This is a genomic window from Stenotrophomonas sp. 8(2023), assembly GCF_030345295.1.
GTDB lineage: Bacteria > Pseudomonadota > Gammaproteobacteria > Xanthomonadales > Xanthomonadaceae > Stenotrophomonas > Stenotrophomonas muris.
The window spans coordinates 3,947,965-4,004,558 of sequence record NZ_CP128404.1 but is presented as its reverse complement, the minus strand read 5'-3'; the positions used below and the strand labels follow the sequence as shown (position 1 = coordinate 4,004,558).

Sequence of the window (56,594 nt, the reverse complement as noted above, 5' to 3'; positions counted from 1 at the left end):
ACGTGCAGCGGATGGAGCTGGGCGACAGTGATTCTTCCGCCGGTGCCCGCGTCGAGCGCCTGCAGGTAGCCTGGCAGACCTTCCTCGATCATCCGCTGGTGGGTGTTGGCATCGGTCATTTCGACAGCGCGATGCAGCGCGTGCCGGTCTGCCGGGAGAACCCGGAAGAGTTGCGCTGCCACCTGGGGCATGCCCACAACGACGTGGCCGAATGGGCGGCGACCCAGGGTGTACCGGGCCTGCTGCTGTTGCTGGCGGTGTATGGCATCCCGCTGTGGTTGTTCGTGCGCCTGCACCGCCGCAGCGGACGGGCGACCTTCCGCGGGCCGGCCGCTGCCGGCGTCATGCTGGTGATCACCTACGCGTTGTGCGGGCTGACCCAGTCGATGTTCGCGCACCAGATGACGGCCAGTTTCTACGTGACCCTGGTCGGGCTGCTGACCGGCCTGTCGATCGTCGAAGGCGCGCGCCACCGGGCGATCACCGGCGGCTCGTGATGCGTCGGCGCGCCGGGCGGGCCCCGGCGATCAGGGGTTCGGCGGGTCGGCCACGGGCTGGCCGTTGCCCAGCATCCACAGCATGATGGTCTTCTGCCGCACGTAGTTGGCGCGCACGTAGGCGTAGACCAGGCCGTGCCAGCCGTCGCGGAAGCCGCCACGGAACACGAAGCCGCGCCAGAACCGCCAGGCCGGCGCCAGTACCAGCTTGCCCAGCGTGGCCCGCTTGCCGCGTGCGAACTCGTGCTCGGCCATCATCCGCGCGTACTTCTCGGTCTTGGCCAGCTGCTGCTGCAGGGAGCGGTACGGGTAATGGACCAGGTCGCCGCGCAAGGTGCCGACGCTGCCGTCGACGCTGGCCGCCTCGTGGATCTCGCGCTTGCCGCGCCAGCCGCCGCGGCGGCGGTCGAACAGGCGCATCACCCGGTCCGGGTAGGCGTTGCCATGGCGCAGGAACCTGCCGAAGTACTCCGACAGGCGCGCGAAGCGATAGCCGGCATGGCCGGCGAAGCCACCGTCGCGGGCCCGTTCGATGGCTGCGCGCAGTTCCGGGCTGATCCGCTCATCGGCGTCCAGGCACAGCACCCAGTCGTGGCTTGCCTGCTCGACGCAGTAGGCCTTCTGGCTACGGAAGCCATCGAACGCGCGCTGCAGCACGCGGGCGCCTGCGGCCTCGGCGATGGCCAGGGTGGCATCGGTGGAGTACGAGTCCACGACGATGATTTCGTCGCAGAAGGCCAGCGAGGCCAGGCAGTCGCCGATGCGGCCGGCCTCGTTGAACGCGATAATGCAGGCCGAGATGCGAGGCCGTTCGATGGGAGCGGTCGTGGAGGACATGATGGCCGGGTACCTGTTGTTTGCGACGGAGCGCTATGCGCTGCCTATTCTCGCCCCGTTGGCGCAGGCCTTGCACGCCTCCGGGCAGGAGGTGGCGGCCTGGTTCGAGGACGGCGCGGCCGCCAGCAGCCTGCCGGGCGTGCCCAACATCGGACTGAAACAGGCCCTGGCGATGCGGCCGCGTGCCGTGTTCAGCGCCGCCAACTGGGTGCCGACCTTCCTGTCCGGCGCCAAGGTACAGCTGTTCCATGGCTTCAACGTGGAGAAGCGCGACAGTGCGCGCGGCCACTTCCGGGTGCGCGGCATGTTCGACCTGTACTGCACGCAGGGGCCGGCCACCACCGCGCCGTTCCGTGAGATCGCCGCCCTGCAGGGCCACTTCGCCGTAGCCGAGACCGGCTGGCCGAAGCTCGACCCGCTGTTCCGCGACGACGGTGGCGAGAGCGCCGCGCTGCGCGCAGCGGCGGGCGGGCGCCCGGTGATCCTGTTCGGTTCGACCTTCACCGAGCGCCTGAGCGCAGCGCCCCACCTGCATGCGCAGATCGCCGCCGATATCGCTGGCGGTGAGCGCTACTGGCTGCTGACCCTGCACCCGAAGTGCCCACCGGAACTGTTCGAGCGCTACCGCGCGCTGGCCGGTGCCCATGCCCGCTTCATCGAGCCGGAGCAGGTGATGGCTGCGCAGCGCGCCGCCGATGTGCTGGTGTCGGACACCTCGTCGATCGTTTCGGAGTTCATCGTCCAGCACAAGCCGGTGGTGACCTTCCGCAACCGCGTGCCCAAGCCGCACATGATCGACTTCGACGACCCGGCGCAGCTGCCGGCGATGCTGCAGCGCGCGCTGCATCCCGACGCCGCGCTGCAGGCGGAGATCGTGCGCTACGCCGACGCCATCCATCCGTACCGCGATGGCCTGTCCAGCGAGCGGGTGATCGCCGCCACCGAGGATTTCCTGTCCGGTGAAATGGGCGTGCTGCGGCGCAAGCCCTTCGGCAGCTGGGTGCGCGACCTGCAGATCCGCAAGGACCTGGGATATTGGGGGCCGTCGCAGCGCTGATGCCTCGCCGACCCCGCTCGCGGTAGTGCCGGCCGCTGGCCGGCAACCTCGGGAATGTCTGCGGTTGCCGGCCAGCGGCCGGCACTACCGGTGTTGCTTACCAGCGCAACTTGCGCCGCGCCAGCGCCGCGGCCAGCTGCTCCATCACGTGTTGCGCCTGTGCCTGCGGCAGGTAGCGCAGGGTCAACGCCACATCACCGTGCGCACCGGCCGTATCCAGCTGCAGGCTGCTGGTGCCGAGCAGCTTGTCCAGCGGTGAACGCTGCAGGCGCAGGCCCTGCACCTTGTCCAGCTCGGCCCAGCGCCACCAGCGTTTCCACCAGCCGCCGCGCACGGCCACGTAATGGGCATCCAGATACCAGCCCATGCGCGCCATCTGCCGATGTGCCACCAGCAGCGCCACCGGCAGCCAGGCCAGCACGATCAGGCCCCATGATCCCCAGCGCCAGTACGCGGCCGCTGCCAGCGCCGGCACCAGCAGCAGCGCGCCCAGGCACAGCCGCCACCAGCCACGCTGCGGAATGGACTGCCATTGCGCTGGCGGCCACCGCAGTTGAGGCAACAGGTGCTGCACCAGCTGCTCGCAGCGCATTGCCGGTGCCAGCGGTGCCAGCTCGCGCAGGGCGCGGTCCTCGTCGCGCGAGGGCCCGCCGGCAGCGCTGTCGATGCGCAGCTGGCGCAGGCCGAACCAGCGATGCAGGGTGGTTTCGCGCAGCGTCCAGGCCTGGATGCGGCGACGCGCGACACTGCTGCGGGTGCGGCTGAGCAGGCCGGCCGAGACGGTCAGGCGGCGGTCCTGCTCGCTGAGGGTGAAGCCGTGATAGCGCAGCAGGGTCAGCACCACCGACAGCGCACGCAGCGCCAGCCAGCCCAGCAGCAAGGCTGCGGCCAGCAGCAGGAAGGCGCCGGCCACGCCGGGATGCAGGTGGCTTGCGTAGCCGAAGGCTTCCCGGCCGCCACGCTGGATGGCCGCGTCCATCACCGGCCGCGGCACGGTCTGGAACAGCACGCCGAAGGCGGCGATCGCCAATGCCCAGCCGCGGTTGGACAGCAGGCCCATGCGCACCACGTCCCAGCTCGACAGGCGCAGCAGCACCTGTTCGGTGTCGGCGTCGGTGATCGAGGGGGCGGCCACGACGTCGGCGGCCTGCGGTGCCTGCCCACGCTGGCGCACCAGTCGTTCCAGCGCCAGCGCCTGGTCCAGCTTCAGCACGCGCATTTCGGCTTCCGGACGCACGCCGCCGGCCGATTCAAGGCGCAGCTCGGCCACGCCGAACAGGCGGTGCAGCGGGTTCTGCCGCACTTCCACGTTGTGGATGCGGGCGAACGGGATCTCGCGGCGGTTGCGCGCCAGCAGTCCGCTGCGCACGGTGATCGCGTCGCTGCCGATGCGGTAGCGGTAGCTGAGGTACTGCAGCACCGAGACCAGCACCAGCGCGGCAATCGCCGACAGCGGAATCAGCTGCGCCCACATCGGGTCGCGGTCACCGCGCTGGCCGAACACCAGCAGCGCCACCAGCGGCAGGAAGTAGTGGCGCAGCTGCATCAGCAGCACGAACAGCCACGACCACGGGTGCAGGCGATGGTCCTCGCCACCGGCAGGCAGCGATGCGGGCAGGGGCGGCGGCAGGCTCACAGGGCGTCGGCGTCCTGGTCGAGCTGATGGGACAGGGTGTCACGCAGGCGCTCGGCGTCGGCCTCGTCCAGGCCGCTCACGGTCACTGCGCTCATGCGGGTCCCGGCGGTGTGCACGATCAGCGTGGCCAGGCCGGCACGGCGTTCCAGCGGGCCGCGGCGCAGGTCCAGGTGCTGCACGCGCGAAATGGGGATGCGCGTTTCCAGCTGCCACATCAGGTCGCGGCGCAGGCCCAGCCCTTGGGTATCCAGCCGCCAGCGGGTGCGGGTCAAGCGCCGGTGGCCAAGCCACGCGCCGAAGACGATGCCGATCAGCAGCCCAAGGGCGGCCGTCCACAGGCCGCCGGGCAGCTCGAAGAACCACGCGGCCGCGGCCAGCGGCAGGCCCGGCACGAACAGTCCGCCGAAGGCGCCTTCCAGTGCGGCCAGGCGGGCGGCGCGCTGCGGCAGCGACTGCCAGGCATCGGCAGGCGGGGAGGTCAGGGGAACGTCGATCACGCAGGCTCCGTCAGGTGGCAGGGCGGGCGGTGGCGGCAGGGCCGCACCGCGCAGACGGTAGCAGGTCGACCGCGCTACTGGGCAGCCTGGATCAGCGCGTCCACATCCAGCATGTGGCCGGCACGATCGGCCTTGGTGCGCAGGTAGTGTTCGTTCTCGGCAGTGATCTCGCCGGTGACCGGAATGCAGTCCAGCACCTCGATGCCGGCGTTGCGCAGACGCTGTGCCTTGGTCGGGTTGTTGCTGAGCAGGGCCACGCGCGAAATGCCCAGGCCATGCAGCATCGCCACCGCACTGCCGTAGCGGCGCTCGTCGGCACCGAAGCCCAGCTGTGCATCGGCATCGATGGTGTCCAGGCCGTCGTGCTGGTAGCCGTAGGCGCGCATCTTGGCGGCGATGCCGGTGCCGCGGCCTTCCTGGTCCAGGTAAAGCAGCACGCCGCCGCCCAGTTCCTTCAGCTTGCGCAGGCCGCGCCGCAGCTGGTCGCCGCAGTCGCACTTGAGTGAGCCGAACAGGTCACCGGTCAGGCACGAGGAGTGCACGCGTACCGGCACCACCGCCGACAGGTCCGGTTCGCCGACGATGATCGCGACCTGGTCGCGCTGGGCCACGCCGCCGCGGAACACCGCGAAGGTGGTCATGCCGACGTCGCGCAGCGGTACCGGCGAACGGGCGACCAGTTCGTAATCGTGGGCGGCGTGGGCCGCGCCTTCGGCCAGATCGCAAAGCGCCACTTCAGCAGCACCCTCGAAGGTGCGGTCAGCTGCGTCCAGGCGCACGGCCACCATGGCCGGCAGCAGCAGGCCCAGGCGGGCCAGCTCCACCGCGCCGGCATCGAAGGCGTCGCCGGCCGTCCAGTCGTCCGGCATCGGGCCGGGCTCGCGCAGGTAGCCCAGCGAGGGCAGGGCATCGAAGGCAACCCCTGCCAGCGGCAGGCGCGCGCCTGCCGGTGCCTCCACGCCGAGCACGCGGGCGCGGGTGGCGGTCAGGAACAGGTAATGGCGCTCGCGTGCGGCAGCGGCGAAGGCAGCGAAGCTGCTGGCAGTGGCGCTGTCCAGTGCAATCACCGCCAGGCGCTGGCCCTGCCCATCGTGGAGCAGTACCGGGCGACCGGCACGCAGTTCGGCCACCGCGCGTTCGCAGCGGATCGCGGCGGGGTCGCCGAACAGGGAAGAGGCAGCAGGCATGGCGGGACCGGGGGAGGCGGACATCGCAGTCTCTATGGGGGCGCCGGCGTCGTATTCAACGTGGTGCGGCCGCCGGTCGCAGGGGCCGGATGGGCCTGGGCGTGGGGGCCGTCAGTGCGGATGCTCTTCGGTCGCATACGGATCTTCCTCGCCGCTGCCCGGTGGCCGCAGCGTATAGCGCTTGTAGGTCCACTGGTACTGCGACGGGTCGCGGCGGGCGATGCGCTCGATGCCGGCATTGAGCGCGGTGGCGGCCACCTGCGGGTCCGGATCGGCCACGGCCGGGTCGGTCGGCTCGATGTGCAGGGCGAATTCCATGTCCGGCCCGATGCGCTCGCACCAGCCATACAGCACGGTGGCGCCGGTGCGCTCGGCCAGCCGGTTGACCAGGGTCATGGTCAGCGCCTGCACGCCGAAGAACGGCACGAACACGCCATCGCCGGCCTTGGGCTGCTGGTCGGGCAGGATGCCGGTGGCGCCGCCGTCCTTGAGCACCTTGAACAGCTGGCGCACGGCCGGGCCCTCGGCGCGTACCTGCTGCACGTTCTGGCCGCCGCGCACCAGCTGCAGGAAGGCGTCGCTGGCCTCGTCTTCCGGCGGCTTGTAGACGATGGCGATCTGCCCGCGCGAGGCCAGCCACTGGTTCAGCAGCTCCCAGTTGCCGAAGTGCGGTGCGGCCACGATCACGCCCTTGCCGCTGGCCAGGGCCGCGTCGTACAGGGCTTCGCCGTGGCGCTGCTTCAGGTGCAGCCGCAGGTTGTCGGCCGGCTGCCGGCTCCACAAACGCAGGGTCTCGATGGCCTGCAGCGCAGTGGAGCGCAGCAGTTCGCGGTGCAGGCGGTCGCGTGCAGGACCGTCCAGCTCCGGGTAGGCCAGTTCGAGGTTGCGCCGGGTAACGCGGCTCTCACGGGCATTGACACGAACCCACGTCCACGCCAGGGCGTGTGCGAACCCCCGCAGCAGCGGCCAGGGCAGGCGGGCGAACAGGGTGGTGGCGCGGTAGACCAGCCGGGCTTTGCGTTGCGGATTCATCGGCGCCAGTTTAGCCAAGGGCGCTGCTATCGTGGCCGGCCCCGTTCATTGGAAGCCCACGATGCTCGTCCTGATCCAGCGTGTCAGCCAGGCCGCCGTCCATGTCGACGAGGAGGTGGTGGGGCAGATCGGCCCCGGCTTGCTGGCCCTGGTCGGCATGGAACCGGGGGATAGCGAGGCCCAGCTGCGGCGGATGGCCGAACGCCTGCTGGGTTACCGGGTGTTCGCCGACGAGGCCGGGAAGATGAACCGGTCGCTGCGCGACACCGGTGGCGACCTGCTGCTGGTCAGCCAGTTCACCCTGGCGGCCGATACCCGTTCGGGCATGCGGCCGAGTTTCACCAGCGCCGCACCGCCGGACGAGGCTGAACGCGGGTTCAATCGATTTGTCGACATCTGCCGTGAAAATCATGCGCCAGGGGTGGAAACGGGCCGGTTTGGTGCCCATATGGTCGTCAGCCTGGTCAACGACGGTCCCGTGACCTTCCTTCTCAGGCCCTAGGCCGCCGGGACCACCGCCCGGCAGGCAGGGCCCCGGGCTGGTATAATGCTACGTTCCCTATTTCTCCCTAGCCGGTGGCGCGAGCACTACATGGCCAACGAACGTCCTGCCCAATCCGAAATCAAGCAACTGATCAGCAAGGGCCTGGAACAGGGCTACCTGACCTACGCCGAAGTCAATGACCATCTGCCGGACGACATGGTCGACCCGGAACAGATCGAAGACATCATCGGCATGATCAACGGCATGGGCATCGATGTCCATGAAGTTGCGCCGGATGTGGAAACCCTGCTTCTCAACGACGGCAACACCGGTAACCGCGAAGTCGATGACACCGCGGCCGAAGAAGCTGCCGCCGCGCTGAGCGCGCTCGACACCGAAGGTGGCCGTACCACCGACCCGGTGCGCATGTACATGCGCGAAATGGGCACGGTCGAGCTGCTGACCCGCGAAGGCGAAATCGCCATCGCCAAGCGCATCGAGGAAGGCCTTTCGCAGGTCCAGGCCGCCCTGGGCCAGTTCCCGGTTTCGGTCGAATCGCTGCTGACCGACTACGAGGCCCACAAGGAAGGCAAGAAGCGCCTGGCCGAAGTGATCGTCGGCTTCAACGACCTGGCCGACGAAGAGCCGGCGCCGCCGGCGGTCGCTGCCGATGACAGCAGCGATGCCGACGCAGAAGGCGACGAGGACGAGGACGATGACGTCGAGGGTGGCGAGGAAGAAGCCGCACCGACCGGTCCGGATCCGGAGGAAGTCGCTGCGCGCATGCAGGCGCTGAGCGATGCTTTCAATGCCTTCAAGAAGGCGGCGACCAAGGGCGACAAGAAGAACCTGCCGCGCCTGCGCGAAGAGATGTCGGCGGTGTTCGTCACCCTGAAGCTGCCGCTGCCGCTGACCGACGTGCTGACCAAGCAGCTGCGCGACACCATGGCGTCGATCAAGGCCCATGAGCGACGCGTGCTGAACCTGGCCACCGTCACCGCGCGCATGCCGCGCAAGGACTTCATCCGCTCCTGGGAAGGCAACCAGACCAACCTGGAGTGGGTGGAAGACGCACTGAAGCGCAAGCAGAAGTGGTCGTCGGCCCTGCGCGAAGTGAAGGACCAGATCATCGCCGAACAGCAGGCGACGATCGACATCGAGAAGCTGACCCAGCTGGACCTGGAAGAGCTGAAGGAAATCAGCCGTGCCATGGCCTACGGTGAAGCCAAGGCGCGCAAGGCCAAGAAGGAAATGGTCGAGGCCAACCTGCGCCTGGTGATCTCGATCGCCAAGAAGTACACCAACCGTGGCCTGCAGTTCCTCGACCTGATCCAGGAAGGCAACATCGGCCTGATGAAGGCCGTGGACAAGTTCGAGTACCGCCGCGGTTACAAGTTCTCGACCTACGCCACCTGGTGGATCCGCCAGGCGATCACCCGCTCGATTGCCGACCAGGCGCGCACCATCCGTATTCCGGTGCACATGATCGAGACGATCAACAAGTTGAACCGCATTTCCCGCCAGATGCTCCAGCAGTACGGCCGCGAGGCTACGCCGGAGGAGCTGGCCAAGGAAATGGACATGCCGGAAGACAAGATCCGCAAGGTGATGAAGATCGCCAAGGAGCCGATCTCGATGGAAACCCCGATCGGCGACGACGAGGATTCCCATCTGGGCGACTTCATCGAGGACACCAACGTGGAGTCCCCGATCGAGAACACCACCAACATCAACCTGTCTGAAACCGTGCGCGACGTGCTGGCCGGCCTCACCCCGAGGGAAGCCAAGGTGCTGCGCATGCGCTTCGGCATCGACATGAACACCGACCACACGCTGGAAGAAGTCGGCAAGCAGTTCGACGTGACCCGCGAGCGCATCCGCCAGATCGAAGCGAAGGCGCTGCGCAAGCTGCGTCACCCGAGCCGCTCGGAGCAGCTGCGCAGCTTCCTGGATATCGATTGATTTCCAGCGGCTGGTGAAGCGTTGAGAGAAACCCCGCCTGGTGCGGGGTTTTTCTTTTTGGGGCGTGCTTTCTGTAGAGCCGAGCCATGCTCGGCTGCTGTTCGCGATGACGTATTCGACGGGTCTTCTCAACGGGTGTCGGTTGCTTGCCGCACCTTGTGACGTAACTGGCCTGAGGATTCTTGAGGACTTCGCTGCGATTCGCTGCCGGGGGAAGTGGTCATTCAGCCGAAACCCCAAGTGCCTCAATGAAATGAGTAGCCGCATGTGAGTGATAAGCGCACGCAATGTCGCATTCACCAATTGAAGCCTCTAGCCTTCCTTCCACACAGTCCTCCTCAGGTGCTCAACACACCGTCGTAGGCGGACTGTCTGCCGCAACAGCAGGCAATCCAAGGTCAAACCGCAACTCTCGCCATTCCGGTGAGCCCAAGGGTTTCTGGCCGGGTGGCGCGCAGCCATACAAGACCCTGCAAGGGGAAAGCTGCGGGCGGCCCTACGACCGTGTTGAAGCACCCGGTCGCCTCTCTCAACAGGAGGCGGAAGAGGTTCGACGAATCGTAGGAGAGTGAGTATGGGGCTGACGGAGATTGACGGTGGGTGTGGCTGGGGTGGCTCGGGTACGCGTGGTTGCGACTTCCCCCCGTTGTTGGACTGGGACGATGTGCTGCGTGATGAACGCGAGGATCCACTGGGGTTCGCCCGACGAGCGACATTGGCATTGCTGACACAGTCGGGTGCCGGACTGCTTGCTGGCTTCGGCGGCGGCAACCAGATTGGGCTGGAAGAGGCCAGGAGGACGGTGGCGCTGTTCCACGCCCACTTGCGGCGACTGGAGTGGTTCGCGGAAGTGGCGGAGAAGCGATTGGGGCGCGTTGCTGAGACTCTTGATGCTACCGGGTAGCCGATCGAGCGCGGCCTCCACTACACTGTGAGGCTGCGCAGGGCCTATAGCTCAACGGTTAGAGCAGGGGACTCATAATCCCTTGGTTCCAGGTTCGAATCCTGGTGGGCCCACCATCGAATCAGGCACTTAGAATCATCCGCAGCGCCTTCTTCGTCAAGCCGGCGCGACCCGGTGACCGCTCGGTGACCGTTTACGCTCCGCTGCTGTCACAGTTGGCCGCGGGTTGCCCTGCATCTTCGGGCGTCCACTGCAGAGCGCTCCTGCGTGCGCGAATCCAACGCTGGATGTCGCTCTGGTATCAACGGCGGACGGATCTCTCCCGACCCCTCGGCTGGCGCATGAGATCAGCACTGACCCAGCGAGTGCAACTCCAGCCACAACTCTGGAGTGATGGAGCTCGCGACGTCTACTGATTTCAGACATTCGGCTAGTTGCGTGCCCTCCGAACAACCGAGCAGGACACTACTGACGAGCCTGTTTTGCAAGCACCACGCAATGGAAACTGGGCGCGAGATACTCCCAGAGCCTTGGAAATTCTCTCGATGCCTTTTGCAGCTTCGACCCATCGCAGGAATTGTGCCTCACCCGCATGATCCCTCAACGTCGTGAAGTCCCGGAAGGACAGTCTCGAGCCAGGCGGGATGCCCTGGTCGTAGCGACCAGCGAGTATGCCCTGCTTCAATGGCGACCAAGTGAGCAACCCCATGCCATATCGATCAATCAGGTCTGGTAGATCTTCCTCCACAGCTCTGGTAGCGACCAGGTTGTACTCAGGCTGCTCGACGGACGGGCCAATCAGATGATTGGAAAGAGCGAAATCATGCGCCTCCGCCACCAGTCCAGCAGGCCACTTCGACGTCCCCCAATGCAGCACCTTGCCCTGCACAATCAACGAGTGCATCGTCCATACGATCTCTCCAACACTCACATTTGCATCTTGTGAATGGCAAAGATAGATATCCAGGTACTCCAAGCCCAGCCGTGTCAGCGCAGCATCACACTCCTCCACCAGGTGCTTGCGGCCCAAACCGCGTTGAGTCGGCTTGAGCTGGTCGTCCGGCTTTGCCCCGTAGAATGCTTTGCTACAGATGGAGTAGGTGTCGCGCTGCCAGCCGGCATCTCTTATCGCACGCCCCAGCTCCGTCTGCGCCCCACCCCAGCCATAATTCTGGGCGGTATCAAACAGATTGATTCCTCTATGGTAAGCCTGCGATAGCAACCTGGCGCCATCCGAATTACTCAGCCGCTGACCAACACTAAGCCAGGTGCCAAGGCTGAGTACAGACACGCTCAAGCCCGTCCTTCCAAGATATCGATATTGCATGAAAGTACCGGTAAAGACGGGGTGGCCATAGGACACCCCGTCACGCAGCAAGATTAGAAGTTGAATATCTCAGGAAAAGCTAGGCGTCTCGCACTTCTGGTCATATCCGCCGCTTTTCTGGTCGAATTTGCAATACCCACCTGTATTCTGCGCATAGGTTTCGAACCCGCCACCAGCGACGGCATCGGTCTCCTGCGGCGTCAGCAGCCGCGCGACCAATTCTTCACCCTGTGACTTCTTGTCGCTTGCATTCATCGCGAACTCCCTTCTGATTGTAGATCAACAATTGACCGCACTTCCCTTGATTTCTGTCGACCGCGGTCGGGATCGACGGGTACAACAGGCATGAGCCTCGGTGAAGCGAGAGAGCAGGATTGCCAAGCAATCACCGCTCAGGTCCAGCACACTGCTTAGATGGCGAAGGTGGGCTGCATGACCTCGTCAGCCTTCAGGCGCTCCTGAATCGCTGCCTCCGGATATCCGTTCTCGATCAGAAAATCAACTACATGTGAGTAGTACTTCTTCAGTCCAGCACAATAGACGCTTGGATTATCGAACTGTCGAGTGCGGCTAAAGCGATTCTCTAGTGCGCCCCCTCCGCATATTCTCACCCACCTGCAGTTGAAACAGTCATCGGGGAGGTTTGCTCGCGCCCGATCAAGTACCACAAGGCCTGGGTCATTGACGAAGCTATAGAGCGACGAACCGAAGATTGAGTACGAACGCTGCGAGGATCGCCACTCCAATGCGGGAATCAACGAGTCATCGCAACTCACTTCGCCCGTGCTCTGGATCACCACCACATGGGTTCGTTTGTCGAATACGTCCGTGGCCGCGGCGCGTGCAGGCGCATACTCTTGAAAGTAGCGAATTACCTTCGTTACTTCCCTCACAGAGATGTCCTGGTGGCTCAGCCACTTATTGAAGAGGCCTATCAGTAGATCTCCGTACTCGTCTGGGGTCTCTCCATCGACGAATGGTTCATCATGACTCCTGTCCGGCAACAGGAACCCCATATGACGGAACTTGAGCTCCTCAACGAAGTGATCAAATGTTTCTTCAATCGGGATGTCGCGTCCAAGCACACTTAGTACGCCGATTGCACTGATCTTTCGCTCGGCCTCCAACTCGTGAAGTCGCCCAACCGTGCGCGCGATCTTCTCATGCGATCCCTTCCCCTTATGGGTTACCCGGAATCTATCGTTGTACTCAGCCGGACCATCAAGACTGATGCCAACGGAAATACTGAACTCTGAAATCAGATCTTCCCACTCGGCCGTAAGGTGATATCCATTTGTCTGTATGCCAAGACTCAACCCGCATATGGGGGTCAACGTCTCACGCAGAGCAGAAACCAGTCCCCTGAAATCGCGAGCCCTCATGAGGGTGGGCTCCCCGCCGTGGAAGACGATGTTTACATTCCTGATGCCTAGATCCTCGACGCCACGCTTGATGTAATCAGCGACGGCTGAGAATTTGTCAGGCTTCATGATCGGATCACGGCCCTTGTAGGAATCATCGCCCATGAAGAAGTAGTAACAGTAGCTGCAAGCGAGGTTGCAGCGCTCGGCGATCTTGATGATGACCTGCAGCTCATGTAGCTTCTGAATCGGGGAAGATGTGTCGCTGTTGAGTACGTCGATCATGGTCGCCCCCTTGGCGTGATTCGGGAAAGATGAAACGGCGTGTACAGGGATCTTGGGGGGGATTGGCACGACACGATCGACCGTTTCGCAGAGCTGTCGGAGTAGTCGATGCGCACTGCTCCTCCATTCCGGCAAGCAGAAATCCATGCAGATCGAGCGTCCAACACATGCTCTCTAAAATCAAACCCATCTATTGCCGCGGGTTTTCCCCCAGGCCTCAGAGAGCTGCAGGTCTTCACTTCGGGATCAAGCACAATCACCCCGCCACCGGTAAACAGGCCGTAGTTCCCTTGGCAGTCGTTGCGTGAAACCTCTCGCATCAGTTCGGCGGCAATGCGGAACTGCTGGTCCTTGCTCAAGCCGCTGATCGCTTCGCGAAGCGCGTAGCCATTCTGGGCTAGAAGTTCGATCATGGCGTTCTGCACCGACGATCGCGCACCGAATGCCTCATTGAAGTCGGTGCGTTCATTGAAACGAGACGAGGAGTTATCCTGCAGGGTACTTTTCCAGAACGTGCCCAGAGCAGCTGCTGGATCAGAATCTGTCCGGACGAGGTTGAGGAACGTGTAGACCATCCCGCAGGAGTAGGCGAGTTGATACTTGCCCTCACTGATCAGGTCGTTCAATGGTCGCTTCCTGTACTCTGCCTGGTCGATACATGACTCTGCAGCTGCGCCCACGTCGCGCGTGATCCCTTGCTCCTTGCTCCCAGTCTCCTCCGAAAGAAACAGGCTTGCTGCCATTTCTGCCCCGCCCTCGAGCAGCATCATTCTGCTTTGCTGTGGGAGTGACTCCATCATTTGCACATCTTGATTCCATTGATGAAATGCTTCATGGGCAATGAAGTGAGATAAGTCTTTTGGAAAGCCCTTTGAGGTGTCCAGGCAACCCGCACGAAGGCCAATCAGCAGCAGTCCGGGCAATGAGCTTCCGCTGAAGTGGCAGCCCTGCTGGGTATTGGCGCCCTGCTCAAGCAAGAAGATTACAGAGCTCACGCTGTGCTGCTCAGGTCCGAGGGCACGCCCATAGAACTTCTGGGCCTTGTCCAGCCAATTCTTATACTGGCTCCTGAACACCTGTGGCACGCCTTGATCGGCCAGCATCGTTGGAACGGGTACTGGCCGCCCATCGCTGAAGAATGCGTAGCCTTCGAACACCGTCACTGGAGAGCTTGCTGGGTGCTGTGAGGCTCCTGGATCGATATCGCCACATAGGCGTTCAAACTGCGGATCGTCAGGATTGATCAGAGGCTGTAGGTTGATCATGACAGTGGAGGGCGCCAACCTGATGATCAGCGGATACTTTCTTCCCTCCGGAAGCCGGCTCCTGCTGATATCCAAGGTATAGACGTGTTCGTCCGGGCGGGCGCTCTTCGACGCTTGCCACTCCTGCAGGTTGAGTTTGGGCGTACCCAGCGAGGTCACTCGCAAGGTCGCCTTTGACATGGCTGTGTCAACCTCAAGGCCGGACGCGAGGCAATCACGCTTCCCTGCCCATGCGTTTGCCGTGGGCAGAGCCAACATGAGCAAGGTTGCCAACAGCGCCCATGGCTTTGGAGCTATGGGCACCAGTCGAATGAAAGCTTTGCCGACAGTTACGCGCATATCACCCCGTCCACAGCCACTTCCTTGAATCCTCAGACTCAGCATTGCTCAGCACTCCCGGTGCTTTATCTCGAACCGTTCGTCTGCACTTTGTATTGTCTCCAGCCGATGGGCGATCACCACCCGGGTCATGCTCGACATCTTCACGGCCGCATTGACGCGCCGCTCACACTCGAGGTCCAGATGGCTGGTTGCCTCATCCAGGACCAGCAGACGGGGGCGGCGATATAGCGCTCGAGCGAGGATCACTCGCTGCTTCTGCCCTCCAGACAGGCTGGAACCCATGTCGCCTACCAGAGTTCTGTAGCCCATTGGCATCGCCTCGATATCGTCGCTCACTGCAGCGAGCGTCGCCGCCTCCCTGATGCGCTCATCGGTTGAGTCCTGATCACCAAAACTGATGTTGTCCCCGATCGTTCCGGCGAACAGCTGATCTTTCTGCATGACTGCACCGACCAGGCCTCTGAATCGTCCGTGACCCATATCATCAATTTTCTGTCCTCCAAAGATCACCTCTCCTTCGCTAGGCTTCAGTAGGCCGAGCATGATCTTGGCGAGTGTCGTCTTGCCGCTCCCTGACACTCCAGTGATGGCGATTGAACGACCCGATTCCACTTTAAAACTACAGTTTCTCAACACCCAGGGCTCTCCGTCGGAGTAGCGGAAACTGACATTCTTGAATTCGACACTCGAATCGTCCGGCACGTGGCACGAGTCGACTCCGTCGGCGCTCTCCTGTTCGCTGAGGGCGATATCGGACAACCGTTCCGCGTGCAATCTAAGCATCCTGAAATCCACCCACTTATCCGCCAAAGAAGTAGATCTATGAATAAACATGTCTGCGAAGGCGACAAATGCAACCATCATGCCAACAGAGAACTTCTCATCCATGACCAGAGAAGCAGCTATCCAGATCAGTGCGACTCTGCCCAGGCCAAAGATAAGGCCGTTGATAATTCCGAAAGAAATATTCAGTTGCTGAATTCGGATTCCGCGGTTTATTACCTGAACCGAAGCATTGGCATAGCGTGCGCGTCGCACATTCTGCTGATTGGCCAGCTTGATCGGAAGAATTCCTCGGATGCTTTCTAGGATTTCGCCCTGCTGGCGTGCCGCATGAACAATCTGATCTTCGTTTGCCCTCCACAACGGAGCAAAGAACACCCATCGAAGCATCGTGTAAAGTAGAAATAGGCCCGCTACCAGCGCCGCCAATCCAGGGCTGTAGAAGGTCATTATCAAAAGAACGACAAGTGACATCAGCCCGTCCAACAGTGAGCCGATGAACTGGACTGTCAGCGTACTTTGGATGATCTGGACTGAGCCAAGTCGCGAGACGATGTCACCCACCTGCCGCTTCTCAAACCAAGCCAAGGGCAGCCGGAGGAGATGCCCAACCATGTTGCTCATCCATTGCGCAGATGTTGTTGCACTGATCCAGCTGAGTAGCCAGGCGCGTAGTGCCGTGATGACAACCTGGAAGACCGCAACAATTGAGAAACCAATCGCCAGCAGCGAAAGAAGATCTCTATCAGCGGATACGATGACCTGATCCATCGTCCACTGGAGATAGAATGGTCCAATGAGAATGAATGCCTCTAGCGCCAGTGCAAGCCCCAGAACTTGGAGGCAAGCCGGCACGAGTCCCTGGATGGTACCTGCCAGTCGCCGAAGTGAAATAGATGGGGATCTGTGCGCTGGACGGAAGTCGGCGCCTGGTATGAGCTCCAAAGCGACACCGGTGAACTGGCTTGACACCTCCAGAAGATCGAGCTTTCGGACACCTCGTGCCGGATCGTGAATTACAGCCGATCGAGGGCCAATCTTGCACAGCACGACGAAATGATTCATGCCCCAATGCAGGATACAGGGCAGCTTCAATCTTGATAGGTTGCCAAGATCGAGCTTCAGCGGGCGCCTCTCCATGCCGAGTGCCGTCGCCAAATGCATCATCTGCCTCAGCGTGACGCCCTTCTGGGACGATCCGAATTTCGCCCGCATTCCCAGCATATCCACATGATGACCGTGATGCCCCGCGACCATGGCTAGACAGGCCAGTCCACATTCAGCGGTCTCTGCCTGCAGAATCAATGGCGTATCGCGACGCCACCCAAAACGGAGTTCGGCCCGGACGTCCGCTCGCGAATGTCGATCGGGGCGCCTCCGCTCTGCCGATGCGGAGCCATCAGCCATTGGAGTTTTCCTCGAACACACGTCTCTGGATGCCAAAAAGCGGCTCAAACAACCATTCGATAAGGCGTCTCCGCTCTATAAGCACATCTGCTTGTAGCGCCATCCCAGGCCGGATCGACTCCTTGATCCCATATGCGGAAACGTACTGCCGGTCCAGCTCTACATCTACTCGATAGAGTGGTCCTTGATCCGCTGGCGGTAGTCGGCCAGTCAAAGCGGAATGTTCCGCTGGCGTCAGTGCGCTTCGGGAGACGATGGATACCCTTCCGTACTGCTGACCAAATTTCTGGTACGGAAATGCCTCATAGCGGAGGATGACGCGATTGCCTGGAGCGATGAATCCAATTGCACGACTAGGAATAAGGAGCTGCGCCTGCAGCTTCGCGTCGCCAGGCAGTATCGTTATCATGGGCTGACCGGCACTCACCATTTGACCGGTCTTAACAAGTAGAGCTGCGACGACACCTCCTTGTCTCGCTCTAAACAGTGTGCCGCGTTGTAGATCGTTTTGGGCCTGCGATTGAGCTACGTCGGCAAGCTCTCGCACGATTTCGTTTCGGCGAGTTGCGTCCTCTAGCGGAAGTTTCGCCAAGGACTCCTGGGCGGCAGCAAGCTGTTGCTGGAGTTCGAGCCCCTGCCGCTGCAGTTCTGCCTTCCGGGAGCGTGCGGCACGTACCACCGCTTGCTGCCGCTGAATCTCAAATGCCGAAATGTATCCACCCTTTCTCAAAGGCTCGATCCGCTCCAAGAGCGCCTGCGAGCCTTCAACTTCCTCAGCCTGCAATGCAACCTGTTCGCCGACTTGGTCCAGCTGTCGTCGTATGAGCGATTCGCGAGCAACCAGCGCCTCTCGCTGATGCCGGGCGACAGAATCCTGGGAAACGAGATCGGCCCTGTAGCGCCCCTCCTTTTCCGCAAGCTGCTCATCAATTGATGCTCGGGTTGCACCAAGTCGAACCGTGTCCTGATCGCTTGAGATCTCCATCAGGACTTCGTCTGCCTGTATGGATTGGCCATCTTCAACATGTAGTCGCGCGACTGTTCCCGGGCTAAGAGCGGTGATATTGATCAGTCCGCTAGCGGGCACCAGTTGACCCGTCACCGTTTCTCGGCGGGTGTATTGGCCTAGGACCAGGAACAGGCCCATAGCAGTCGTTAGCAGAAGGATCAGGCAAAGCCATAGCCAGCGAGAAGGTGGTCCGGCAAGCAGGGTCTCGCCGAGGCCACTATGCTGATCTTCAGGTGAAGCCTCTCTGCGAAAGAGGTTATCTGCCACGGCATACCTCGCGCCATTGATGCACAGTCGCGATGTCGCTCAGCCTCGAAATGAGGCGATGTCCGCAATCGGTTCCGGTGGCTATGCCCCCCCAGCCGGGCATCTGTCGCCATTGGCGTCGGGCCTAGACCAGCCCCGCTGGTCCTTGATCGCAGCGCACGCGAAAACAGGAAATGCCCCCATCGAATTTCTCCGCCACCATCCTTGTATGCAATTTCTTTATGGAAGTATTTGCATGGCGTCAACCCCTTCGGCGTGGAGCGTGGAGCGGGGTGCATCGAAGATGGTGGCAATGCTTTGATCTCACATAGTCACCCTCGGCGTTGCGGTGTACGCAGGTCAGCGCCAAGCAGGCGAAAGGCGACACAATGGTGGGGGTGCGCTTGGATCCCCTGCATCACCAGTTGACTTGGCCGCCTGAATCCAGCCGCTACGAAAACCGAAGTGAGGTTCGGGGGAGTGATGTAGGTGGGGGGATGTATCGGCCCGTCCTGACCAGTGCTGCAATCGGCATGACATGTCAGGGGCTCCCTTCCTTACTGCCATGTGGATTGCGACACGATCAATCGTGGAGACATTGCTCTCTTTCATCGCAATCAGCATCAAATTGTCGGCCTGTTTTCGGGGGCATAACTGAGACCAGTGCAGGCAATCGTGAATGATGGCGGCCCGGCCCTACCAGCGTGTCTTGGGAGTGGCGACATGTAGGATTCTCGGGATGGACGCTCCGTCATGCACGAATCCCGCGAAATGTGGGTAGTGTGAGTGCTGGTGGGCCCACCGCAGGAATGGCACTTGGGTTCCGCCCAGGTGCTCATTTTTGTGCCGCGGGCAGAATTCACGTGGGGCAGGAGCGCGGGGTTGCCAGCGGTCCAAGTGAGCCTGATCGTCAGTGTCACGGATGTCCATGGTCATACCCCTCACCTCTGCTATCACCTCCGAAACAGCGATTGGTCTCTGATGGCCGGTCTGTCTCTGAATGCAATGAAGGATGGCTCAACCACGATGGCAACGATTCACCTGGTCGAAGGGCCCGTCGGTGCGGGCAAATCCACGTTTGTTGCCGAGCTGCGAAGTCTGCACACGGCTGCAGGATTCATTCTGGACGCGTGGTTCGTACGGCTGTACAGCCCGGACCGTCCCGCCGCCAACCTGATGGAATGGTATGCCGCAAGGAAGGCGCGTTGCATGGCGCAGATATGGATCACAGCCTGCGAAGTGCTCGATACGGGTCGCGACGTTGTACTCGAGCTGGGTCTGGTGGAGAGAGCCAGCCGCGAGAGCTTCTACGCGCAGGTCAGGGAGGCGGGCTACGATCTGGCCGTGTATCTCCTGGATGCCCCACGTGACGTTCGTCGTGATCGCGTCCGCCAGCGCAATCGCGAGAAAGGCCCAACGTTTTCCATGGATGTGCCGGATGCCTTCTTTGAGTTGGCGAGCGACCATTGGGAGCCCATGGACCAAACCGAGTGCGAGATCTACGACGTCCAGGTAATCACCTGGAATCCAGGGTCTGCTTCTGGTGGATGAGGGATATCAAGGCTGCCGGGTGCTTCAGGAGCGATGCGATGGCGTGTCATCTGCCCTGCAGCCGCGATTCTGGTTCAAGGAAGGCGACAGCGGCAGCCGCAATGCGGCTGCCGCGCATGTGCTCGTACTGCTGCTTGCAACTACTTCGGCATCAACACCGTGTCGATCACGTGGATCACGCCATTGGACTGGCCGACGTCGGCAATGCTGATCCCCGCCTTGCCGCCCTTGGCATCGATGACCCACAGCTTGCCGTCATGCAGTGCGACGGTGAGGGATTCACCTTCAACGGTCTTCAGCGTGGCCTTGCCGCCGTGCTTCCTGGCATCGGCCATCAGCTGCGCTGAACTGTAATTGCCTGGCACCACGTGGTAGGTCAGGATCTTGGTCAGTTGTGCCTTGTTTTCAGGTTTCACCAGCGTATCGACCGTACCTGCGGGCAGCTTGCTGAAGGCTGCATTGGTGGGCGCGAAGACGGTGAAGGGGCCGGCGCCATTGAGGGTATCGACCAGGCCCGCTGCCTTGACCGCAGCGACCAGGGTCGTGTGGTCCTTGGAGTTGATGGCGTTCTGGACGATGGTCCTGGTGGGATACATCTCCGCTCCGCCGACCATCACGGTACTGGCGGCGAAGCTCATTGAAGTGGCTGAGACGAGTACGGCGAAGCTGACTGTGGCGGCTATCCGCTGAAGGGCTTTCACGGCGCGTTCCTCTATAGGATGCCCGCAAGGCGCGGGCATCCTACATACGCGCTGGCGCGGCCCTTGGATGCAGGCAGATGCATCAGTGCGCGTTGTCGCTTGAAACGTCGCAGCGTTGTAAAAGCCGAGTGAACGACTGCCCCTGCCGGCGGCTACGCAGTACGAACTGCGCGCCGCTCAGCGGCGCGGATGGCGGATGTCGGAAGCGCAGCCAGAAAGGCGCGCGTTGCTGATGGCCTGGCGGACACCACAGCCACGGCATGACAGCACGGTTCCACCGGCAACGTGTTCCATCTCATGCTCGTCCCACACGCTCGTCGATCCGCAGGCGGTGCAGGTGGCGACGATCTGCAGTGCGCGGGCCAGGTCGCCCTGCTCCCCAGCCTTGTAGGTGAGATCGGTGATCTGAAAAATGCCGGTATGACTCATGGGAATGCCGGGGGGTGCTTGTTGACGAACGATAGGGCCCACCGGGTATCGGTCGTGTCGGTGCTGTGTTGATGGATGGTTGAAGTGCAGGCTATTCGTCGCTGCGTCGATTGAGCTCTTCAAGCCGTGCGCGGCTGACTGACTGGTGATTGCCGCAGGTTGGGCAACTGAGGGCAGCCGCACCGTCGAGATCGACAAGGCCATGGTTGGGAATGGCCCTGAACTGCCAGGAACACTTGATGCAGGAGCAATCGATTCGGGTGACCTGCAGCAGGGTGCCGTCTGCCCGCGTCACTCCCTCGACGCTGATTACGTAGAACTGTCCGATGTCACGCATGAAGATGAACGAAATCCCTGAATCCGTAGGGCGCCATCATGCTGTTTTGTGGGCCATCTGGGACAAAGGTGGCTTGGTCGAATTCTGAAGAGTTAAGAATTCGAGTGACGGTGCGGACTCGCAGCGGGACAGGTAATCCAACGCCGCGCGAGTGAGAGTTGGATACGACGACGTGAGCGCCTTCCGCAAGGTGTTCCAGAGCATTGTCGGCATGTCCCCGTCCGCATGCCGGGATCATTTCCGTATCCGGCGGCGTGCACAGGGGGAAGGCCGACGTCGGGGGGCCGTGGTTGACGGGATGGTGTCGATCCATCGCCAGCATGCCGGTGTCACCGCGCGGGGTCGTCGACCACAGGCATGCTGGGCGTGCGGATGTTGATTCCGATCCCGACAGGAGATCGCATGATGCGCAGTGCTTGTGCGTTCTTCGTTCTGGCTGCATCGCAATGCGTTCGGGCATTCGCGTCCGACGCTGGCGAATCACCCAGGTCAAGACGCTGGCGCCGATCATCGATGGCCTGCAGTACACGCGCGCCTTCAACCTGGCCGGGCCCTCACGGCCGAGGGTTACGGTGCCATCGAGTACCTGCATGCACAGGGCAAGGTGATCCACACGCTGGCGCCAGAGGCCGAACTTCGCCGCTAGCGGGTGCACACTCCGAATCGAGGCTTACCCGCGCCGACCGCGCCCGTCGATGCTGTAGCGCCCGGCCCCGGTGCAGGCCAGCAGCAGGAACCCACCGGCCAGCCCCAGGTTCTTCAGGAACATGATCTGCTGGGTCTGGTCGGCGAAGCTGTGGTGGAAGATGAAAGCGGTGACCAGGCTGAAGCCCACCAGCACGATCGACACCAGCCGGGTCTGGAAGCCAAGCAGGATGCACAGGCCACTGCCGATCTCGAAGGCGACCGTTGGCCACAGCAGGATGCCGGGCACGCCCATGGCTTCCATATAGGCCTGGGTGCCGCTGAGATCGCCGAGCTTGCCCAGCCCGGAGACCAGGAACAGCGCCATCAGCAGGATGCGCGCAAGCAGGTAGGCAAGCGAATGCGATGAGGTGCTCACAGGGATGTCCTCGGGGATGGCCGACGAAGGCGATCGGAGCCCACCCGCAGTGAAGCCCGTGTCTACGCGGGGGCAAGCCGCCTTGACAGGCGCCGCGCGGCAGTAGACCTTTCCAGCATGATGATCGATATTGAATCGCTCAGCCTGCGGGAGCTGGGCGCCTTGGTGGTTGCCGCTGAACAGCGGAAGCAGCTGATTTCCAACCGCCGTCCTGCCAGCGCGGTGCGGCGTATGCTGAAAGCCGCCGCGGCGGAAGCGGGATATACCCTCGAAGAACTCTTTGGCGATGAAGCCATCGAAGCGGGCGCACCCAGCCGGAAACCGGCACGGCGCAGAACCGGCAAAGTGGCCGCCAAATACCGAGACCCGGAATACAAGCGGCTGACCTGGTCCGGCCGCGGGCGCATGCCGCGTTGGCTCGCTTCCAGGATCCAGAAGGGCCACAAGGTCACCGACTTCCTGATTCCCGGGTTGGCGCGACCGACGGCGCGCAAGGGCAGCCCGATCGGCAAGCGCACGGTCTTCAAGAAGGATTGAACCTGCCACGCTGCTACCCTGCCGGGGTCTTTGAACGAAGGAGCACGGGATGGCACACGATGCAGGCAGGACGATCACGCCCACGATGCTGTATACCGCCGCGGCCGCGGCCGTGCTGGTCAGCCTGCTGGCCTGGGCGGTGGAATGGAGCGGGATGGCCTATGTCTGCCCATATTGCCGCGTGCAGCGCACGGTCATCGGCGTGCTGGGCCTGCTGACGCTGTTCGCGCGCCCGGGCGGCATCGTGGTGCCCTGGCTGTCGTACAGCGCGGGCGCCTTCGCGTTCGTGGTGGCGGCGATGCAGCACTTCAACGGTTGGAAGCGCATTTCCGCCGGCGACTTCAGTTTCAACGAACAGTGGTACATCGATCCGTGGCTGCTGTCGGGCTGCGCGATGCTGGTCCTGGTGGCGCAGCTGATGCTGGTGCAGGCCGCCTGCCGGCGCAGGTTGCACTGACAGTGTCGTCGCTGCGGGAGAAGTGCCGGGTATGGCAAGCGCTCTCAATCCTTCAAAGCGGTAGTGACATCGCGGTGTGGCGCGCGATGCTCATGAAGTATGCCGTCGCACAGGATCCTCTACATACTGAATCCATCGGGCAACATGGCACGAAAGTTCAGCGTCATGCGTGATCGTGAAGGCGGCATCCGTTGCGACAAAATGGAACCCGGCGCGATGGATTGCGAACCCTTCGTCATCATCGACGAGCTCCCGGTCGAGCAACCGGCGATCAACTATCTTCAGTTCAAGCGCATAGTCGCTCAATCGGTGATCAGCCTGTCTGAGCCCGGCTACCCGACCAATGTGTACGATGACATCCAGAATCCGCAGAGAAGGGATGCGGTCAGCCAGCATCTGGGGCAGCGTTTCGAGACTTACATCTACCTGGCTTCCGGCGCGTACTCGCTTGGCATCGATGTCTGGGCGCCGCAGAAGATCCGCTATGCTGACGGGTCTACCGCTTCCTACAACTACAGCATGATCAACCGTCGCTGGGAGCCCAACGCCCTCCTTTACAAGGACAGGTTCGGTAACTCCATTCCGCTTAGCGTTACACAGTTGAGCGAGGGGCGAGGCGGCGTTACGCATCGCTTCGAATTCCCGAATGGGAATGCCACCGATATGGGAAGCTTCGTCAATGCGCTCAACAACATCGGTGTCCCGGTGACGGGGGCGGGCAATCAGTCTGTCACCTGCACCAGCACGATCAGGCTGACCGAGGTCAAGGTGACCTGCAACCGGAACTGATGAGGAATAGATCGATGCGAGTTTCACCAGGCCTGGGTTCCACGGTCATATTCGGTACTTCCTTTGTGGGAGCACTGCTATGCGGGTTCGTGTTTCCATCCATGTCGGCAGGTTCCCCGGAGCTGACCCCTTGGATGTTCAACGGCCTGCTGGCGTGCGGTGCGGTTGCGCTTTTTAGTGCTCCCTTTGGCTGGCGGGGTTACCTGAACTGGAGATCGCGTCGATTGAAGTAACGCATGGGGCCTGCGTGACTGCTGGCCCCTTGTTACCTGGGAGGAGGCGCAGCGCTAGGCGTCCTGGAAAACCGCCAGCTGCGCAGCAAACGCACGCTGGTAGGCGGGCCGCTGCGTGGCCCGGGCCACATAGGTGGCGACCTGTGGGTACTCGTCGAGCAGGCCGCTGCTCTTCAGGCGCAGCAGCACCGAGACCATCATCAGGTCGCCCACGCTGAATTCGCCGTCCACCCACGTTGTCCTGGCCAACCACGTCGATAGTTGGGCCAGCCGCGTCCGGACCCGCTCATCGAGCATTGGCAGCCGTTGCGCGTACCAGGGTTGCTCGCGCTCAAGCACCCAGGCCATGGAGCGCTCGACGATGGGGGGCTCCACCGTGTTCAGCGCAGCGAACACCCACATGATCGCGTGCATGCGGGCGTCCGGATCGCGCGGCAGCAGGCCGGGGTGCTGTTCGGCCAGGTGCAGGGCGATGGCGCCGGATTCGAACAGGGTCCGGTCGCCCTCCTGCCACGTGGGAATCTGCCCGAACGGATTCCGTGCCAGGTGCGCGGGCTGCTTCAGCTCGGCGAAACTGAGCAGTTGTACGTCATAGGCCACGGCCAGTTCCTCCAGCGCCCAGCGCACGCGCATGTCACGGGCCAGGCCCTGGCCGCGGTCGGGGGAGGTGGCGAAGGCGGTGAGGATCGGTGGCATTGGAGCGCTCCTGCAGGCCGATGGGCCTGCCTTTCCTGTTCCGACGAGCGACGGGGCGGGAAATCGACAGCCCTCGATGCGGGCCTTCACCCGGCCTGATGCTGCTCCCGATACTGATCGGGCGTGCACTGCGCGTGCCGCTTGAACATTTCGGCAAACGCGCTGACGCCTGAATAGCCCAGCTCCCCGGCGATGCGGCTGATCGGCTTGCGTGTGCACAGCGCCTCGGTGGCGCGCACGAACTTCACACGCCCACGCCGGCCGCCGAGTGACATGCCCAGTTCACTGCGCGCCATGCGCTCCAGCGTGCGCACGCTCATGTGAGGCCGCTGCGCGATCTCGGCCACGGATTCGGCCGTGCATTTGCCGCCTGCATCGTGCTGATGCAGCGCCGGAAGATTCCGCTGACGGTGCTGGAGTCACTGTTCCTGCAGGACACGGCGGCGTCGCTGATCCTGCTGCCGGTGCAGCTGCCGGAGTGAACAACCTGACCGCGGTGGGCTGTTTCGGTTTCGCTGCGGTGTGTGCATCGATCCTTGCGCCCCTCAGCTGGATGACCGGTCTTTCGCGCTTGGGCGCGGCGCGCGTTTCGGGATTCTTCAACCTGGTGCCGATCGTGACCGCCGCACTGGCGGTGATGCTGCTGGGTGAGTCACTCAGCGGATGGGGTGCTGGGTGGCAGCCTGCTGGCGGTGTCGGGTGTGGTACTTGCTGAATATGCCGCCAAGCACGGGTGCGGAAGGCCGATGCGGCCCGATATTCCAGCAAGGTCTGCACGAAACGTGCACCTCACGTCGACGTTGTGCGATGCCGTTGCGCTTCAGTCTGGCAACCCCATTCCCCGCCTGCGCAGGAGCCCATCGATGAATACGCCTGGAAAGCCGAGACCCACCTGGAAGCAATGGCACGTGCTGCTGGTGATCCTGGCAATCGCGCTGCTGGTCACTCTGATCATCGTCACCGCACCGTGGTAACGCGTGCAACGCGCTCAGATTCCGTGAAAGCCGACGATGCTTGAAATGACGAAGTCAGCAGGTGTTTCGCATGGTGATGCGTGCATCAATTCGTGCTCACCTGGTTGGCACACGCGATTGCACACAGTGGGGTCGAAGGCAATGCAGATGCACTGCCATTCTCCACTGACTTTCGAGCACACAGGAGCGACGCCATGAGCACCCAGTCCACCATCGAACATCGCCTCAACGACCTGATCGAAATCGCCCGCGATGGCAAGTCGTTCTATGAAGAAGCGGCCACCAAGGTCAAGGATGCCGAGCTGTCGGCACTGTTCACCCGCATCGCTGGCGTCAAGGGCCGCATCGTGGCGGCGTTGAGCGGCTCAGTGGCCGCCAGCGGTGGCAAGCCGGCCGAACATGGCACCGTGGTCGGTTCGATGCAGCAGTTCTACGGCAAGGTTCGAGCCGCTTTCGGTGACACCAACTATGGCTACGTGGCTGAACTTGAAGAATCCGAGGACCGCCTGCTGGGCGCGTTCAAGGATGTGCTGCAGGACAACGAGCTGCCGCCGGCCGTGCGCCAGGAAGTGACCCAGCTGCTTCCGGAAGTGCAGGAGTGCCACAACGTCATGCGTGCGCGAAAGCACGCAATGAAGGCCGCCTGACCGCAGCGGTCGGCCCAATCAGCGGGACTGGCAGCCGGGGCGGTTTACCGCCCCGGCTGTTGCATTTGCGGCCCGCGCCGATGGCCTTTGATCAGGCCGCGTCGTCGTTCAGCATGTAGCCCAGCCCACGCTTGGACTCGATGCTGACACTGGCCGAGCGCAGGGCACGGCGCAGGCGTGATACGTGCGGATCCAACACGGTGGTACCGCCGTCGGCGCCGGCCAGGTGCACGGCAGCACTCAGCACTTCATGGCGGACGATCCGGCCCTGGCGGGCGCAAAGCGCTTCCAGCAGCAGCAGCTGGCTGCGCGGCAGGCTCAGGGGCGCACCGCCTACCAATGCCATGCGGTTGGAAAAATCGAACGTGAAATTGCCGATTCTCAGAATGTGGCCGACATCAGCGTCGAGGCGCCGGGTAATCGCGCGCAGCCGCGCGGCCAGTTCGTCGAACTCGAACGGCGTGGGCAGGTAGTCATCGGCACCGGCATCCAGGCAAGCGATGCAGTCGGCAGCGTGGTTGTGGCGCCCCAACAGCAGAATGGGCAGCCAGGTACGCAAGCCGCGCACGATCTGCACCAGCTTCAGTGAATCGCCTTCGGGCAGCCAGCGGTCGAGAATGAGGGCGCGGTACTCCACGGCCTGTACCGCGGCCTTGGCCAGTGACCAGGTTGCCACGAGGTCCACCAGCATGTTGCGGCTCTGCAATACGTTGCGAAGCGCCTGTGCAAGTTCGGCGTCGTCCATGGCCACGAGGATGCGCATGCTGCGTCTTTTCCTGATTGCTGGATCCGGCGGGCGTGCAGGCGCACTGCGTAGCGTCCGTCATGGTGGTGAGGTCGCAGCGGGGCCGAGCAATGGTCACGGCTGCAGCACGTGCTGCAGCTGGCTGATCATCCCCCCCCCGGGATGCCTGTCCTGGCATTGGCAGATGCAGGACGCGCAGCGCGGGCAGCGGACGGCTGCCTGCCAAGCGATCTCTACGTCGTATGGAGACCTGCCACGTGGCGGTGCATCACGCTGTGGCAGATGTCGAGGTGGTGGGCGCGCACCACCACCTCAGGCAAGCCGGAGAGGCTTAGCCGTTGCAGCAGTTGCTGTCGGAGCTGCTGCAGCTGTTGCCCAGGTTTTCCTGCTGGTTTTCGATCATCAGGCGCTGCAGATTCAGGACGCGATTCATATCAACTCTCCTTAGTCGTACATGGGATCGGGAGGCATGCGTGCCTCCCACGCGTTACGCAATGAAATGATTCACTGCGCGATTGCACCACGCAATCTCAAAGCCCTGTTGCAGTTGCTGAAGAACCCCGGTCTATACGTGGCGGATGGAAAATGGCATTGCCGATTGGAATGAGTCAAGTCAATTGTGGAATGAGAATCGCCTGCGCAATGTAGCGGCAAGGTACGGTGGCAATCATCGATCTGCAGGGACATTCCGGGCGGCTGCATTGCAGCGATAGCCGGCGGATTTCACGCCGTGCTTACGAATGAAGCAGGCAGGGAATCCGCATTCCGCATTTTGCGATGCCTGCAGGCTGGAGCGCCCGCAATGCATCCATCGCGCATGTGCGAGGCGTTCGCGGATGTGTGCACCGGGCAAACGAGCCGTGGAACCGACCAGGGAGAGACGATGTCAGCGCGTCAACGATCACTGCGTGAAGCACGCCACATGGACAAGGCCGCCTATGTGGGGGGCGACGAGCGGTTCTACGAATTGAGCTACAACCAGTACCGGCCCAGCGAAGATTTCCGCAGTATCGTTGAAGCGGAGATCGAGGCGGCCGGCATGGCGTGGACGATCCATCGCATCGGAGTCTGGTCGCACCTGGCGACGCATGGCGACCCGGTCGCCGGCAACCTGCCGCCGCAAGGCTGGAAGATCCACGTTTCAGCCACGCAGGAGAACTGCCAGCGGTTGCTGCGCACCGTCACCCGGATGGCCCTGGCCGAGCGCGTGAAGTTCAAGTTCGCCAATGACATGAACACGATGCGCATGATGAGCTCCAAGCGTTGGCCACGCGGTGGCTCGGGCAAGTTCATCACGCTCTATCCGCTGGACCTTGCGGTCTTCACGCGCTTCATCGAGCAGCTGCATGGGGCGCTGAAGGACGAAGATGGCTCGTACATCCTGTCCGATCGACGCTACAAGGACTGCCGCTGCCTGTATTACCGCTATGGCGGCATGCGCCAGGTGTACCGGCTTGATTTCATCGGCCAGAAGGTGCCGATGCTGGTCGCGCCCGACGGCAGCCATGTTCCCGACCTGCGCAATCCCTATTTCGAGGTGCCTGCCTGGGAAACCGACCCGTTCCCCAGCGAGGATGATCCCGGCGAGATGACGTTGAAGGAGGGCCGCTATCAGGTGCAGGCCGCGCTTGGGTTCTCCAACACGGGCGGGGTCTACCTGGCATTGGATCAGGTTACCGGGGAGGAAGTGGTCATCAAGGAGGCGCGGCCCCATGTGGAAATGCACGGGGAAGGGCTCGACGCCACCAGCCGGCTGGCACGCGAACGACGCAATCTGGAACTGCTGGGCCCGGTGGGCGCCTCGCCGCGCTGCCTGGATGCATTCACCGATTGGGAGAACAGCTATCTGGTGGAAGAGCGCCTGGATGCATTCGATCTTCGCGAGCTGATGCTCAAGCACTCGCCGCTGATGAAGGCCCGTCCCAGTGCACGCGATGGTAGTGACTACTACGGGATGTGCGTGACCATCTTCACCGGTCTGCTTCGCGCGGTCGACCGCGCACACAAGGTGGGAGTGGTGATCGGTGACATTTCGCCGTCCAACATCATGGTCGACCGCAGCAACATGCGTGTGCGCCTGATCGATCTGGAGGCCGCGTTCCTGGACGGCAGCGATGAGTGGGATGACATCCACACGCCCGGATTCCGCCGGATCATGAAGGGTCGCAAGCGCGCCAGCTGTTTCAGGGATGACCGTTACGCGACCGCAGTGGTGATGTTCTACTGCCTGTTCCCGCTGATGGCCATGGCCTACATCCGTACCGACCTGTTCCAGAAGGTGCTGCCGGTGATGATGGAGGATATCGGCTGGCAGCACACGCCAGTGGCCGAGGTCATCCAGGCGCTGGTGGACGACCGTATCGGCCTGGAAGAGGCCGCACAGCTGCTGCAGCAGCCGGCGACCCTGCAGGCGCCGTTCTCGTCGCCGCAGCGCCCGTTGCCGGCGCCGCGCCAGTGTATCCGGCGGCTGCTCGCGTTCATGGATGCACACAGCCGGCTGCAGCCGGAGCGGACGCTGTTCCCACTTGACCCGTTCTCGCACTCCACCAACACGATGAGCCTTGGTCTGGGGGCGACCGGTGTGATCCACGCCTTCCATGGGGTGGGTCATCAGCCGTCGCCGGCGGTGATGGAGCGCTATGCGCAGGAGCTGCAGGCCCTGGATCGCACATCGCTACCGCCGGGGTTCCTCACCGGCCTTGCCGGCATCGCCTGGTCGGCGCTGCTGCGTGGCGAGGTGGAACTGGCCCGCAGCCTGCTCGACAGCGCTGACAGCAGTGACCTGTTGCATGCGCATCACTCGCTCTATCACGGCATGGCGGGTATCGGAATGGCGCACCTGGCCATGCATCACGCGACCGGCCTGCCCGGGCATCTCGACAGGGCGCTGTCGCTGGCGCGGCGGCTTGCAGACACCGTCCACCACGGAGAGCGGGGTGCCTACTGGCAGGACGAAGGTGGCGTCCGCATCGGCATGGGTTACGGCCAGGCCGGGGTGGCGCTGTTCCTGCTGAGGCTGTCGCAGCTCAGTGGTGATCCGGCATGGCGCGTGCTTGGCGAGCAGGCACTGCGACACGATCTCTCCTACGGCTTCGAGCTGGAGACCGGAGTGACCACCTTCCCCAGCTCACCGGAAGAGGTCAACACCTATGAACCCTATCTGGAGCAGGGGACTGCGGGCATCGCCAAGGTCGCGATCCGTTACGGCCTGTGGCAGGACGTGAATCGGCTGGTGGATGACTTCCATCGCAAGTATTCCGGCTTCTGCGGCCTGTTGTATGGCCTGTCGGGCATGCTGGATGTGTTTGTCGACGCCCATCTCTACTCCGGTGACCCTAGGTACCTGCAGATGGCGGAGCGACCGTACCAGGGCATCGTCGATCTGTATCTGTTCGAGGAGGAGGAGGGAATGGCGGCGGTGCCGGGCGAGAATCTGTTCCGCATTTCCTTCGACCACGGTACCGGCATCGCCGGAGTGATCCGCGCCCTGCATCGGTACGACACGCTGGCGCCGGATGAGTTCTTCCTGGATGCACTCGATGTGCATGGCGCGGTGGTACGGGAAGTGGACGGAGCCGGGGTGGGGCAGGCGGCGGTTGCATGAATGCGCGCCCGCACCCGGCCGGACAGCCACTTCAGCGCGAGCAGACCGCGCAGCGGCACAGTGTGCGCGCCATCCTCGCCAGCTTCGCGATCCTGCTCGGCCCCCTCCGCGGGCGCTACCTTGCGGTGGCCGCCACCACCGCGATGTTCGGCGGACTGGGCGGGCTGCTGCATCCGCTGCTGATCCGCGCGATCTTCGACGAGGCCGCCAGCCGGCAGGATTTCAATCGCTTCCTGCTGCTTACCGGTGCATATCTGCTGCTGTGCCTGGTGACCAACCTGGGCAACTACAGCTGCGCGCTGTGGCAGCAGCGCGTGGATAACCGCATCGTGGAGCGGATCGGGACCTCGTTGCTGACCGCCTACTATGGCCGCAGTTATGACGAGGTGGTGCAGAAGGGGGCTGGCTACTATGTGGCGCGGATCCGCTCGGACGTGAAGGATGGCGTGGTGCCGATGCTGTCGGTCGCACGCACCACCCTGACCCAGGCGGTGACATTCGTCGCCTTGATCGCAGCCCTGCTGATCATCTCCTGGCGTGCGTTCCTGGTGCTGATGGCCATCATTCCCATCGCCACCACGGTCAGCGTGCTGGTCGGCCGACGCATCCGCGAGCTGACCGTGGTGGAGCGTGACCGCGAGGCCGAACTGGTTTCTTTGCTGACCCGGGCCGTGTCTGCCTTCAAGATGGTCTGTACGTTCGGCCTGGGCCCCAGGACGGTGCAGGCCCATGACCGCAGCCTGCGCGAGGTGCTGGATTCGACCTACCAGCGCTTCAGGGTGGTGAGGACCCTGCAGGGTGCGAGCGACCTGACGATGGTGATCTCGGATGTCTGCTCGATCTTCGTCGGCGCACTGTTCGTGTTCCGCCAACAGATGACACTGGGTTCGTTCATCGCCTTCATGAACGCCTTCTGGCGCTCAGCCACGACGCTCATCGGCATCTTCAAGAACATTGCCGAGATGCACAGCCACGGTGTGGTGGTGGTGCGGGTGGCGGAGTTCATGACCGCGCCGGCAGCCGCGGCGTCGGCCACGCACATCGAGGGTGGTCTGCTGGCGACGTCGATCGGCTACGGGTACGGCGCCACTCCCGTGTTTTCGGATTTCACCCTGGCCCTTTCACCCGGTGAACGTGCACTGGTGATTGGCGACAATGGCAGCGGCAAGACGACCCTGGCCAACGTCCTGGCCGGGTACTTCCAGCCCGTCGCCGGCCAGCTGCTGCGACCGGCGCGTATCCGCGCCATCACGCTTCCTCTGCAGTTCCCTCCGCTGAAGGTGCGCGACCTCGGCGCCGATCCGGTGCTGCTGGCGCGACTGGGGATGGACGGCGACGGGATCGCCGACAGCCTGCCGGAAACCCTGTCGGCAGGGCAGCAGCAGAAGATCGCCCTGGCGATGGTGCTGGGCGAGGATGCCGACCTCTACATTCTTGATGAGCCGGTCGCCAACCTCGATACGGCCAGCCGCGAGATTGCGATGGACGCGATCTTCGCACGCAGCCATGGCCGCATGCTGGTGATGATCATGCACGGCGCCGAGGCCTACCGCGCCCGATTCGATCACGTACACGAACTTGGCAGGTCCATGTGGCAACCGGCACGGGTCACGCCCGTGCACGTCCGGGGAGAGGCATGACATGAAGTCGATACAGGGTGCAGAAAAGGGTGCGGGCATGCGCAGACTGGTCTACTGCGCGCAGGTGGCGCTGCACAATACACTGCGGAGCAAGGCCATCACCGCCCTGATGGTGCTGGCCATCGCGGTGGGCATTGGGGCCAGCATGACCACCTTGACCGTGGTCTACCTGCTGTCCGGCGATCCCTTGCCCGGGCGCAGCGGTGACCTCTACTACCCCCAGCTGGATGCCAATCCGAACTCGAAGGGCCGCGAGCCGTACGACGTGCTGGACTATCGCTCGGCCTTCGACCTGTGGTCGTCCGGGCGCGCGGACCAGCAGACACTGGTGGTTGCCAATCCGGTCAAGCTGCGGCCCGATCAGGGCAGCGCGCCACCGGTCATCCGCTCATCGATCTCCACCACCACCGACTTCGCGACGATGTTCGCGGTGCCGCTGGCGCATGGACGCTGGTGGTCGCGCGAGGAGGATGACGCGCGCGCACGTGTGGTGGTGATCTCGTCGGAGCTCAACGAGCAGATGTTCGGTGGGGGCGACAGTGTGGGGCAGACACTGCGGGTCAAGGACACCGCGATGCGCATCGTGGGCGTGCTCGCGCCCTGGCGACCCTCGCCGCTGTTCTACAAGGTGCGGGGCGGCCGCTTCAGCGGCGGCAACACGTCGGGCTTCTTCGCCTCGGCCGATGATCTGTTCATGCCGCTGACCTCCAGCCTGGAGATCAATGACGGCGACTTCGTGCCGTTCACCTGCTGGTCCACGCCGGAGGAGCGCGGCCGGCTGCAGACCGCGCCGTGTGTCTGGGTACACCTGTGGGTCAAGCTGGACAGCGCCGCCAAGGTGGCCGCCTATCAGCGGTTCCTGCAGAACTATGCCGCTGAGCAGAAGGCCCTGGGCCGGATCAGCCACGCCGACAACACGCGGCTGCGCTCATTGATGCAGTGGCTCGACTTCAACCAGGTGGTACCCAGCGACGTGAAGCTGCAGGCCATCCTGGCCTTCGCCTTCCTCGGGATCTGCATTGCCAATGTGGTCGGTCTGCTGCTGGCGAAGTTCCTGCGCTACAGCGGCGAGATCGGCTTGCGTCGCGCACTGGGCGCAAGCCGCGCGGCGATCTTCCTGCAGTGCGTGGTCGAGGCCGCGCTGGTGGGGGCACTGGGTGGCACGCTGGGCCTGTTGCTGACCTGGCTCGGCCTGAGCGCGGTGCGCAGCCAGCCGGTGGCCTATGCGGACCTGGCGCGGCTTGATACCACCATGCTGCTGTTCACCCTGGCGCTGTCGGTGCTGGCCAGCCTGCTGGCGAGCCTGATTCCCGCGATCCGTGCCAGTGCGGTCCAGCCCATCGCCCAACTGAAGCTTCTGTAGAGGAACCACCATGCAGATCGGCATCGTACTTTCGGCCCTGCGCCGGCACCGCCTGGCGACCTTCCTCATCGCGATGGAGATCGCATTGGCCTGCGCCGTGCTGTGCAACGCGATCTTCCTGATGATCGAGCGGAACGCTGCAATGCAGCTGGTCAGTGGCCTGGACGAGTCACGGCTGGGGGTGATCCAGCTCGACGGCATCGATGCCGAGCGCGCCAACGATGTCAACGCGCGGGTCGTTGGTGCATTGCGGGGGCTGAGCGGCGTGACGGCGGCCGGGCTGGTCAGTGCCATGCCGTTCGGCAGCCCGGGCATACGCGCCGGCGTCAACCTGGACGAGGACCAGCAGGTGCCCGGCGGTGTTCTGGATTTCTACCTGGCCGATGCCGTGGCCCTGGACGCGCTGCAGTTGCACCTGGTGGGGGGGCGCATGCCCGGTGCGGACGAGTTCGCACCGACCGATGAACTGGTGCCGGCCAATCCCCCGGCGCTGGTCACCCAGGAGCTGGCCCAACGCTACTGGCCCGGCGAAAACGCCGTGGGCAAGAGCCTGTGGGCGATGGACACCCGGCTGCGGGTGATCGGCGTGGTCGAGCACATGGCCGTATCCCGCCCCGGCCGCGGTGAAGCCAAGGGCTCGGACTGGTCGGTGATCGTGCCCGCATCGCAGGGGCCGCGCCTGACCGGCCGCTATCTGGTGCGCGCCGAGGCCGGCGACATGAACCGCGTAATGCGCGATGCGCAGCAGGCAATCCGCCGTGTCGCGCCGGACGTGGTGTTCGATGTCGAGGGCAGCCGGCGGATCTCCGAACTGCGCGAGCGGCATTTCGAAGGTGACCGGGTCATGATGGGGCTGCTGGGCGGTGTCATCATCGCACTGCTGGCTGCCACTGCCCTGGGCATTGTCGGACTGGCCAGTTACTGGGTGGAGCAACGTCGCAAGCAGATCGGCATCCGCCGCGCGCTGGGGGCCACGCGCACCGATGTGATGCGCTATTTCCAGATCGAGAACCTGCTGATTGTCTCCATCGGCATCGCGGCCGGGGCTCTGCTGGCCTACGCGATGAACCTGACCCTGATGCGCTTCTACGAACTGCCGCGCCTGCCACTGCTGTACCTGCCGGTGAGTGCGGTGATCCTGCTGCTGCTGGGCCAGGCGGCGGTACTGCTGCCGGCGCTGCGTGCCGCGGCCATCGCGCCGGTATCGGCCATCCGTTCGTTGTGAGTCCCGCAGCGGCCTTGGCCGGTCGCTGCTTCCATCTGCAAGCGAGAATTCCCATGCTCAGGATGCAAGGCGTCAGCAAAGTGTTCCAGGTGGGTGAAGTCATGACCCATGCATTGCGCTCCATCGACCTGTCGGTGCAGGAGGGCGATTTCCTCTCGATTACCGGCCCTTCCGGCTCCGGCAAGTCCACACTGCTGAACATCCTCGGTCTGCTCGAGGGCTTTTCCGGCGGCCACTACGCGATCGGCGGCGTGGATGTTGGCGGCATGCGCGACGCGGCGCTCAGCGCGCTGCGCAACGAGAAGATCGGCTTCGTGTTTCAGGCGTTCAACCTGATTCCGGATCTGACCATCCAGGCCAATGTGGAGGTGCCGCTGCGCTACCGTGGCATGGCGGCAGCCGAATGCAGGCAGCGTGTGGCCTCGGCACTGGCCCAGGTCGGACTGGGCAGCCGCATGTCGCACTATCCCGGCGAACTGTCGGGCGGGCAGCAGCAGCGCGCGGCGATCGCCCGCGCCATCGCGGGTACGCCGGCCCTGCTGCTGGCTGACGAGCCGACCGGAAACCTGGACTCGCAGATGTCGCAGGGGGTCATGGAGATTCTGCGTGAGCTCAACCAGGGCGGCATGACCATCATCATGGTGACGCATGACAAGGAGCTGGCGGCGTGCGCGGGTCGCAGCGTCCACATCGTGGATGGGCAGATCGTCGAGGTCACAGCGCAGGCCATGCAGGCGCTGTGCGCCTGAGCTGAAAGGGCGTCACCCGCAAGCAGAAGGGGCGGCCGATGGGCCGCCCCTCCTGTTTTCATCGCACTGCAGGCACAGATCAGAAACGCACGGACCAGCGTGCATTCGCACCATGGTCACGGCTCTCGCTGCCGAACTGGCCGCTGTAGCCCAGCTCCAGCTGCTGGCGCGAGGTGAGCCACGCCGACAGGCCCAGTTCGGCCACCACCGCGTTGTCGGCGATCGGCGCGCCGTTGACCGCGAACGTGGAGCTGCCATTGGCAAACGCAAGGTTGGCGACCTGGCTGCGATCCCCCGAGGCACGACGATAGCCGACGCCCCCGCGCAGGTGCAGCCAGCTGTCCTGCTGGAACGAAGCCTTCAGCCCCTTGTCGAAGCGCACGCCGGCGGTGGCGATCGTGGTTCCGGTGTCGTCCACCTTGCCCTGCAGCGCCGCTGCTCCACCGCGTTCGCTGATGCGCTTGAGGTCCACTTCCACGCGCGCCACCTGCAGGTACGGCTCCAGCCCGGCTTCGGGGCCACCGAAGCGATAACCAGCTTCGATGAAGGCCTGGCGGGTGCGGGCGTCGTAACGCGCGCTCAGGCTGTCACTGAAACCTGCGAAGGCGACTTCACGCGTGCTCTTCACCTCGTGCTTGCTCCACGCCACGCCACCGCGCAGGCCGAAGCCGCCCCAGGTGTGGCTGGCATAGGCACCGAAGTGCGTGTTGTCGATCTTCGACTTGGCGCGGCGGTCCTGCTGCTTGACGTCGGTACGGCCGGTACCGGCCAGCACGCCGACCTGCCAGCCGGAGAACTCGCGGTCGATGCCGACCAGCAGGCCGTTGCTGTTGGCCTCGGTGCGGGCGGTGTTGACGTCACCGTCCAGCCTGCTGTTGCCACCGATGGCCTGCACCCATGCACCCGTCGCATCACCCACGTCGCTGCCGGGCGCGGTGGCGCCGGCACGGCGTGACAACGCGGCATCGCGCACGTAGCGGCTGCCCTCGACCAGGGCGATGGCCGTGGCCGGATGCAGCTCGCCGCTGAGGCCATCGAGCACGCCACCGACCTGCTGCGGGAACAGCTGGGTCAGCGGCTTGGGCAGGCCCTGGGCGATCGGCAGCAGGTCGGCGGCGGCCGCCACCGCACGCTGGTTGGGCGTGTTGGCAGCCGTGGCCAGCGAAGCGCCACGGGCAACGTCGATGCGCGTGCCATTGGCACCGTAGGCCAGGCTGAACTGCAGGAAAGGCGAGAACGCACTGAAGTCGGTCTTGGCGAACTGGCCGCTGATGCCACCGTCGGCACGCAGGACGTTGAACTGTTCGCCGAGGTAATACACGCCCGGTTCCGGCAGGGCGACCAGGGTGCCGCCGAGGGTGGCGGTGCCGGTCACGTGCAGCTGGTCACTGCGACTACCCGGTGCCAGCTCCGCCGCATACACGCCGGTGGCGCCCTGCACGTAGTTGCCGTTGATGGTCAGCGTGCCGATCGAGTTGCCCGGCGCGATGATGCCGTCCACGCGGGTGTTGCCGAGCGTGCCGACGCCCTTCAGCAGGCCATTGGCGCCGACGGTGGTGGTGCCACCGGTCTGCGTGCCGTTGAAGGACACCACGCCGCCGTTGACTACCAGGTTGCTGTTATCCAGCACGCCGCTGGTGCTGACCGTGCTGACGCCACCGGTGGTGGTCAGGGCGGTGGAGACCAGGCTGCCGTTGAGCAGCAGCCGGCCACCCTGGACCTCGACCGCCGAGGTGAGCGTGTTGGCGCCGTTCAACTCCAGCATGCCGTCCTGCACCACGGCGCCGTTGAAGCTGTTGTTGCCGCTCAGGCGCAGCCAACCGATGCCGGATTTGGTCAGCTTGCCGGGGCCGCCGATGTCGTTGGTCCAGTTGTCCCACGCATCGCCTTCCCAGACCTTCAGGCCGCCGGCCCTCTGGTTCATCACCACGTTGGTGTCCACGCGCAGCGAGCCATAGCCCTCGATGGCCTTGCGCAGGTCGACCATGCCCCAGCCGTAGATTGCATCGATGCCTGGCGCGCCGAGATCGCGTGCGGTGGTCAGCAGCACGTCGCGGACCTGGGCGTTGTCCAGGTACGGGAAGCGCTCCATCAGCAGGCCGAGGGCGCCGGTGATATGGGGGGCGGCCATCGACGTGCCGGTCTTGGTGCCGTAGACGTAGCTGGTGTTCTCGCTGTCGATGATCAGCCGCACGTAGGCGGAGGTGTTCTCGATGCGGCCCTGGATATCGCCAGAGACGATGGTGCTGACGATATCGGTACCGGGGGCCGAGATGCACCAGTTGGCGGCAACCCCGCAGATGCTGGAACTGCCATCGATCACGTAGTCGGTTTCACCTGCGGCGGCGTCGGGCCGGCGGACATTGGCGACCGCCAGCCAGTACGGTTCCAGTTCGGGCTTCCAGCGCGGCATCGAGGCGGTGATGCCGGCAACCGCACCGCTGCCGTTGCCAGCCGACCACACCTGGATGAGAGTGGAGCCCGGGGCATCGCCGTTGTTGGCGTAGATGCTGCCGTACACGCCGTAGTCGGCACCGATGCTGGCGTACTGCTGGTCCAGCGCGGCGGCGGTCATGTTGCGCGTGGAAATGCCCCAGCTGTGATTGATGGCGCGTACACCCTGCGCCTGGATCTGCGCATACATGTCCAGCGTGGCGGCATCATCCGGATCGGTGCGGTACACCGCGCGCGGACGATAGAACCTGTCCGGGTCCAGGCGCCACTCGTAGTAGGTGTCACCGAACACGCGGGCGGCAGTGAGATCCGCACCAAAGGCCACGCCATGCATGCCGGTGCCATTGCGGTTGGCGCCGATGGTGCCAAGCACATGCGTGCCGTGGTCGGCGTAGCTGAAGCCGTAGGGCTGGCCGGCGGCGATCAGGCGTGCCGCCAGTGAGGCCGGAACGCCGGCGCCCAGTCCGTAGTAGTTGTAGCCGGGCTGTTCGCCGCGGGTCTGCCCGCAGGCGCCGGCCCCTGCGACCACGCCCGGCGTCGCACAGTCGGCACCGATGGTGATGCTGGAGGTATTGCGTCCTGCAAACTCCGGATGCGCCAGTGCGGAGCCCGAGTCGAACAGCGCCAGGCGTACGCCCTTGCCGGTCAGGCCGCGCGCATAGGCGTAGTCCGCGCCCATCGCGCCCAGGCCCCAATCGGCGTTGAATTCATCGCTGCGCCAGCTGGCCGGATCGCCGGGGTTGCCAAGAACGGCGGTGCTGCTGGCGGCGGCTGCAGTGGCCGTGGTTGCAGGTGCGGTGCTGGCAGCGGGCTGCGCCCACGCGGCCTGCAGCTGGCGCTGCTGCTGCCAGGCCTCGAGTGATTCGCTGGCCATGGCTGGCAGTGCGGTGGCCAGCAGCAGCGAGCTGGCGACGGCAAGCGCCAGCGGGCGATGCGACAGGGAGCGGGACGAACGGCCGTACAGCGGGTGATTCATCGGACAACTTCCTTGGTTGACGGACAACAAGGCCGTTAACGCCAAGGCATGGCGATATCCCCCAGTAATGTGAAGGGAATTTTATGAACGTGTTAATGTTTTGTGATCGGTGCATGGTGCGGCTCCAGCGGGCAGGGCACCGTGACCCTTCCTTCCGAGGCTTCGGAACCGCCCATGCGTACCGCATTCCGTAAACCACCGTTGGCGATATTGGGCGGTGCCGATCCTGGCAGCGACGCGTTCGAGCGCGCAGCTGGTGGCCAGGTGCCCAGCGTCATCCCGGAAGGCAGCATGCCGCCGGCCGACTGGCCGGCCACGGTGGTGGTGCCCTGTGGCATGGGGGATGCGCGCAACCTGATCATGGCCCTTGCCGGTGATGCCTGCATCGTCAGCGGTGGGCGCGCCTGCACGATCTCGGAGGTTTGGCTGCACAAGCGGCCGCTGCTGCCGCTTGCAGGGGCAGGTGGCGGGTCCGACGCGCTGCCGGACACCCCGCCGGACGAGCGCGGCAATTCGCCGATCCTGCCGTGGCGCAACAGTGATGAGCTGGCCGGGCAACTGCGTGTCCTGGGAATGCTGCAACACTGAGTCCAGCCGCATCCGCCTTCACCCAACGTCCCGTGTGCAGCGCTAAGGTTGCCCGGCCTGGGCTCACCAGGCTTATCAAGGAGTGATGTCGATGCGTACTTTCAGGAAAGTGATCGCCGGTGCTGTGTTCGCGTTGGCCTGCAGTGGGTCGGTGGCCGTGGCCGGACCGGTCCAGCCCTGCGATTTTCCCTGCTGGAAGGCCTACCAGGCGTGTGTAGCCGGTGGGGGTGATGCCATGGAATGCCAGTACGAATACGATCGATGCGTCATGGAGCGCTGCGGCGCGGTGTAAGCCCAGCCATGATCGGCTGATGACGGGCCCCGTCCATGACGGGGCTCTTCTGTTTGTGCGCAGGGTCGGGCACTCTCGGCGCATTCTTCCTGGTGGAGTGGAACATGGCCGTCATGCGTGTCGTCGCCAACATCGCCACGTCTGATCCCGCCCGCGCCGCTGCATTCTATGGCGAGCTGCTCGGCATGCCGGTGGTGATGGACCATGGCTGGATCGTCACCCATGGCGGGCAGGGCAGTGCGCTGGCGCAGGTCAGCTTCGCCAGCGAAGGGGGTTCCGGCGCACCGGTGCCGGACCTGTCTATCGAAGTGGACAACCTGCAGGAGGTGCTGGAACGCATGCACGCGGCTGGCATCGCGCTGGACTATGGCCCGGCCGACGAGCCCTGGGGCGTGCGGCGCTTCTTCGTCCGCGACCCGTTCGGCCGGTTGTTGAACATCCTCGCCCACGCCTGAGCGACGGCGGGCGCTTCAGCGACGGGTGCCGCCACGCTTCGGCGCCGGCGACACGCCGACCATGCGCAGGCAATCGGCCACCACCGCCGCAATGAAGGTGTCGGCGTCCTGCGTGGGCGCAGCGATCAGGTCATCGGTGGCGCCGTGTACGCCGGCATAGATCAGCGAGGCCGTGACCTGCGGTGCCGGCAGCTGCCACAGGCCTGCACGGGTGCCCGCCTCGAGGATGTCGAGCAGCTGCTGCTGGATGGCGTTGCGCTCGGCATTGCCGCGCTGGTGGTGGTGATGGTTGGCGTAGACGACGTCGTGCAGTGCGTGCGTGCGCACATAGGTCTCGATGTTGGCGCGGATCCAGGCGCACAGGCGCGCCACGCCATCGTGGGCAGGCTGCTGCTGAACGGCATGGTCGACCTCGGCCATGAACTGCAGCGTGTAGCGCTGCGCCAGCGCCTGCAGGATCTCGGTGCGCGAGGCGAAGTAGGTATAGAACGTGCCCTTGGCCACGTCGGCGGCGGCCACGATGTCACTGATGGTGGTCGCTTCCACGCCCTGTGACAGGAACAGCGCCTGCGCGGCGTCCATCAGCTCTTCCTGGCGGGTTTCAGCGGGTTTGGTGCGGGGCCTGGCGACTGCGGGAATCTGCATGGGGCGGGGTCCGGGTGCGACGGTCGCCATTCTAGCTTCCTCCGGCAATGACTGACCGCCGGTCATTGACTGACGGTCAGTCAGCAAACTACGATGCGCGCACGCTCCCTCCCGGCATCCGCACATGCAACGCTTCCGACGGCCGGCCCTGGTGCTGGCGGCCTACCTGGGCACCTTCCTCGCCTCGCTGGACATCAGCATCGTCAACGTCGCGCTGCCGACGCTGCAGCAGGCACTGCACACCGACATGGCCGGGCTGCAGTGGGTGATCAACGCCTATGCCATCGCCCTGTCCGCAGTGATGCTGTCGGCGGGGCCGCTGGGTGACCGCTATGGCCACCGCCGCATGTGGCTGCTCAGCGTGGCGACCTTCACCGTGGGCTCGCTGCTGTGTGCCTGCGCAGGCAGTCTTTCCGCACTGGTGGCGGGGCGGGCGGTGCAGGGGGTGGCCGGCGCCCTGCTGATCCCGAGTGCGATGCCGATCCTCAGCCATGCATTCCCTGATCCGCGCCAGCGTGCACGCGCGATCGGGGGCTGGTCGGCGTTCAGCGCGCTGGCGCTGGTGCTGGGGCCGCTGCTGGGAGGCGAACTGGTGCAGCGCGCAGGTTGGCCCAGCATCTTCCTGATCAACCTGCCGCTGGGCCTGCTTGCACTCGCGCTGGGGGCCTGGGGCATTCCTGAGCGACGGCATCCGCAGCACGCCGCGCTGGACCCGGCCGGGCAGCTGCTCAGCATCGTCGCGCTGGGTGCACTCAGTTACGGCCTGATCGCGATCGGCGAGCACGGCCTGCTGGCACCTTCGACCCTGCTGGCGCTCGGCATCGCAGCATCCGGCCTGGCGCTGTTTGCGTGGGTCGAGCGCCGCGTGGCGCGGCCGCTGCTGCCGCTGGACCTGTTGGCGAAGCCGGGTTTCGGCATGCTCAACCTGGCCTCGTTCGTGCTTGGATTCACCGCTTATGCGAGCCTGTTCTTCCTGTCGCTGTTCTTCCAGCAGGCGCAGGGACATGGGGCTGCGCAGGCCGGTGCGCAGCTGGTACCGCAATTCGTGCTGATGGCGGTGGTGTCGCTGCTGTTCGGCCGTCTGGCGGCGTGGTTCGGGCTGCATGCCGCACTGGTGACGGGCTATGCAATGACAGGCATGGCGCTGTGTGCGATTGCCACGTTCGAGCCGACTACAGCGCACGGCCAGGCCAGCGCACTGCTGATGCTGCTCGGCACTGGCATGGGACTGGCGGTACCTGCGACCGGCATGGCGGTGATGTCATGCGTACCGGCCGAGCGTGCCGGCATTGCGTCGGCCACGATGAACGCGCTGCGCCAGGCGGGCATGAGCCTTGGCATCGCGCTGCTGGGCAGCCTGATGGGCCTGCGCGCGGTATGCCAGTTCACTGCCACCGCGCAGGCGGCAGGGCAGCCCGCAGTGGCCGCACAGGCGCGCACGCTGATCCTGCAGCCGTCTTCACTGCTGCCGGGGACGCAGATACTGGCCTGGTACCGCGGCGCGATGGCCAGCGGTTTCGGCTGGGCGATGGCTGTCGCGGGCGTGCTGGCCCTGTTGGCGGCGCTCGCCCTGTACCGCCAGTGCAGGCGCGCCTGAGCACGCTGCGGTCAGCCCTGCTGGCGTTGCGGCCCTTCCTTCGTCGGCGCGGGTTCGGCCGCGTGCTGCCGCTGTTGCCGTGCATTGGCGTGGCGCGCGTGCCCGCCTTCGCGGCCGATCGCTGCCATGTGCTGGCGATTGCGGCTGATCGCCTCGCCGCCCTTGCGGCCTGCCACGCGTGCCTCGGCCGGGCTGAACTCATGTGCATTGCCGGACGCATGCGCGGCGCGTCCACCCTTTGCGGCAATCGCGCGCTGCTTGTCCCGGTCCATCGAAGCGAAGCCGCGATGGGAGGTGCCGTGATGCTGGTCAGCCATGTGAAGGCTCCCGGTGCATGGAAGGGGAGCTCATCCTTGCGTGTGCCCGGCTAAGGCAGTGTCCGCACCGGCGGTGCTGCCCTCACGCCACGCCGCACTGGCTTTCACGACGCAACTACGCCGCTGCGCGATGAGCGCCGCTTGGCTAGGATGGACCGGCATGGCGGATGACCGCCCAGACAGGAAAGGACGCCATGGACAGATTCGGATGGCTTGTACTGCTGGCCAGCGCTGCACCGGCCCATGCAGACACTGCGCTGCTGAGCGGCAGTTTCGTTCACTTCGGTTACTCGTCCACCGATGAGCAGCTGCCAGCGGCGCAGCTGCCGCTGTTCCTCGACGAACTGCGGGACCTGGGCAACGACACGCTCATCATCGGCCAGACCCGCGCCACGCGTGCCGGCGTGGGCTGCGCCAGCAGCGCGCAGGATTTCGAATGGATCGCCGGCTTCCCGGCCAAGCTGGGCACGGTGCTGGACGCGGCCGCAGCGCGTGGGATGAAGGTCGTGGTCGGCACCACCTACAGTTCGGGCCAGTGTGCGGCGTTCTGGCAGGGCTCGAACGCTGCAGCGGTGGCGCAGGACGCAGCGCAGTCGATGGCGCAGCTGGCCCAGCAGTACGCGATGCATCCGGCATTCGCCGGCTGGTACATCACCGATGAGCCCGCGCAGGTACCGGACGAGCGTGCGTCGTTCTATCGTTCAATCGTTTCCACACTGAAAGCGGCGACGCCGTCCAGGCCGGTGATGGTGGCGCCCTATCTGGCATCCTCCAGCGTCGACCCGGCCAGCGTGGCCAGTGCTGCGCTACGGTTCCGCTCTGCCACGGGGGTCGACGTGCAGATCTGGCAGGACGGCATCGGCGCGGCGTCGCACGCGAAACTGTTCCAGTGGGATCGACCGGGCTATTCCACCGAGCAGTACTACCAGGCGTTGTCGGCGCAGCTGGGCGCCAGCGCTGTGTGGGCCGACATCGAGCTGTTCAACCATGGCAGCCCGCTGTTCCTTGATACCGGTAACGGCCTGTCCGGTGCATACCGGTCGGCGTCGGTGCAGCGCATCAACCAGCAGTTGTGGAGCGCGCGTTCGGCTGGCAAGCGCGTTGCCTGGCTCAACCAGTACCACATGTCCGAAGTGGTCGGCCCCGGCCAGGGCTACGGCGAGGCGCCGCGGATGATGAACACCTATCGCGGGTTGTACGGGTTGGGTGCCTCGTACCTCGTCGATCCGGTGCAGACCACCTATCACTACAGCGTGGCGCCGGCGACCAGCTATCCCGACGGCAGCGGCCATGAGCTGTTCGACCGCCGGGTAGGCGACCCGCGCAATCCGATGGACGCGGGCTGGGTAGGCGTGCACGGCAACGTCAGCATCACCATCGACCTGGGCCAGCGCCGACGGGTGGACTGGATCGGCCTGCATACGATGACCCGCCCGGCCTGGGGCATCGTCACGCCGACTTCGGTGGAGGTGATGTGCGCCGAGCCCGGAACTGCCGCCGTAACCATCGGCACGCTGTCGGCACCCTTCACCCAGTCCGGCGTGATGGGCTCGACCGAAGAGGAGTACGTGCTCGGCAATGCAGCCCCCCTGGCTGCGCAATGCCGCACGCTGGAGCTGCGCGTGGCCAACGGCAGCTGGACCTTCCTCAGCGAGATCGAGATGGCTGCAGAGCAGTAACGCCTCAGCGCCGGCGGGCGTCCTGCAGGCGCTGTGCGAAGGGCCGTTGTTCGAGCGCCACCAGTGCATTGCGCAGCACCTGCTCCAACGACTGCCCCAGATCGGCATCGAGGCTGCGTGCCGCCACTGCGGTGGCCTGCCATTGCGCCTGCAGCACAGGCATCGCGCGCTGCGCGCGCGGGCTCAACTGCAGGATGCGTTCGCGCCCGTCGTCACCATTGGCAGTGTGCAGCCAACCATCGCGCACCATCGCCGCCACGGTCTGGCTGAGCGCCGAATGGCTGAGCCCGCAGGCCAGCGCGAGGTCCTTGATCCGGCAGGGGCCCTGCGCCATCAGCGTGCGCAGCACCGGCGTGTAGCGCGGCCGGTAGTCCAGGTGGAGGTGCCGGTAGGCCTGCTCGACGGCCGGGTCCAGCTGGTCCAGCAGTGCGCGCAGCAGGGTACCCAGTGTGGCGTGTTGGAGATCCATGAGCGGGATGATATATAAGCGCTTATATATCCTCAATGCGGGGTGGATGATGGCGGTCTCCTGGATGCTCGGCGCGCTGCTGGCGACGGCCTGCCCGGCGCAGGATGCGGTGCTGCAGGCGGCCGCCAGCGCCGTGCAGGCGCAGTACCTGGACGAGGCGGAGGCCGCCCGCATCGCCGATGCCCTGCGCAGCTGGTCGGCGCAGCAGCGGTATGCGGACAGCTGTTCGGATCCTGCTGCGTTCAGCGCACGCCTGAACCAGGACCTGGACATGTTCGATGGCCACTTCCACGTTGAGCGCGTGGACGCAGCTGCCGGCCAGGACGACTGGTTGATGGCCTGGCGTGCCGATGCCCGCAGCAATGGTGCCGGTGTGCGCGAGGTGCGGGTGCTGGAAGGCAACATTGGCTACCTGCGGTTGAGTACTTTTTACCCGCTGGATCTGGCGCGGCCGAAGTTCGCTGCGGCCTTCACGCTGCTGGCCGACACCGATGGCCTGGTGCTGGATCTGCGCCAGAACGGGGGAGGCGACGATGCAAGTGCCGACCTGCTGGTGCGCACGCTGCTGCACGCGAAGATCGGCGCGGTGCAGCAGCTGGACCAGCGTGGCCGTCGCACGCCGGTACCGCTGCCGCCTGCCAGCCTGCCTGTGTACCTGAAGCCGCTGGTGGTGCTGATCGACCGGCGTACCGGTTCGGCGGCCGAGTTCGTCGCCTATTCGCTGCAGGCCCTGGGCCGCGCGCGCATTGTCGGCACGCGCAGTGGCGGTGCCGCGCATATGTTTGGTGATCCTGTGTTGCTGCCCGATGGCTATCAGATCAGCATTCCCGACCGGCAACCGATCAATCTGCGCACCGGCGGCAATTGGGAAGGCACCGGCGTGAGGCCTGATGTGGCCGGCGGCGACGATCCGCTGTTCATCGCGCGGCAACTGCTGGCGCCTGCGAAGTCGTCAAGATGAACGCACGATTGCATGGCTGTCCTATCGCAGATGCGCGAATGCATGCCTAGAATCGAAGCATCCCGGTAGTTCCCGGGCGCTTCGAGTGAATGGACTCAATGAAGATTCTGTTGACCGGCAGTTCCGGGCGCATCGGGCGCGCGATCTTCGGTGCGTTGGCGGCCGCCCACGAAGTGGTGGGGCTGGACCGCAGCCCGTTCGCCACCACGCGCATCATTGCCGATGTCACCGATCGCCAGGCGGTCACGCGTGCGGTGCAGGGCGTGGACGCGGTCATCCATACCGCGGCCCTGCATGCTCCGCATGTCGGCCTGGTGCCGGACGCGGTATTCCAGCAGATCAACGTGGAGGCAACCGCGCACCTGCTGCAGGCCGCACGCGAAGCCGGCGCACGGCGTTTCGTGCTGACCAGCACCACCGCCCTGTACGGCCATGCCGTGGTAGCCGGTGGCTGCCGTTGGATCGATGAAGACACCGAGCCGCTGCCGCGCACGATCTACCACCGCACCAAGTTGCAGGCCGAGACCCTGGCTGAAGCTGCCGCCACGCCGGGCTTCAGCGTTCGCGTGCTGCGCATGGGCCGGTGCTTCCCGGAACCGCCCGAGCGCATGGCGATGTTCCGCCTGCATCGCGGCATCGACGCCCGCGATGTGGCCAGCGCACATGCTGCACTGCTGCTCGACGAAGGCGCCCGATTCGCCCGCTACCTTGCTTGTGCGCCGACGCCGTTCCGGCGCGAGGACTGCCTGGAACTGGCCACCCACCCGCGCAGCGTGCTGGCCCGTCGCGCGCCGCAGCTGCTGGCCGAGTTCGAACGCCGTGGCTGGCCGCTGCCATTGAGCATCGACCGTGTCTACGACAGTGCCCGCCTGCGCAGTGAGCTGGGCTGGCAACCGTGCTTCGGGCCGGACGACGTGCTGCAGCAGTATGCCGTCGGCAGCATCGAGGTACTGCCGCGCGCGCAGTGGATCAAGGACCGCGTGGCCGAGTGAGGCCATCGCGGCGGGCGGGTGGCTGACCCGACCCTGAGCAGATTCAGGAATGTGCAGGCCGGTCGCCTCAACCTCGTTGGCGGGCGGCCGCTAACCCGGTGCGCTTCCAGCGCCGGGCCCGCCCGGCGGCCGGTGGCCTGCGCGACGGATCGCGCGCCTGCGCGGTGCCTTCGTGGTGCCGGTCGTCCTGAACTGCCTTGCGGACCCTCCCATGCCTTCTTCCCGTTCCGCCGCTGCCCGCCGCCCGGGCAGCATCGCCCACAAGCTGATGCTGGGCACCGCCGCGATCGCGCTGCTGTGCTTCGGCCTGACCGCGTTCCTGATCTATCGCCAGGCCAGCGCCAGCCTGATCAGCGCCTCACGCCAGACCATGACCAGCGAGGCGACCGCTGAGGCGCGCCAGGTGGCGGCCGATCTGGGCACCGCCTTTGCCAGCAACGATGCCATGGTTGAAAGCGTGCTGGCCCAGCGCGCCCGTGGTGACGTGCCCGACCGCGCCAGCCTGGCGGCGGTGCTGGGCGAGCAGCTGCGCGCCCATCCCGAATGGCTGGGCAAGAGCACCATGTGGGAGGCCGATGCCTTCGACGGCAAGGATGCCGAGTTCGTCAACACCGAGGCGCACGATGCCACCGGCCGCTACATGAGCTACTGGGCCTGGCAGGAGGGCAAGCCGCAGCAGTCGGTGATGACCGATTACACCGAGACCGCCAGCGGTTCCGGTGACTGGTACATGGTGCCCAGCCGCGACAAGCTGCCGAAAGTGAGCGAACCGTATGCGTATGACATCGCCGGGCAGCAGGTGCTGATGAGTACGCTGAGCACGCCGATCATCGAGAACGACAGGTTCCTCGGTGTCTTCACCGTCGACTTCTCGCTGGCAGCGTTGCAGAAGCACCTGGCCACGCTGCAGCCGATGGGGGCCGGCCGCGTCGAACTGCTGTCGCCGAAGGGCGTGGTGCTGGCCTCGGCCAATGCCGCCGAAATCGGCAAGCCTCGCAACGACGCACTGACCCGCAGCATGCTGGCCGAGATCGCCGCCGACCGCCCCTTCGAGGCCTTCAGCCCCGATGCGGCCGGCAACGTGCGCGTGTATGTGCCGCTGCGCGTGGGCGATGCCCCGCAGCGCTTCGCGCTGGGCGTGGTGATGCCGCATGCGGTGATCGTGGCCGAAGCGCGCCAGCTGCTGTGGCTGACCCTGCTGGTCGGCGTGATCGCCGCGCTGACCCTCAGCGCCGGTGTCTACATACTGCTGCGCCGCCTGGCGATCCGCCCGCTAGCCGAAGCGGTGCGCGTGGCCGGTGACGTCGCCGCCGGCAAGCTGGACAGCACCCTGCCGGCGCGCAGCAACGACGAAGTGGGGCGCCTGCTGGACGCGATGCAGGGCATGCGCGGCCAGCTGCAGGCGGTGATGGCTGCGCAGGCCGAAATGGCGCGCCGCCACGATGCCGGTGAACTCAGCTACCGCATGGATGCCGCGGCGTTCCCGGGCGAGTACGGCCGCATGGTGGCCGACAGCAACCAGCTGGTGGCCTCCAGCAACGCGGTCACCCAGCGCCTGGTTGAAGTGATGCAGCGCTATGCCGTCGGCGACCTCAGCGTGGACATGGAGGCGCTGCCGGGCGAGAAGGCGGTGTTCACCGCTGCGATGGCGACCACCAAGCGCAACCTGGCCGCGATCAACGAGCAGATCCAGCAGCTTGCCGCTGCGGCCGCCGCCGGTGACTTCGCCGTGCGCGGTGATGCACTGCGCTTCGACCACGATTTCCGCCGCATGGTGGAGACCCTCAACACCATGATGGAAGTCAGCGACCACAACCTGGCCGCACTGTCGACGCTGCTGCGCGCGATCGCCGCCGGTGACCTCAGTACCCGCATGCAGGGTGACTTCCATGGGGTATTTGCGGTGATGCGCGACGATGCCAACAGCACCGTGCAGCACCTGACCCAGATCGTCGGCCAGATCCAGCAGTCGGCAGCCAGCATCCGCCTGGCCGCCGGCGAGATCGCCGCCGGCAACAGCGACCTGTCGCGCCGTACCGAACAGCAGGCTGCCAACCTGGAAGAAACCGCCGCGTCGATGGAAGAACTGACCTCCACCGTGCGCCAGAACGCCGACCACGCGCTGCAGGCCAACGCGCTGGCCGGTTCCGCGGCGGGCGTGGCCAGCGAAGGCGGCCAGGTGGTCAGCCAGGTGGTGCACACCATGGAGCAGATCGAGGCGTCTTCGCAGCGCATCGCCGAGATCATCTCGGTGATCGATGGCATTGCGTTCCAGACCAACATCCTGGCGTTGAACGCAGCAGTGGAAGCGGCGCGCGCCGGTGAGCAGGGCCGTGGCTTCGCCGTGGTTGCCAGTGAAGTGCGCGCGTTGGCGCAGCGTTCGGCGGGTGCTGCGAAGGAGATCAAGGAGCTGATCGACGCCTCGGTGGCCCAGGTCGGTGCCGGTGCGCAGCTGGTGCACGGCGCGGGGCGCACCATGCAGGACATCGTCGGTCAGGTCGGTCGGGTCAACGAGATCATGGCCGAGATCTCGGCCGCGTCGCGCGAACAATCGGCCGGCATCGAGCAGGTCAACCAGACTGTGGTGCAGATGGACGAAACCACCCAGCAGAACGCCGCGCTGGTGGAGGAAGCCAGTGCCGCCGCGCGCGCGATGGAGGAGCAGGCCGAGCAGCTGGCGGTGGCGGTGTCGCGCTTCCGCCTGCAGGCCGAGCCGGCGGCCGTGGCACGCCGCGCGGCCTGATCGCGCAAATGAAGACGCCCGGCGGGGGCCGGGCGTCGGTTGCGTCCTTGCCGCGCATCCCTGCGCCGGTCTGATGGCTTAGAACATTCCTTCAAACGGGTTCCAGCTGGCGCGACCTTCCACCTTCTCCAGGTAGTAGCTGTAGTTGGTGCTGGAGGCGACCAGCAGATTCATCGCGATGAACAGCATGCGCCCGACGACGTCGGGAAGGAACATGCTGACGATGGCCAGCGCGATGTTGATGCCGATGACCACCAGCGCCTTGCGCCACATGCCCAGGATCAACAGGTAGATCGCACCGAAGAACAACGCGAAGAAGTTCAGGTTGATCTTCAGGCGGTCACCGAACGACAGCGCCTTCCAGGCCTGCTTGAAACCGGGATTCTTGGGCGCGCCATGCTGGCGGAAGAAGTTGAAGCGGAACTGCCACTTCGGGCTGAACTGGGACAGGTCAGTGGTATTCATTTGGGGGAAACATCCCTGTGAGAAAACGTTTTCATGATAAGGCAAGTCCTATTCAGGATCCAAGGGCTGCCGTCAAAAATGTGACGCGTGCCGTGTTCCACAGGCTGCGGCCGGGTGCCGCACCGTCACCCGCCCGCCTTGTTTTTAGGATAGGGTGCGCAGTTCCGCTGCCGCCCCGGTTGGACCCGTGCGGCGGCGGGATGTCCATGGAGGTTGCATGACCACACCTGCTACACCGGAAAACGCACCGGGACCGGTGCTCCTGCCGACACCTGAAGTGGTGCAGGCACAACAACTGCTCGCACGCCAGCAACTGGCGGTGGCGATGGACCGTGCGCGCACGGCCGCCACGCGGGACGCGGCACCGGCCGCGCTGGAAAGCGAGTAACCCGCAATACCGTCGATCGCGCTGGCATGTCGCCAGCGCGATCACGGCGCGTGCCGCCGGTCAGAAGCGCGCGGTCATGCTGAGGAAGTAGCTGCGCCCGGCGACGAAGTAGTCGGTGGAGCCTTCCGCATACAGCTTCTTGTCGGCCAGGTTGCTGACGCCACCGCGCAGGGTCAGCACCTCGTTGACGTTCCATGCCACGGTCAGGTCATACAGGGTGTAGGCCTTGAGGAAGGTCGTGGCGGTGCCGGTCTGCTTGCCGGTGTACTGCGCCGACAGGCTGCCGGAGAACACCGTATTCGGCGACCAGTCCAGCGACGAGTAGCCGGAGAATTCCGGCGTATCGATCAGGTTGCGGCCGGTGGTCAGGTTCCTGGCTTCCTTCATCCAGGTCGCCGAGGTGCGCCAGCGCCACTGCTCGCCGAAGCGGACGTTGAAGTTGCCTTCCATGCCGCTGGTGCGCGCGCGCTGCACGTTGCTCATGCGCGTCCACCAGATGCCGTTGAAGCGGCCCAGCGGTGCGTATTCGATCTTGTTCCGGAAGTCGGTGTGGAAGTAGGTCACGCCAACATCGATCAGGTCATTGTCGAAGCTGATGCCGATCTCGCGGTTGGTGCTGGTTTCCGGATCCAGGTCCGGGTTGCCGGCCATGTAGCACCCGCCGCGGGTATAACCCAGCGGGATCAGCGAGGTGCAGCCACGGCCGCCGGACTGGGTGGCAGCGGTGGCCGAGTTCTCGGTCAGGCTGGGCGCACGGAACCCCTTGGAGACGCCACCGCGGATGGTCCACTGTTCGGCCGGATGCCAGACCAGGTACGCACGCGGGCTGACGTGGCCGCCGAACTTCTCATGGTGGTCCAGGCGCGCGCCCATGGTCAGGGCCAGGGTGCGGTGCAGCTTCAGTTCGTCTTCGACAAACAGCGCCCAGGTATCCACTTCCAGGCTGGAGCCGCTGACGGCGTTGCCGGCGTAGTCGATCGGTGCGCGGCCGATGGTATCGGTGTTGGTCAGTTCCTGGCGCTTCCACTGCCCACCTACGGCAAACTGGTGTTCAACGCCCAGGGTGAACGGCGTGGTCAGGCTGCCCTCGATGATCGTGTCGGTGGCCTCTGAGCGGCCGGTGGCGCCGATGTCGTTCTTGTATTCGGTCCAGTACGCGCTGAGCCTGGAGGTGCCGAAGCTCCACGTGCCATCGTGGTTGAGCGCCAGCGAGCTGCGCTTGAGCTCACTGGCTCCCCAGGCGCCTTCGTCCTGCTTTTCCAGCGACGCATCGATGAAGGCCTGCTGCACGCCATGGCCGGCCTCCAGCGACAGTTCCTGTGCGTCGCTCAGCTTCCACTGCAGCAGCGCATCGACAGTGCGGTCCTTCTCGCCGGCGTAGGCATTGCCGTAGACACCGTGGTTGGACTGGTCCGAATCACGGCGCATGCTGTTGGCACCGATGCGCAGGCCGAAGCGTTCGCCCAGCGGGCCGGAGAAGGTCGCGCCGATCTGCTGGGTATCACCGCGCTTGCCATCACCGGGACGGGTGTAGCTGTGGGTGGCGCTGCCGTTCCATTCGTCGCCGATGCGCCGGGTGATGATGTTGATCACCCCGCCCATGGCGTCGGAGCCGTACAGCGAGGACATCGGCCCACGCACCACTTCGATGCGTTCGATCTGGTCGGGCGAGATCCAGTTCAGGTCCTGGCGGCCGAGGTCGGGGCGGTAGTTGGTCGCGGCCGAGCTGCCCATGCGCTTGCCGTCCACCAGCACCAGCGTGTAGTTGGACGGCATGCCGCGCAGCTTGATCTTGGACTGTTCGCCGACGGCGCTGAGGCCGCCGGTCACGCCCGGCACGCGGCTGAGCAGGGTGGCCAGGTCGGGAACCGGCTGGCGCTCGATGTCCTCACGGCTGATCACGCTGATGCTGGCCGGGGCATCCTTGATCCATTGCTGGCTGCCCGAGGCGGTGACCACCACGGTATCCAGATCCTTGGTGGAGGCATCGGCGCCGGCCTCTGCAGCGGCCAGGCCGGGCAGGGCCAGCAGGCAGGCGGAGGCCAGGGCAGGGGCCAGGCGGGTGCGCGGCAGGCGCGCGGAACGGGAACGGGACGATGGGGACATGGCGGCTTCCATGGGAGGTGGGGTGACCCGGTGGAAGCAGCAGGCGCAGGCAGACAGCAGGCAGCCACCCTTCCGTGGGTCGTCGGTGCGCGCGGTGTGGACCGGCGCAGCTGGGTGGGTCGCGGCCGTGCGGAAGACGGTGACCTGCCTGGTTAATGAAATGATAACCGTTCGCGTTTGATACGATCCAGTACCCGGGGAGATGCAATGACATCTGGCCATCCCCCGACGTGATCGCCTGCTATTTGCTGAATGGGGATAAATCCCGGCGTAGGCCTTCGCACCCGGCTTACATCCAGCGCCCTAGACTGGGCCGCATTTTCGATTCCGCCCCGTTGGAGATCGTGTGGGTTCCGGTAGTGACAGACATCGACTGTGCGGCCTGAAGCCGACACAGTCTGGACAAGTGCGGGCGCCGGGAAAGCGCGCCGGGAACCTTGGTGCATGCAGCCCGGCCGGGATGGCCGGCCGTGCCGACGGCGCGGAGTAGGCGGCGATGGGGGTGCAGACCATCCATGCGGAAGCAGAAACGCCCCGGCTCGACGCCGGCTGGGCGCTGCTGCCCGCTGAATCTCCGTTGCAGATGCCCGAACAGACCCTGCGCGAAGGTGCACTGAAGGTCCGGCGGCATCGCACGTCGCCGCGCCTGATCGGCCTGCGCCGGCTGTACATCTTCGGTGGCACGCTCGGCATGACCGCCGTGGCCACGCGGATGATGTGGCGGGTGCTGTCGGCCAATGGCATCAGCGTGCTCGAAGCCTGCCTGCTGGTGCTGTTCGTTGGCCTGTTTGCCTGGATCGCGCTGTCTTTCGCCAGCGCCCTGGCCGGCTTCCTGACCGCCGTGTTCGACCGTGGCTATCGCCTCGGCATCGACCCGGACAAGCCGCTGCCGACCGTGCACAGCCGCACCGCGCTGCTGATGCCGACCTACAACGAAGACCCGCGCCGCCTGCTGGCGGGCCTGCAGGCGATCTACGAGTCGGTGGCGGCCACCGGCCAGCTCGGCCGATTCGATTTCTTCGTGCTCAGCGATACCCGTCGCGAGGACATCGCCGCTGCCGAGGAGCGGGTGTTCGGCGAGCTGCGCGAGCGGGTGCCGGACGGGCAGATCCGCCTGTTCTACCGCCGCCGTGGTGACAACAGCGGGCGCAAGGCCGGCAACATCGCCGACTGGGTCCGTCGCTTCGGCGGTGCCTACCCGCAGATGCTGATCCTCGACGCCGACAGCCTGATGACCGGCGACAGCATCGTGCGCCTGGTGGCCGGCATGGAGCACAACGCCGACGTCGGCCTGATCCAGACCCTGCCGTCGGTGATCGGCGGCCGCACCCTGTTCGCACGCATGCAGCAGTTCGGTGGCCGCGTGTACGGGCCGGTGATCGCCCGTGGCGTGGCCTGGTGGCATGGCGCCGAGAGCAACTACTGGGGCCACAACGCCATCATCCGTACCCGCGCCTTCGCCGACCACGCCGGCCTGCCGGCGCTGCCGGGGCGCAAGCCGTTCGGCGGCCACGTGCTCAGCCATGACTTCGTCGAAGCAGCGTTGATGCGTCGTGGCGGCTGGGCCGCGCACATGGTGCCCTACCTCGGTGGCAGCTATGAAGAGGGCCCGCCGACGCTGACCGATCTGCTGGTACGCGACCGCCGCTGGTGCCAGGGCAACCTGCAGCACGGCAAGGTCGTGGGCAGCCGCGGCCTGCACTGGATCAGCCGCACGCACATGCTGATCGGCATCGGCCACTATTTCACCGCACCGATGTGGGCAATGCTGATGCTGATCGGCATCGCCATCCCGCTGTTCCAGGAGGGCATCGACTTCAATGCCCTGCTGCACCTGTCGCCCAGCGTGTACTGGCGCGCACAGGACGAAGAGCAGGTGGTGCGCCTGTTCGCCGCCACGATGGCGGTACTGCTGCTGCCCAAGGTGCTGGGCTACCTGGCGATGCTGCTGGACCCGGTCGACCGCCGTGGCTGCGGCGGTGCGATCCGTGCCATCGTGTCGATGCTGGTGGAAACCGTGCTGGCCGCGCTGATGGCGCCGGTGGTGATGTACGTGCAGTCGCGGGGCGTGGCCGAAGTGTTGTCCGGCCGCGATTCCGGCTGGGATGCGCAGCAGCGTGACGACGGCGGCATCTCGTGGCTGGCACTGATCCGCGGCTACGGTGGCCTGGGTGTGTTCGGCGCCTTCATGGGCGTGCTGGCCTGGGCCGTGTCGCCGTCGCTGGCGGCGTGGATGGCGCCGGTGGTGATCGGCATGGTGTTGGCCATTCCGGTGGTGGCGCTGACCTCCTCGCGTGGTCCGGGCGCCTTCCTGCATCGCCTGGGCCTGCTGGACATTCCCGAAGAGAACATCCCGCCACCGGTACTGGTCCGCGCCGCGCAGCTGCGGCGCGAAGCGGCCGAGCAACCGCCGCTGTACTGATTGCCCCACGCCAGCGGCATAATGCGGCTCGAACTTGAAGGAGCCGCATCATGCTGCAAACGGTGGAACAGGAAACCGGCGCCTCGCCGCAGTGGTCGGTGATCTGGCTGCACGGCCTCGGCGCCGATGGCCATGATTTCGCGCCGATCGTGCCGGAGCTGGTGCGGCCGCACTGGCCGGCGCTGCGCTTCGTGTTCCCGCACGCACCGGTGCGGCCGATCACGATCAACAACGGCGTGCCCATGCGCGGCTGGTACGACATCGTCGGCATGGACTTCCGGTCGCGTGCCGACATGGCCGGCGTGCAGGAATCGGTGGTGCAGCTGGACGCGCTGATCGCGCGCGAGATCGAGCGTGGCGTCGCGGCGGAGAAGATCTTCCTGGCCGGCTTCTCGCAGGGCGGGGCGATCATCCTGACCGCCGCGCTGGCGCGCACCGCGCCACTGGCCGGCCTGATCGCCCTGTCCACCTATCTGCCCGAGGCCGACAGTGCCCGTCGTGCTGAAGGTGCCGTGCAGGTGCCGGTGTTCATGGCCCATGGCAGTGGCGACCCGGTGATCCCGCAGGCCGTCGCCGCACACAGCGCACAGGCGCTGCGTACGCTGGGCCTGGACGTGGCGTGGCACAGCTACCCGATGGCCCACCAGGTCTGTGCCGAGGAAATCCGGGCGCTGGGCGACTGGCTCCAGGAACGGCTGGGCGCGGCCTGAGCCATGTCCCCGGCCAGCCCATCGCCGTGGATGCCGGAACTGTGCCGCCTGCCGCGGCTGGCGGCGATGCTGGGCCTGGCCGAGCTGGTGGTGGTGGTGCTGGCGCTTGCGCCGGATGGCAGCCGCCACTGGACCGTTGGCGAGCTGCTGTCGGCCAGCGGCTTCGCGCTGTGGCTGGCGCTGGCCGTGACCGCCAGCCTGTGCCTGCTGCGGCAGGCGCTGTCCAGGCTGCCGCAGGTGATGGGGGCGGTCGCTGCCATCGCACTGGCGGCCCTGATCGCGGTGGTCTGCGCCGGCATCGTGCACGCGCTGTACGCGGTGCTGGGTGACAGTTTCGCCAACGGCATCAGCTTCTGGCGCTTCACCCTCGGCAGCGCCGCCACCACCGCGCTGATCACCGCGCTGGCGCTGCGCTACTTCTATGTCAGCGACCGCTGGGCCGCGCAGGTGCTGGCCAATGCACGCGCCCAGGCCGAT

General features: G+C 64.9%; 51 protein-coding genes, 1 tRNA gene and 1 pseudogene (2 of these 53 only partly in view). 28 read left to right on the top strand and 25 right to left on the bottom strand.

Annotation, left to right across the window (positions count from 1 at the left end; genetic code table 11):
* Positions 1-497, top strand: partial view of an O-antigen ligase gene (locus QP609_RS18490; protein WP_046432731.1) — the end only. Its footprint begins 763 nt before the window's first position; 497 of the gene's 1,260 nt are visible here — the last part of the coding sequence; its start codon lies beyond the left edge, outside the window; the stop codon is at positions 495-497.
* A gap of 30 nt (positions 498-527) precedes the next feature.
* On the opposite strand, the gene QP609_RS18485 is transcribed toward QP609_RS18490, so the two are convergent.
* Positions 528-1,334, bottom strand: coding sequence for a glycosyltransferase family 2 protein (locus tag QP609_RS18485; protein ID WP_014648559.1), 807 nt, complete (start codon positions 1,332-1,334; stop codon positions 528-530).
* Here QP609_RS18485 and QP609_RS18480 point away from each other — a divergent pair.
* Positions 1,333-2,391 (top strand): CDP-glycerol glycerophosphotransferase family protein, encoded by a 1,059-nt coding sequence (locus QP609_RS18480; RefSeq protein ID WP_032958279.1) that lies wholly within the window; start codon positions 1,333-1,335, stop codon positions 2,389-2,391. The two genes, QP609_RS18485 and QP609_RS18480, sit on opposite strands and share 2 nt — an antisense overlap.
* 97 nt (positions 2,392-2,488) lie before the next feature.
* Here QP609_RS18480 and QP609_RS18475 read toward each other — a convergent pair whose 3' ends face one another.
* The 4 genes from QP609_RS18475 to QP609_RS18460 all read right to left on the bottom strand — a co-directional run bounded on the left by QP609_RS18475 (position 2,489) and on the right by QP609_RS18460 (position 6,743).
* On the bottom strand, positions 2,489-4,027 hold the full coding sequence (locus QP609_RS18475; RefSeq protein WP_197621141.1) for a PH domain-containing protein: 1,539 nt from the start codon (positions 4,025-4,027) through the stop codon (positions 2,489-2,491).
* Positions 4,024-4,524 carry a PH domain-containing protein gene (locus QP609_RS18470; RefSeq protein WP_014648556.1) on the bottom strand — a complete coding sequence of 167 codons (501 nt, stop codon included), beginning with the start codon at positions 4,522-4,524 and terminating at the stop codon, positions 4,024-4,026. Before QP609_RS18470 ends, QP609_RS18475 begins: the two co-directional genes overlap by 4 nt.
* Before the next feature lie 74 nt (positions 4,525-4,598).
* On the bottom strand, positions 4,599-5,735 hold the full coding sequence (ribA, locus tag QP609_RS18465) for a GTP cyclohydrolase II RibA (RefSeq protein WP_041863895.1): 1,137 nt from the start codon (positions 5,733-5,735) through the stop codon (positions 4,599-4,601).
* Between the two features lie 87 nt (positions 5,736-5,822).
* On the bottom strand, positions 5,823-6,743 hold the full coding sequence (locus tag QP609_RS18460; RefSeq protein WP_014648554.1) for a lauroyl acyltransferase: 921 nt from the start codon (positions 6,741-6,743) through the stop codon (positions 5,823-5,825).
* A gap of 61 nt (positions 6,744-6,804) precedes the next feature.
* Here QP609_RS18460 and dtd point away from each other — a divergent pair, with 61 nt between their 5' ends.
* The 3 genes from dtd (at position 6,805) to QP609_RS18445 (ending at position 10,209) form a co-directional block, all read left to right on the top strand.
* Positions 6,805-7,245, top strand: coding sequence for a D-aminoacyl-tRNA deacylase (gene dtd / locus QP609_RS18455; protein ID WP_197621142.1), 441 nt, complete (start codon positions 6,805-6,807; stop codon positions 7,243-7,245).
* A 90-nt stretch (positions 7,246-7,335) separates the two neighbouring features.
* Positions 7,336-9,189, top strand: a complete 1,854-nt coding sequence (rpoD, locus tag QP609_RS18450; protein WP_014648552.1) for an RNA polymerase sigma factor RpoD — start codon at positions 7,336-7,338, stop codon at positions 9,187-9,189.
* 944 nt (positions 9,190-10,133) lie between these two features.
* Positions 10,134-10,209, top strand: a tRNA-Ile gene (locus QP609_RS18445).
* A 314-nt stretch (positions 10,210-10,523) separates the two neighbouring features.
* Here QP609_RS18445 and QP609_RS18440 read toward each other — a convergent pair.
* From QP609_RS18440 to QP609_RS18415, 6 genes are all read right to left on the bottom strand, one after another.
* Complete coding sequence (locus QP609_RS18440) at positions 10,524-11,384, bottom strand: aldo/keto reductase (protein ID WP_289214019.1); 861 nt, start codon at positions 11,382-11,384, stop codon at positions 10,524-10,526.
* A gap of 105 nt (positions 11,385-11,489) precedes the next feature.
* Positions 11,490-11,675, bottom strand: coding sequence for a hypothetical protein (locus QP609_RS18435; protein ID WP_049404788.1), 186 nt, complete (start codon positions 11,673-11,675; stop codon positions 11,490-11,492).
* A 155-nt stretch (positions 11,676-11,830) separates the two neighbouring features.
* Positions 11,831-13,066, bottom strand: coding sequence for a radical SAM protein (locus QP609_RS18430; RefSeq protein ID WP_049404786.1), 1,236 nt, complete (start codon positions 13,064-13,066; stop codon positions 11,831-11,833).
* Positions 13,063-14,511, bottom strand: coding sequence for a hypothetical protein (locus QP609_RS18425; protein WP_180835857.1), 1,449 nt, complete (start codon positions 14,509-14,511; stop codon positions 13,063-13,065). The genes QP609_RS18430 and QP609_RS18425 overlap by 4 nt, the downstream gene beginning before the upstream one ends.
* Before the next feature lie 207 nt (positions 14,512-14,718).
* Positions 14,719-16,863, bottom strand: a complete 2,145-nt coding sequence (locus QP609_RS18420) for a peptidase domain-containing ABC transporter (RefSeq protein WP_197621143.1) — start codon at positions 16,861-16,863, stop codon at positions 14,719-14,721.
* On the bottom strand, positions 16,856-18,139 hold the full coding sequence (locus QP609_RS18415) for an HlyD family efflux transporter periplasmic adaptor subunit (RefSeq protein ID WP_289213827.1): 1,284 nt from the start codon (positions 18,137-18,139) through the stop codon (positions 16,856-16,858). Before QP609_RS18415 ends, QP609_RS18420 begins: the two co-directional genes overlap by 8 nt.
* A gap of 795 nt (positions 18,140-18,934) precedes the next feature.
* On the opposite strand from QP609_RS18415, the gene QP609_RS18410 reads away from it, so the two are divergent.
* Positions 18,935-19,669: an AAA family ATPase gene (locus QP609_RS18410; RefSeq protein ID WP_230374577.1), complete on the top strand. Its 735-nt coding sequence runs from the start codon at positions 18,935-18,937 to the stop codon at positions 19,667-19,669.
* Between the two features lie 140 nt (positions 19,670-19,809).
* Here QP609_RS18410 and QP609_RS18405 read toward each other — a convergent pair whose 3' ends face one another.
* The 4 genes from QP609_RS18405 to QP609_RS18390 form a co-directional block, all read right to left on the bottom strand.
* Positions 19,810-20,307, bottom strand: a complete 498-nt coding sequence (locus QP609_RS18405; protein ID WP_229767405.1) for a fasciclin domain-containing protein — start codon at positions 20,305-20,307, stop codon at positions 19,810-19,812.
* Between the two features lie 240 nt (positions 20,308-20,547).
* A complete protein-coding gene (locus QP609_RS18400) occupies positions 20,548-20,799 on the bottom strand; it encodes a hypothetical protein (protein ID WP_014648542.1) in 252 nt (83 codons plus the stop codon).
* Positions 20,800-20,890: 91 nt separating this feature from the next.
* Positions 20,891-21,136 (bottom strand): hypothetical protein, encoded by a 246-nt coding sequence (locus QP609_RS18395; protein WP_014648541.1) that lies wholly within the window; start codon positions 21,134-21,136, stop codon positions 20,891-20,893.
* A 670-nt stretch (positions 21,137-21,806) separates the two neighbouring features.
* Entirely contained in the window at positions 21,807-22,199 is a 393-nt protein-coding gene (locus QP609_RS18390) for a DoxX family protein (RefSeq protein ID WP_014648540.1), read from the bottom strand.
* Between the two features lie 117 nt (positions 22,200-22,316).
* Here QP609_RS18390 and QP609_RS18385 point away from each other — a divergent pair, with 117 nt between their 5' ends.
* The 3 genes from QP609_RS18385 (at position 22,317) to QP609_RS18375 (ending at position 23,982) form a co-directional block, all read left to right on the top strand.
* Entirely contained in the window at positions 22,317-22,736 is a 420-nt protein-coding gene (locus tag QP609_RS18385) for an H-NS histone family protein (RefSeq protein ID WP_197621144.1), read from the top strand.
* A gap of 49 nt (positions 22,737-22,785) precedes the next feature.
* Positions 22,786-23,193, top strand: coding sequence for a hypothetical protein (locus QP609_RS18380; protein ID WP_014648538.1), 408 nt, complete (start codon positions 22,786-22,788; stop codon positions 23,191-23,193).
* Between the two features lie 165 nt (positions 23,194-23,358).
* On the top strand, positions 23,359-23,982 hold the full coding sequence (locus QP609_RS18375; RefSeq protein WP_227864596.1) for a hypothetical protein: 624 nt from the start codon (positions 23,359-23,361) through the stop codon (positions 23,980-23,982).
* A gap of 287 nt (positions 23,983-24,269) precedes the next feature.
* On the opposite strand, the gene QP609_RS18370 is transcribed toward QP609_RS18375, so the two are convergent.
* Together QP609_RS18370 and QP609_RS18365 are read right to left on the bottom strand one after the other, a co-directional pair.
* Positions 24,270-24,911 carry a glutathione S-transferase family protein gene (locus QP609_RS18370; protein ID WP_197621145.1) on the bottom strand — a complete coding sequence of 214 codons (642 nt, stop codon included), beginning with the start codon at positions 24,909-24,911 and terminating at the stop codon, positions 24,270-24,272.
* 86 nt (positions 24,912-24,997) lie between these two features.
* Positions 24,998-25,267 (bottom strand): annotated as a pseudogene (locus QP609_RS18365) (helix-turn-helix domain-containing protein); the annotation flags it as partial.
* A 122-nt stretch (positions 25,268-25,389) separates the two neighbouring features.
* Between QP609_RS18365 and QP609_RS18360 the strand changes: the two are divergent.
* Together QP609_RS18360 and QP609_RS18355 are read left to right on the top strand one after the other, a co-directional pair.
* The gene (locus QP609_RS18360; protein ID WP_227864594.1) at positions 25,390-25,626 is read left to right on the top strand and encodes an EamA family transporter; all 237 of its coding nucleotides are present in this window, start codon (positions 25,390-25,392) and stop codon (positions 25,624-25,626) included.
* A gap of 453 nt (positions 25,627-26,079) precedes the next feature.
* A complete protein-coding gene (locus tag QP609_RS18355) occupies positions 26,080-26,532 on the top strand; it encodes a PA2169 family four-helix-bundle protein (RefSeq protein WP_014648535.1) in 453 nt (150 codons plus the stop codon).
* Positions 26,533-26,623: 91 nt separating this feature from the next.
* Here QP609_RS18355 and QP609_RS18350 read toward each other — a convergent pair whose 3' ends face one another.
* Complete coding sequence (locus QP609_RS18350) at positions 26,624-27,295, bottom strand: response regulator transcription factor (RefSeq protein WP_197621146.1); 672 nt, start codon at positions 27,293-27,295, stop codon at positions 26,624-26,626.
* Positions 27,296-27,608: 313 nt separating this feature from the next.
* On the bottom strand, positions 27,609-27,710 hold the full coding sequence (locus tag QP609_RS18345) for a class III lanthipeptide (RefSeq protein WP_014038605.1): 102 nt from the start codon (positions 27,708-27,710) through the stop codon (positions 27,609-27,611).
* 450 nt (positions 27,711-28,160) lie between these two features.
* Here QP609_RS18345 and lanKC point away from each other — a divergent pair, with 450 nt between their 5' ends.
* Genes lanKC through QP609_RS18320 form a run of 5 tightly spaced genes read left to right on the top strand, consistent with a single transcriptional unit; the run spans position 28,161 to position 35,858 of the window.
* A complete protein-coding gene (gene lanKC, locus QP609_RS18340) occupies positions 28,161-30,881 on the top strand; it encodes a class III lanthionine synthetase LanKC (protein WP_197621147.1) in 2,721 nt (906 codons plus the stop codon).
* The gene (locus QP609_RS18335) at positions 30,878-32,521 is read left to right on the top strand and encodes an ABC transporter ATP-binding protein (protein WP_014648531.1); all 1,644 of its coding nucleotides are present in this window, start codon (positions 30,878-30,880) and stop codon (positions 32,519-32,521) included. The genes lanKC and QP609_RS18335 overlap by 4 nt, the downstream gene beginning before the upstream one ends.
* A gap of 37 nt (positions 32,522-32,558) precedes the next feature.
* Positions 32,559-33,884 (top strand): ABC transporter permease, encoded by a 1,326-nt coding sequence (locus QP609_RS18330; protein ID WP_049439340.1) that lies wholly within the window; start codon positions 32,559-32,561, stop codon positions 33,882-33,884.
* Positions 33,885-33,894: 10 nt separating this feature from the next.
* Positions 33,895-35,109 carry an FtsX-like permease family protein gene (locus QP609_RS18325; protein WP_032958343.1) on the top strand — a complete coding sequence of 405 codons (1,215 nt, stop codon included), beginning with the start codon at positions 33,895-33,897 and terminating at the stop codon, positions 35,107-35,109.
* Between the two features lie 53 nt (positions 35,110-35,162).
* Positions 35,163-35,858, top strand: coding sequence for an ABC transporter ATP-binding protein (locus QP609_RS18320; protein ID WP_049439239.1), 696 nt, complete (start codon positions 35,163-35,165; stop codon positions 35,856-35,858).
* Positions 35,859-35,937: 79 nt separating this feature from the next.
* Here the strand turns inward: QP609_RS18320 and QP609_RS18315 are convergent, their stop codons facing one another.
* Complete coding sequence (locus tag QP609_RS18315) at positions 35,938-39,288, bottom strand: autotransporter serine protease (RefSeq protein WP_197621148.1); 3,351 nt, start codon at positions 39,286-39,288, stop codon at positions 35,938-35,940.
* Positions 39,289-39,462: 174 nt separating this feature from the next.
* Between QP609_RS18315 and QP609_RS18310 the strand changes: the two genes are divergently transcribed.
* The 3 genes from QP609_RS18310 (at position 39,463) to QP609_RS18305 (ending at position 40,623) form a co-directional block, all read left to right on the top strand.
* Positions 39,463-39,876 carry a Rossmann fold nucleotide-binding protein gene (locus tag QP609_RS18310; protein WP_049439235.1) on the top strand — a complete coding sequence of 138 codons (414 nt, stop codon included), beginning with the start codon at positions 39,463-39,465 and terminating at the stop codon, positions 39,874-39,876.
* Positions 39,877-39,967: 91 nt separating this feature from the next.
* Entirely contained in the window at positions 39,968-40,168 is a 201-nt protein-coding gene (locus QP609_RS20920; RefSeq protein WP_032958391.1) for a hypothetical protein, read from the top strand.
* Between the two features lie 104 nt (positions 40,169-40,272).
* Positions 40,273-40,623: a VOC family protein gene (locus tag QP609_RS18305; protein ID WP_032958352.1), complete on the top strand. Its 351-nt coding sequence runs from the start codon at positions 40,273-40,275 to the stop codon at positions 40,621-40,623.
* 15 nt (positions 40,624-40,638) lie between these two features.
* Here the strand turns inward: QP609_RS18305 and QP609_RS18300 are convergent, their stop codons facing one another.
* Positions 40,639-41,268, bottom strand: a complete 630-nt coding sequence (locus QP609_RS18300) for a TetR/AcrR family transcriptional regulator (protein ID WP_032958354.1) — start codon at positions 41,266-41,268, stop codon at positions 40,639-40,641.
* A gap of 124 nt (positions 41,269-41,392) precedes the next feature.
* On the opposite strand from QP609_RS18300, the gene QP609_RS18295 reads away from it, so the two are divergent.
* Positions 41,393-42,865 (top strand): MFS transporter, encoded by a 1,473-nt coding sequence (locus tag QP609_RS18295; RefSeq protein WP_049439232.1) that lies wholly within the window; start codon positions 41,393-41,395, stop codon positions 42,863-42,865.
* Positions 42,866-42,876: 11 nt separating this feature from the next.
* Here the strand turns inward: QP609_RS18295 and QP609_RS18290 are convergent, their stop codons facing one another.
* The gene (locus QP609_RS18290; RefSeq protein ID WP_046432675.1) at positions 42,877-43,182 is read right to left on the bottom strand and encodes a KGG domain-containing protein; all 306 of its coding nucleotides are present in this window, start codon (positions 43,180-43,182) and stop codon (positions 42,877-42,879) included.
* Between the two features lie 194 nt (positions 43,183-43,376).
* On the opposite strand from QP609_RS18290, the gene QP609_RS18285 reads away from it, so the two are divergent.
* A complete protein-coding gene (locus QP609_RS18285; protein WP_289213825.1) occupies positions 43,377-44,861 on the top strand; it encodes a DUF4434 domain-containing protein in 1,485 nt (494 codons plus the stop codon).
* A gap of 4 nt (positions 44,862-44,865) precedes the next feature.
* Here QP609_RS18285 and QP609_RS18280 read toward each other — a convergent pair whose 3' ends face one another.
* Positions 44,866-45,330 carry a MarR family transcriptional regulator gene (locus QP609_RS18280; RefSeq protein WP_164077942.1) on the bottom strand — a complete coding sequence of 155 codons (465 nt, stop codon included), beginning with the start codon at positions 45,328-45,330 and terminating at the stop codon, positions 44,866-44,868.
* A 49-nt stretch (positions 45,331-45,379) separates the two neighbouring features.
* Between QP609_RS18280 and QP609_RS18275 the strand changes: the two genes are divergently transcribed.
* The 3 genes from QP609_RS18275 to QP609_RS18265 all read left to right on the top strand — a co-directional run bounded on the left by QP609_RS18275 (position 45,380) and on the right by QP609_RS18265 (position 50,026).
* Positions 45,380-46,291 carry a S41 family peptidase gene (locus QP609_RS18275; protein WP_197621153.1) on the top strand — a complete coding sequence of 304 codons (912 nt, stop codon included), beginning with the start codon at positions 45,380-45,382 and terminating at the stop codon, positions 46,289-46,291.
* A 98-nt stretch (positions 46,292-46,389) separates the two neighbouring features.
* Positions 46,390-47,283, top strand: coding sequence for an NAD(P)-dependent oxidoreductase (locus tag QP609_RS18270; protein WP_014648518.1), 894 nt, complete (start codon positions 46,390-46,392; stop codon positions 47,281-47,283).
* A 211-nt stretch (positions 47,284-47,494) separates the two neighbouring features.
* Positions 47,495-50,026, top strand: coding sequence for a methyl-accepting chemotaxis protein (locus QP609_RS18265; protein WP_197621150.1), 2,532 nt, complete (start codon positions 47,495-47,497; stop codon positions 50,024-50,026).
* 78 nt (positions 50,027-50,104) lie between these two features.
* Here the strand turns inward: QP609_RS18265 and QP609_RS18260 are convergent, their stop codons facing one another.
* Positions 50,105-50,491, bottom strand: a complete 387-nt coding sequence (locus QP609_RS18260) for a DUF2628 domain-containing protein (protein ID WP_014648516.1) — start codon at positions 50,489-50,491, stop codon at positions 50,105-50,107.
* 217 nt (positions 50,492-50,708) lie between these two features.
* Here QP609_RS18260 and QP609_RS18255 point away from each other — a divergent pair, with 217 nt between their 5' ends.
* A complete protein-coding gene (locus tag QP609_RS18255) occupies positions 50,709-50,879 on the top strand; it encodes a hypothetical protein (protein ID WP_005419553.1) in 171 nt (56 codons plus the stop codon).
* 60 nt (positions 50,880-50,939) lie between these two features.
* On the opposite strand, the gene QP609_RS18250 is transcribed toward QP609_RS18255, so the two are convergent.
* Positions 50,940-52,985, bottom strand: coding sequence for a TonB-dependent receptor (locus tag QP609_RS18250; RefSeq protein ID WP_197621151.1), 2,046 nt, complete (start codon positions 52,983-52,985; stop codon positions 50,940-50,942).
* Between the two features lie 496 nt (positions 52,986-53,481).
* On the opposite strand from QP609_RS18250, the gene mdoH reads away from it, so the two are divergent.
* The 3 genes in view from mdoH to QP609_RS18235 are tightly spaced (at most 50 nt apart) and all read left to right on the top strand, a layout consistent with a single transcriptional unit that may run on beyond the window.
* On the top strand, positions 53,482-55,407 hold the full coding sequence (gene mdoH / locus QP609_RS18245; protein WP_289213824.1) for a glucans biosynthesis glucosyltransferase MdoH: 1,926 nt from the start codon (positions 53,482-53,484) through the stop codon (positions 55,405-55,407).
* Between the two features lie 50 nt (positions 55,408-55,457).
* Positions 55,458-56,117, top strand: a complete 660-nt coding sequence (locus QP609_RS18240) for a dienelactone hydrolase family protein (RefSeq protein ID WP_180835863.1) — start codon at positions 55,458-55,460, stop codon at positions 56,115-56,117.
* A 3-nt stretch (positions 56,118-56,120) separates the two neighbouring features.
* Positions 56,121-56,594, top strand: partial view of a sensor histidine kinase gene (locus QP609_RS18235; RefSeq protein WP_197621152.1) — the start only. It continues 570 nt past the right edge of the window; the window shows 474 of its 1,044 coding nt (coding positions 1-474); its start codon is at positions 56,121-56,123; the stop codon falls past the right edge of the window.

What these genes read in the sequence shown, in the direction of transcription:
- QP609_RS18375 (WP_227864596.1), top strand. Translation starts at nt 23,359, where the DNA reads ATGCGTGATCGTGAAGGCGGCATCCGTTGCGACAAAATGGAACCCGGC.
- QP609_RS18285 (WP_289213825.1), top strand. Translation starts at nt 43,377, where the DNA reads ATGGACAGATTCGGATGGCTTGTACTGCTGGCCAGCGCTGCACCGGCC.
- mdoH (WP_289213824.1), top strand. Translation starts at nt 53,482, where the DNA reads ATGGGGGTGCAGACCATCCATGCGGAAGCAGAAACGCCCCGGCTCGAC.
- QP609_RS18380 (WP_014648538.1), top strand. Translation starts at nt 22,786, where the DNA reads ATGGCACACGATGCAGGCAGGACGATCACGCCCACGATGCTGTATACC.
- QP609_RS18385 (WP_197621144.1), top strand. Translation starts at nt 22,317, where the DNA reads ATGATGATCGATATTGAATCGCTCAGCCTGCGGGAGCTGGGCGCCTTG.
- QP609_RS18435 (WP_049404788.1), bottom strand. Translation starts at nt 11,675, where the DNA reads ATGAATGCAAGCGACAAGAAGTCACAGGGTGAAGAATTGGTCGCGCGG.
- ribA (WP_041863895.1), bottom strand. Translation starts at nt 5,735, where the DNA reads ATGTCCGCCTCCCCCGGTCCCGCCATGCCTGCTGCCTCTTCCCTGTTC.
- QP609_RS18295 (WP_049439232.1), top strand. Translation starts at nt 41,393, where the DNA reads ATGCAACGCTTCCGACGGCCGGCCCTGGTGCTGGCGGCCTACCTGGGC.
- QP609_RS18420 (WP_197621143.1), bottom strand. Translation starts at nt 16,863, where the DNA reads ATGGCTGATGGCTCCGCATCGGCAGAGCGGAGGCGCCCCGATCGACAT.
- QP609_RS18320 (WP_049439239.1), top strand. Translation starts at nt 35,163, where the DNA reads ATGCTCAGGATGCAAGGCGTCAGCAAAGTGTTCCAGGTGGGTGAAGTC.
- QP609_RS18240 (WP_180835863.1), top strand. Translation starts at nt 55,458, where the DNA reads ATGCTGCAAACGGTGGAACAGGAAACCGGCGCCTCGCCGCAGTGGTCG.
- QP609_RS18430 (WP_049404786.1), bottom strand. Translation starts at nt 13,066, where the DNA reads ATGATCGACGTACTCAACAGCGACACATCTTCCCCGATTCAGAAGCTA.
- QP609_RS18250 (WP_197621151.1), bottom strand. Translation starts at nt 52,985, where the DNA reads ATGTCCCCATCGTCCCGTTCCCGTTCCGCGCGCCTGCCGCGCACCCGC.
- QP609_RS18275 (WP_197621153.1), top strand. Translation starts at nt 45,380, where the DNA reads ATGGCGGTCTCCTGGATGCTCGGCGCGCTGCTGGCGACGGCCTGCCCG.
- QP609_RS18270 (WP_014648518.1), top strand. Translation starts at nt 46,390, where the DNA reads ATGAAGATTCTGTTGACCGGCAGTTCCGGGCGCATCGGGCGCGCGATC.
- QP609_RS18310 (WP_049439235.1), top strand. Translation starts at nt 39,463, where the DNA reads ATGCGTACCGCATTCCGTAAACCACCGTTGGCGATATTGGGCGGTGCC.
- QP609_RS18315 (WP_197621148.1), bottom strand. Translation starts at nt 39,288, where the DNA reads ATGAATCACCCGCTGTACGGCCGTTCGTCCCGCTCCCTGTCGCATCGC.
- QP609_RS18370 (WP_197621145.1), bottom strand. Translation starts at nt 24,911, where the DNA reads ATGCCACCGATCCTCACCGCCTTCGCCACCTCCCCCGACCGCGGCCAG.
- QP609_RS18305 (WP_032958352.1), top strand. Translation starts at nt 40,273, where the DNA reads ATGGCCGTCATGCGTGTCGTCGCCAACATCGCCACGTCTGATCCCGCC.
- QP609_RS18480 (WP_032958279.1), top strand. Translation starts at nt 1,333, where the DNA reads ATGATGGCCGGGTACCTGTTGTTTGCGACGGAGCGCTATGCGCTGCCT.
- QP609_RS18345 (WP_014038605.1), bottom strand. Translation starts at nt 27,710, where the DNA reads ATGAATCGCGTCCTGAATCTGCAGCGCCTGATGATCGAAAACCAGCAG.
- QP609_RS18350 (WP_197621146.1), bottom strand. Translation starts at nt 27,295, where the DNA reads ATGCGCATCCTCGTGGCCATGGACGACGCCGAACTTGCACAGGCGCTT.
- QP609_RS18330 (WP_049439340.1), top strand. Translation starts at nt 32,559, where the DNA reads ATGCGCAGACTGGTCTACTGCGCGCAGGTGGCGCTGCACAATACACTG.
- QP609_RS18460 (WP_014648554.1), bottom strand. Translation starts at nt 6,743, where the DNA reads ATGAATCCGCAACGCAAAGCCCGGCTGGTCTACCGCGCCACCACCCTG.
- lanKC (WP_197621147.1), top strand. Translation starts at nt 28,161, where the DNA reads ATGTCAGCGCGTCAACGATCACTGCGTGAAGCACGCCACATGGACAAG.
- QP609_RS18405 (WP_229767405.1), bottom strand. Translation starts at nt 20,307, where the DNA reads ATGAGCTTCGCCGCCAGTACCGTGATGGTCGGCGGAGCGGAGATGTAT.
- QP609_RS20920 (WP_032958391.1), top strand. Translation starts at nt 39,968, where the DNA reads ATGCGTACTTTCAGGAAAGTGATCGCCGGTGCTGTGTTCGCGTTGGCC.
- QP609_RS18425 (WP_180835857.1), bottom strand. Translation starts at nt 14,511, where the DNA reads ATGTCAAAGGCGACCTTGCGAGTGACCTCGCTGGGTACGCCCAAACTC.
- QP609_RS18400 (WP_014648542.1), bottom strand. Translation starts at nt 20,799, where the DNA reads ATGAGTCATACCGGCATTTTTCAGATCACCGATCTCACCTACAAGGCT.
- QP609_RS18300 (WP_032958354.1), bottom strand. Translation starts at nt 41,268, where the DNA reads ATGCAGATTCCCGCAGTCGCCAGGCCCCGCACCAAACCCGCTGAAACC.
- dtd (WP_197621142.1), top strand. Translation starts at nt 6,805, where the DNA reads ATGCTCGTCCTGATCCAGCGTGTCAGCCAGGCCGCCGTCCATGTCGAC.
- QP609_RS18325 (WP_032958343.1), top strand. Translation starts at nt 33,895, where the DNA reads ATGCAGATCGGCATCGTACTTTCGGCCCTGCGCCGGCACCGCCTGGCG.
- QP609_RS18255 (WP_005419553.1), top strand. Translation starts at nt 50,709, where the DNA reads ATGACCACACCTGCTACACCGGAAAACGCACCGGGACCGGTGCTCCTG.
- QP609_RS18395 (WP_014648541.1), bottom strand. Translation starts at nt 21,136, where the DNA reads ATGCGTGACATCGGACAGTTCTACGTAATCAGCGTCGAGGGAGTGACG.
- QP609_RS18355 (WP_014648535.1), top strand. Translation starts at nt 26,080, where the DNA reads ATGAGCACCCAGTCCACCATCGAACATCGCCTCAACGACCTGATCGAA.
- QP609_RS18485 (WP_014648559.1), bottom strand. Translation starts at nt 1,334, where the DNA reads ATGTCCTCCACGACCGCTCCCATCGAACGGCCTCGCATCTCGGCCTGC.
- QP609_RS18260 (WP_014648516.1), bottom strand. Translation starts at nt 50,491, where the DNA reads ATGAATACCACTGACCTGTCCCAGTTCAGCCCGAAGTGGCAGTTCCGC.
- QP609_RS18265 (WP_197621150.1), top strand. Translation starts at nt 47,495, where the DNA reads ATGCCTTCTTCCCGTTCCGCCGCTGCCCGCCGCCCGGGCAGCATCGCC.
- QP609_RS18290 (WP_046432675.1), bottom strand. Translation starts at nt 43,182, where the DNA reads ATGGCTGACCAGCATCACGGCACCTCCCATCGCGGCTTCGCTTCGATG.
- QP609_RS18335 (WP_014648531.1), top strand. Translation starts at nt 30,878, where the DNA reads ATGAATGCGCGCCCGCACCCGGCCGGACAGCCACTTCAGCGCGAGCAG.
- QP609_RS18280 (WP_164077942.1), bottom strand. Translation starts at nt 45,330, where the DNA reads ATGGATCTCCAACACGCCACACTGGGTACCCTGCTGCGCGCACTGCTG.
- rpoD (WP_014648552.1), top strand. Translation starts at nt 7,336, where the DNA reads ATGGCCAACGAACGTCCTGCCCAATCCGAAATCAAGCAACTGATCAGC.